The sequence below is a fragment of the Ornithinimicrobium kibberense genome, from assembly GCF_006519705.1.
Classification (GTDB): Bacteria; Actinomycetota; Actinomycetes; order Actinomycetales; family Dermatophilaceae; genus Ornithinicoccus; species Ornithinicoccus kibberensis.
On record NZ_VFXM01000002.1, the window covers coordinates 113140 to 168946 of the forward strand.

Sequence of the window (55807 nt, forward strand, 5' to 3'; positions counted from 1 at the left end):
CCGTGGGTTCAAATCCCACCGCCACCGCGCTGGTCCGCGGAGCGGACCCAGGACCCCCGAGCCGATCGGCTCGGGGGTCCTCTGCGTCTCCGATTGAGTTCGCCAGCGCGGGGGGTGCTCCGCGGAGCACCCTTTTCGGGGCTGCTCCGCGGAGCACCTGCATCGGAAGGCCAACTATTTGCGCTGCCTGACTAGTCAGGCATATGGTCTAGTCATGCAGACAGAGCAGTGGCCCAGCGAGTGGCTGCGCGGGGTCCTGGGGGTGTGCGTCCTGCGCATCCTCCTGGACGGCCCCAGCTACGGCTACGCCATCACCCAACGGCTGGCCCAGGTCGGCCTCGGCGAGGTCAAGGGCGGGACGCTCTACCCGCTCCTGAGCCGCCTCGAGCAGGCGGGCCACGTCGAGGTCGAGTGGCGGCCCGGCGACGGCGGTCCCGGGCGGAAGTACTTCGCCCTCACCGGTGCCGGCCGTGCCCACGCGCACCGGCAGGCGGCCGACTGGGCCGCCTTCACCACCACCACCCGCGCGCTGACGGACGGCGCGCTCGACCCCCAGGGGGAGCAGCGATGAGCAGGACCAGCAACCAGGGGCACGGCCGGCCAGCACGCGACCGGTCGGCCCAGCACCCGGCGGACCGGGACCCGATCGACCTCGCGCCCAGCGTCGACCGGGCCTGGGCGGACAAGTTCGTCCTCGAGCAGCGCCTGCTCGACGTGCCGGGGGACCGGATCGGGGACGCCCTCGTCACCGTCGAGTCGCACGTGGCCGAGTCCGGCGAGACGGCGCAGGATGCCTTCGGCGACCCCCGGCCCTACGCCCGGGAGCTGGCCGCGAGCCACGGCGCAGCGCCCGGGCCGGTGGGGCCGACCACGGCGACCTGGGCGGTGCTCGGGCTGGTCGGGATGGTGCTGACCGGGTGGGGGTTCTCGGCGTGGCTCGAGGAGGCTCCGGCCGACGTCTCGGTGGGCGCTCTCGTCGGCGGCGCGTTCGTGCTGACCTCCCTGGGGGCGCTCCTGCTGGCCCCGGGCGTGGTCCTGCGCGCCCTGCTCTCCCGGGTCTGGGTCGGCGCGGTCCTCATGGCGGTCCCGGTGATGGCCATGGTCGTCGCGATGGTGCTCCTGCCGGCGACCGCCTTCCAGGCTCCCGCGCTGCCGGTGCTGGCCCTCGGACTGCTCCTCGTGGCCGTCGCCAGCGTGCTCGGGTGGTTCGACTCCGACCAGGCCGACCTGGTCCTGGCCCCCGGGGAACGACCGACCGGAGGCAACCGCGTCCGCCTGCGCCTGGCCCTCGTCCTGCCCGCGGCGACCCTCGTCGTGGTGGTCCTCTCGTCGGTGTTCGACCTGCTGGCCTAAGGAGGGCGTCCCTCAGGCGCCGCCGACCACGACGGTCGTGGTGAACAGCGCGACGAACGCCAGGAACCCCAGGGTCCCCAGCACCAGGAACACGGTCCCGACGATGCCGGTCACCATGCCGCCGACGAGCATCGAACGGTTGGTGGCCGGCACCCCCGATCGGTCGACCTCCTTCAGCGCGCGGTGGCCCATGGCCCAGGCGAACGGGCCGAGCAGCGGCATGACCACGACGCTGAGGATGCCGAGCACGAGCACGGTGGTGCCCTGCGGGTGGGCGTAGCCGGAGGGGGCGCCCCACGTCGGCGGACCGGAGGGGGCCTGCCGACGCTCCGGCTGGAGGGCCCAGGGATCCTCGGGCTCGCTGCCCCCGGTCGGCGGGGTCGGCCGGAACTCGCGCATGGTCGGCACGCTACCCGCGCGCCAGCTTCTCCGCCGCCCGGGCGATGTCGTCCAGCTCGGTCCGCAGCGACTTCTCGGTCAGCTTGGTCCCCAGCGGACCCACCACCTTCAGCGCCAGTCGTTGCAGCCGGCCCGGGTCGGTGACGGAGGCCTCGAAGGTGACGGTGAGCAGGGTGCCCGAGGCGTCGTCCATCGACTCCAGCAGCAGGGTGGTCCGGTAGCGGGTGCTCCCGTCGACGGCCTCGGTGACCGTCCGGCGCAGCGGGTCGTTCTCCACGACCACCATCTCCTGGGTCTCCGAGGCGCCCATCATCCGGCGCGTCTCGCGCCAGCGGGTGCCCACGGCATACGGACCGTCGGAGACGACGTGCAGGGCGGTGACCTGGGAGAGCCGTTCCGCGGCCCGGTCGAGGTCGGTGATCACCTCCCAGACGGATGCCGGCGGGGCCGACACGCGTCGGGACAGGGTGACGTGGTGGTCCATGGTCAGCCTTCCTCGGTGCTCTCGGCGTCGGTCGCGCCGCTCTCGTCGTCACCCGGCTCGGCCAGGTCCTCCCACGCCGACCCCAGGACGAGGTCGACCGAGCTCGCCTGACGTCCGTCCTCGACCAGCTCGACCCCGTCGGGCAGGGCGTCCCGCAGGACCTCGGCCTCCTCGACGCCCTCGGGGCCGTGCCGGACGACCGCGACCCCGTCGATGGTCGCTCCCTCCGGGTCGTTGGCCACCGTCAGCACGTCGAAGGACCGGGCCCGCAGCGCCTCCCCGGCCCGGCCGGCGGCCCCGTTTCCCGCGTTGGCGTTGTAGACGTTCACCGGGACGTCCTCGGGGGCCAGGCTGGGGGCGGGCGCCGGCACCGCCGTCGAGACGGCCGCGTCGTCGGTCCCGCCCTCGTTGAGCCCGAACCATCCCTGGACGTAGGCGAGCGCGAACCCGAAGACCAGGAGCAGGCCGAGCAGGACCGCGACGATGACCAGCCCGGCCCGCCGACGGGCCCGGCGGGCGGCCGTCGACATGCCGGCGGTGCGCACGTAGCCCACGGCTGGTCCTTCCGTCGCGTCGGTCAGGGGCAGGGCGGGCGGAAAACCCGCTGTGCGAGGTTAGCGACCCCGACCGACGTCCAGGTCCAGGACACGCCCGTGGACCACCGGACGGCCCTGCAGGGCGGCGCGCAGGGCCCGGTGCAGGCCGTCCTCGAGGTAGAGGTCGTCCTGCCACTTGACGACGTGGCAGAAGATGTCGCCGTAGAAGGTCGAGTCGGGGGACAGCAGCACGTGCAGGTCCAGCTGGGCCCGGGTGGTCACCAGCTCGTCGAGACGCAGCATCCGCGGCGGCAGGTGGGCCCAGTCGCGGGCCTCGTCTAGGCCGTGCGGCGGGTAGGGGCGCCCGTCGCCCACCCCCTTGAAGATCATGGCGGAAGTGTAGGCGGCGGCGGGCCCGTCCGCGCCCCGCACTAGAGTCGGCGTCGTGAGCGAGGAGAACGAGCAGAGCAGCCCGAGCGCCCAGGTCGACCGCATCCGGGAGGGGTATGCCTTCACCGCGCCGAGCATCGTGCTCGGCGGGGCGGTGCACGAGGGCGAGGTCGTCCCCGACGCGGTCGTCCGGCTGCCCCTGGGCTCGATGAACCGGCACGGGCTCGTCGCCGGGGCCACCGGCACGGGCAAGACCGTCACCCTGCAGGTGCTGGCCGAGCAGCTCTCGGACGAGGGCGTGCCGGTCTTCCTCGCCGACATCAAGGGCGACCTGACGGGGATGGCCTCGCCGGCCGAGGGCGGCGGGAAGATCGAGGAGCGCATGGGGGCCCTCGCGCAGGAGTGGAGCGGCACCGCATACCCGGTCGAGCTGCTCAACCTCGGCGGGACGGGGGTCGGCACGCCGGTGCGGGCCACGGTGACCTCCTTCGGCCCGACGCTGCTGTCGAAGGTGCTGCGGCTCAACAAGACCCAGGAGTCCAGCCTGGGGCTGGTGTTCCACTGGGCCGACCAGCAGGGGCTGGCCCTGCTCGACCTCAAGGACCTCACCGCGGTCATCCAGCACCTGCTCTCCGACGAGGGCAGGGCCGACCTGAAGTCGCTCGGCGGGCTGGCGACCTCCACCGCGGGGGTCATCCTGCGCGAGCTCGTCGGGCTGTCCGCGGCGGGCGGCGACGTCTTCTTCGGGGAGCCGGAGTTCGACACGGCCGACCTCATGCGCCTCACCGACGACGGCAAGGGGATCATCAGCTGCCTGGAGCTGCCGGGCGTGCAGGACAAGCCGGTGCTCTTCTCCACCTTCCTCATGTGGCTGCTGGCCGACCTCTTCCAGGACCTGCCCGAGGTCGGCAACCCCGAGAAGCCCAAGCTCGTCTTCTTCTTCGACGAGGCGCACCTGCTCTTCGACGACGCCTCCGACGCGTTCCTGGACTCCGTCGAGCAGGCCGTGCGGCTGATCCGGTCCAAGGGGGTGGGTGTCTTCTTCGTCACCCAGACCCCCAAGGACGTGCCCGACAGCGTGCTGGCCCAGCTCGGCAACCGGGTGCAGCACGCGCTGCGGGCGCACACGCCGAACGACGCCAAGGCGCTGCGGGCCACCGTCTCGACGTTCCCGACGAGCGACTACGACCTGGAGGAGCTGCTCACCGCGCTGGGCACCGGCGAGGCGGTCGTGACGGTCCTGTCCGAGAAGGGGGCGCCCACCCCGGTGGCCCACACGATGATGCGGGCGCCGCAGGGCCGCATCGGCCCGTCCGAGGAGGCCGTGGTCCGGCAGGTGGAGGCCGGCTCGGCGATCCGGGAGAGGTATGCCGAGGCGCTGGACCGCGAGTCCGCCCACGAGCTGCTCGCGGCGCGGCAGCGTGCCGCCGAGGAGGCCGCCGCCCAGGAGGAGGCCGAGGCCCCGGCCCGGTCCGGGGGCGGGCGGCGCGGCAGGGCGGCGCAGGAGGACAAGGGCGTCATCGGGCAGGTCGTGGAGTCCACGGCCTTCCGGTCGATGCTGCGCTCGGCCGGCACCGTCATCGGGCGGGAGATCACCCGGTCCATCTTCGGGACCAGTCGCAAGCGGCGCTGACCTGCGGTTTCGACCCTCGCGCGACGGTCAGGTATCCTCGTCCGCGGAGGATTCGCATAGTGGCCTAGTGCGCACGATTGGAAATCGTGTTGGGGATGAAACCCCTCGCGGGTTCAAATCCCGCATCCTCCGCCACCGTCCCTCCGCAGGACGCGTCCGACCCCCGGTGCCGCAACGGCCCCCGGGGGTCTTTGCGTGCGCGCCCGGTCAGGAAGGTTCCAGAGGTTCCGCGACGACCGCGGATGTGCCAGGATAACTGTTGCTTGTCCATCGCATAGGAACGACTGATAGGACCTGTCATGGGCACCACCACCTGGCGGCCGGACCCCACCTTCTACCCGTCCCCGGAGCTGGCCGGCGAGGCGCCCGCGGAGCAGCACGCCTTCGTCGCCACCTTCTGGCGGGGGGAGGGGGAGCCGGGCAAGGACGCGCTCGCGGTCGTCTCCGTCGACCCCTCGGCGGAGGACTACGGGCAGGTGGTCGGCTGGTGCGAGATGCCCAACGTCGGGGACGAGCTGCACCACCACGGCTGGAACGCCTGCTCCTCGGCCCTGTGCCCCGGCAGCGCCCACCCGCACGTGGAGCGTCGCTACCTGCTGCTCATGGGGCTGCGCTCCTCCCGGATCCACTTCGTCGACGTCAGGGACGACCCCCGCAACCCCACGATCGCCAAGGTCATCGAGCCGGAGGTGTACAAGGCCCGCAGCGGCTACTCCCGCCCGCACACCGCCCACTGCGGGCCCGAGGGCATCTACGTCACCAACCTCGGCTCCGCCGAGGGGGACGAGGGGCCGGGCGGGATCGCCCTGCTGGACCACGACACCTTCGAGGTCAAGGGCACCTGGGAGAGGGACCGCGGCGAGCAGTACCTGGCCTACGACTTCTGGTGGCACCTCAACCACGACCGGATGATCACCAGCGAGTGGGGCACCCCCCGCCAGGTGGAGAACGGCGTGCTGCCCGAGGACCTGCTCGCCGGCCGCTACGGCAACAAGGTCCACGTCTTCGACCTCGTCCGCCGCACCCACCTGCAGACGCTCGAGCTCGGCCCGCAGTACCAGATGGCCCTGGAGCTGCGGCCGGCCCACGACCCCGACCAGCAGTACGGCTTCGTCGGCGTGGTCCTGAGCCTGGAGGACCTCTCCGGCTCGATCTGGTGCTGGCAGCGCGACGGCAGGGACGGCGACTTCACCATCACCAAGGTGTTCGACATCCCGGCCGAGCCGGTGGCCGACGAGGACGTCGACCGGCTGCCCGAGCTGCTGCGGCCGTTCAAGGCGGTCCCCCCGCTCATCACCGACATCGACCTGTCCGTCGACGACCGGTTCCTCTACGTCTCCTGCTTCGGCACCGGGCAGAGCATCCAGCTCGACGTCACCGACCCGCTGCACCCGAGGCAGGTCGGTGAGATCCGGCTCGGCGGCATCATGACGCGGGCCAGCCACCCCGCCGCCCCCGACCTGCCGCTGGCCGGCGCCCCGCAGATGGTGGAGATCAGCCGCGACGGACGGCGGGTCTACTGGACCAACTCGCTGTACGGCGCCTGGGACGACCAGTTCTACCCCGACGGGGTGGGCGCCTGGATGGCCAAGGCCGACATCGACCCCGGGACGGGCCGGATGACGCTGGACGAGCGGTTCTTCCCCCACGGGGACGACTTCCGCGGCAACCGCGTGCACCAGACCCACCTCGAGGGCGGCGACGCCTCCAGCGACTCCTACTGCTTCAGCTGAGGTGCTGCTGACCCACGCCGGCCACGCCGGGGGCGGTGCGGTCGACGTCGCGGCCCTGCTCGCCGCCCTGGGGCTGGGGCTCTTCCACGGCGTCAACCCGGCCATGGGCTGGTTGTTCGCGCTGTCCTACGGGCTGCAGGAGAAGAGCCGGCGGGCCCTGCTGCGCTCGCTGGCGTGGATCGTGCTGGGCCACGAGCTGTCGGTGCTGCCGACCGCCCTGGTCGTCACCCTCTTCGCCAGCCAGGTCTCCCGCAGCCTCGCCCTGGGCGCCGTCGCGCTCGTCCTGCTGGTCGTCGGGGCCGTGCAGCTGCTGCGGCCGCGGCACTTCCGTTGGGTGGGGATGCGGCTGCGACCCTGGCAGCTGGCCTGGTGGTCCTTCCTGATGTCCACCGCCACCGGGGCGGGTCTCATGCTGGCCCCCGTGCTGCTGGCCACGACGACGAGCAGCCACGAGGACGCCGTCGCCGGGGCCCTCGCCGGCGACCTGCGGGCGGCCGTGCTGGTCGCGGTCGTCCACGCCCTGGGGATGGCGCTGGCCGCCGGGGCCACCGCCCTGGTGGTCTACCAGGTCCTCGGCCTGCGGGTGCTGCGCTCGCACTGGGTCAACCTCGACCGGATCTGGGCGCTCGCCTTCCTCGTCGCGGGGGCCGGGGTGGCCGTGGCCTGGTGGCTGGGCTGAGGCGGCGTCAGCCTGCCGCCGGCCCCACGACGCGTTCCCCGAGCGCCTCCTCGAGGAGCGTGACGAGCGCCTCGAGCTGGACGTCGGCGGAGTCGGGGACCTCCTGGTCGGCCCCGTCGAGGGCCCGCGCCGCCAGCCCCGCCTTGCTGTCGATGAGCTCGGCGATCCTCGTGTCGAGGGTCTGCGCGGCGATGATCCGCCACGCCGTGACCGGCTCCTCCTGCCCGATGCGGTGGACGCGGTCGATGGCCTGGGTCTGCTCGGCGTCGGTCCACGACAGCTCCGCCAGGACCAGGTTGGAGGCCACCTGCAGGTTGATGCCCACGCCGGCGGCGGCCAGGGAGCACACGGCGACGGCCACGTCCGGGTCCTCGGTGAACGCGTCGATGTGCTTCTGCCGGGCCGACGCCGTCTGGTCCCCGCGGATGGAGGCGTACCGGATGCCCCGCCGGGCGAAGGTCTCCTCGGCGGTGTCCATGACGTCGATGTGCTTGGCGAAGAGCACGACCTTCCCGGCGCTGCGGGCCAGCTGCGCGGCGTAGTCGGCCGCGAGCCCCGCCTTCGCCTGACCGATGCGCCGCATCATGCTGAAGACGTTCTCGTCCGAGGCCGTCGCCCTGCTCGCCCGCTCCCTGGCGGCGACCTTCCGCACGAGGTCGTGGTCGACGCCCTCGACGGCCCCGCCGCCGGGTCGCGCCTCCAGCGCCTGCTCGTAGCGCGCGACGAGACGGCGGGCCAGGCTCTGCTCCGCGGCCCGGACGGAGCGGCCGGCCTCGTCGTCGAGCTCCACCGGCACGTCGGCGACGCGGCGGGCGGGCAGGTCGGTGGCCACGTCCACCTTGCGTCGCCGCACGATGCCGCGCTCGACGACGGCGGCGCGGGCGGCGGCGGAGAAGCCCCGGTCGGCCGGCGTGAGACCGATCTCCTCGAGCGCCTCCATCAGCTCACCGACCGGGCGGGTCTCGTCGATCCAGCCGAGGAACTGCCAGATCGCCGTGAAGTCCTCGATGTCGTTGATCAGCGGCGTGCCGGTGAGGGCCATGAGCAGGGGGTGGCCGGTCCGCGTGCGGATGCGCTCGGAGAGGCGCAGGACGTGCTGGGACCGCTGCGACTTGCGGTTCTTGATGTAGTGGGCCTCGTCGACGACCATCCCGCGCAGGCCCAGCTCCCCGAGCCAGCCCACGTGCCGGTCGAGCACCTCGTAGTTGACGACGATGATGTCCGCGAAGCCGTCGATCGAGTGCCCGTCGCCGTGGACCACCGTGGCCCGGTGGGCGGGGGTCCACAGCGCGGCCTCGCGCGCCCAGTTCATCTTGACCACGTTCGGCACGACGACGAGCAGCGGGTAGGCGTCCGCCGCCTGGGCGGCGAGCAGCGCCTGCGCCGTCTTGCCCAGGCCGGGCTCGTCGGCCAGCAGGAACGTCCGGTGGCCCGTCGCGGCCGCGGCGACCACTCTCGCCTGGTGCGGCATGAGCTCGAGCCCGTCGGGCAGCAGGGTGGGGGCCGGTTCCGGCAGGTCCATGCACGAGAGCGCCCCACCGTCCTCGAAGGACCGCAGCAGCGGCTCGATGAGCTCCCAGCCGGCGAGGCGGCGGGGCCTGGCCGTGCGCCGGGCGACGGCGGAGAAGTCGGGCGGGAGGAAGGGGTTGGCGCGCTGACGGGAGAGCACCGACGGGGGCACCACCTGTCGCTGCACGGCCGGCGTGGGCTCGGCCGGCGGGGCCTGCTCGACGGGTTCCTCCGGCACCTCGACGCCGGCCTGCTCGAGGAGCTCGCGGCGCAACGACCGTGCCCGGTCGGTGATGACGGCGTCGTCGGCGAGCAGGCCGAGGAGGGTGGTGTCGCGGGCGGCGGTCGTCGCCAGGATGGTGGCGATGCCGTCGAGGCGCTTGAGCTCCTCGGTACGCCGCGCCGCCGACATCTCCCCGTCCGCCTTGACGCGGGCCCGTTCCTCACGCATGAGGAGCGCCACCACCTGGAACTTCGTCCGGACCGAGGGGGGCGTGCGGCCGCGCCTGACCGCGGCCTCGACCTCGCGGACCACCTTGGCGAGCACCTGGATCGTGCCGTCGGCGTCGTGGCCAGGCCCGCGCCGGGTGCGGGTGCGGGCGTCGTGCTGGCGCGTGCGTGCGCCGTTCTGACGCGTGCGTGCGCCGCTGGGACGCTGGGCTCCTCGAGCCACGAACTCCTCCTCAGGAGTGGTCGGTCAATCCCCGGCGGGACCTGGCCCGCACCTCACCCGCAGGCGAGGACGCCCGGCAGCCCCGGACGGAGACGTCCCCGGGAGCGAGCTGGTCCAGCGGATCTGCAGCAGATCGACGCGTCGAAGGTGTCCAGCCGCGATGGCACCACCAGCGTACCGCGTGGCGGGCGTCGTGCGGCCACCCCGGGGCGCGGCCCGCACGTCGGCCGCACGTCGACCCGCTCGTTGGCCCGTCCGCCACCGGTCGCCTACACTGGTCCCCGGACCCCTCGTGCGGTGGTACCTCACTGAACTCCCCCAGGGCAGGAATGCAGCAAGGGCAGGTGAGCTCTTCCAGGTGCGCGAGGGGTTCTTCCTTCCCCGAACCCCCTCAGGGCGTGAGCATGACCTTGATCGCCCGGCGCTCGTCCATCGCCCGGTAGGCCTCGGCCACCTCGGCCAGCGGCAGCGTCAGGTCGAAGACGAGGCCGGGCTCGATCTCGCCGGCGAGCACGTCGTCGCGCAGCTGCTCCAGGTAGTGCCGGACCGGAGCCACCCCGCCCGCCAGCGCGACGTTGTGCCGGAACATCCGCCCGACCGGCACCTCCACGCCGTGCGGGACGCCGACGAAGCCCACGGTCCCGCCCGGGCGCGCCGAGTCGAACGCCTGGGTCATCGACTCCCCGGTGCCGACGCACTCGAGCACGCGGTCGGCCCCCACGCCGTCGGTCAGCTCCAGGATCCGCTCCGCACCCTCCTCGCCCCGCTCGGCGACGACGTCGGTGGCGCCGAACCGGCGGGCGATGTCCTGGCGCGGCTCGTGGCGCGACATCGCCACGACCCGGCCGGCACCCATCCGGGCCGCCGAGAGCACGGCCGACAGGCCCACCGCCCCGTCGCCCACGACGACGACGGTCTCGCCCTCCTGCACCCCCGCCGAGACCGCGCAGTGCCACCCGGTGGCCATGACGTCGGACAGCGCCAGCATCGAGGGCAGCAGATCCTCGTCGGGCACCTCGGGCGTGGCGACGAGGGTGGCGTCGGCGTAGGGCACCCGCATCACGTCCCCCTGGCACCCGGGCGTCCACTCCCCGTCGCCGTCCCGGCCGCCCCAGCCGTCGCCGCCCAGCACGCACGAGGTCTGCACGCCGTTGCGGCAGTGGGCGCACCGGCCGCAGCTGAACCGGAACGGGGCGATGACGAACTGCCCCGGCCGCACCGAGGTCACCTCGTCGCCGACCTCCTCGACGATCCCGACGAACTCGTGGCCGATCCGCCGCGGCTTGTCGACCCGGTTGATGCCCCGGTAGGGCCACAGGTCCGACCCGCAGACGCAGCTCGCGGTCACCCGGACGATCGCGTCGGTCGGCCGGACCAGGGTGGGGTCGGGCACCTCCTCGAGGCGGACGTCACCGGGCGCGTGGAGGATCGTGGCTCGCATGGGCGCCATCCTGCCACCGGCGCCCGACCACCCCTGACGGCACCTGCACCCCATACCTCGTCCGTGGGAGGATGAGGCGCCCCGCCGCCCGGTCGGGCGTCCCACGAGAGAGGAAGCCACGGTATGCCGTTCCACGTCGGCTCCGAGGTCGGTCGCCTGCGCCAGGTCATCGTCCACCGCCCGGGCCTGGAGATGCACCGCCTGACCCCGGCGAACAAGGAGCGCTACCTCTTCGACGAGATCCTGTGGGTGGAGAAGGCCCAGGAGGAGCACGACCACTTCTCCCGGCTGATGACCGACCGCGGTATCACCGTCCACCACTTCGACCAGCTGCTGCGCGAGACCGTCGCCGTTCCCGAGGCGCGCCGCTACATCCTCGACGCCTCCCTGGACCAGCGGCACGTGGGGCCGATGGCCGCCGAGGAGCTGCGCACCGCCTTCGAGCAGATGGACGACGCCCGGCTGACCCGCCACCTCATCGGGGGGATCACCAAGGCCGAGGTGCTCGACGCCATCCCCTCCCCGCAGAGCCTGATGATCGAGCAGCTGGACCTGCACGACGCCGTGCTCGCGCCGCTGCCCAACCACCTGTTCACCCGGGACACCTCCGCCTGGGTGCACGACGGCGTCGCGGTCAACTCGATGCACAAGAAGGCGCGGCGCCGGGAGACGGTGCACTACGACGCCATCTACACCTACCACCCGATGTTCGCCGACGCGGGCATGCGCTGGTGGGCCCACGGCGTGCACGACGGACCGGCCACCGCCGAGGGCGGCGACATCCTCGTCCTCGGCCGGGGGGTCGTCCTCGTCGGGCTGTCCGAGCGCACCACGCCGATGGGCGTGGAACGGCTCGCGCGCCGCATGCTCGCCGCCGGCGACGTCACCACGGTCGTCGCGCTGGACATGCCCAAGGCCCGGGCGGTCATGCACCTGGACACCGTGATGACGATGATCGACGAGGGCACCTTCACCCGCTACAGCGGGCTTCCGGACCTGCCGTCGTGGACGATGACCGCCGGGGACGTGGCGGGCGACGGGGAGGTCGACGTGGTCATCCGGCGCAACGCGCCCGAACGGATGATGGACGTCATCGCCGAGGCGCTGGGCCTGGACTCGCTGCGCGTGCTCGCCGCCGACCAGGACCCGCGCGCCGCCGCCCGCGAGCAGTGGGACGACGGCTGCAACGTGCTCGCGCTGGAGCCCGGCGTCGTCGTGGGCTACGAGCGCAACACGGTGACCAACGACTACCTGCGCGCCCAGGGCGTGGAGGTGCTGACGATGTCCGGCTCCGAGCTGGGTCGGGGCCGCGGCGGTCCGCGCTGCATGTCCTGCCCGATCGAGCGCGACCCGCTGGGCTGAGGCGTGCCGGCCCGACGGCGCACCGACCCGGCCGAGGGGGAGCAGGCCCTGGCGGCCTGGCGCGCGGCCATCCAGGGGGAGGACGACCCGCAGGTATGGCGTGCCGCCACCGCCGCGCTCGGGCGCGCCGTCCTGGGCCCGGCCGTGCGGTGGACCACCGAGGAGCTGGCGCTGCGCGCCCCCGGGCGGTCGGTCGAGGTGCGGGTCCCGCCCTACTCCGCCGTCCAGTGCATCGAGGGCCCGCGGCACACCCGCGGGACCCCGACGAACGTCGTCGAGACCGACGCGGCCACCTGGCTGGCCCTCGCCACGGGCAGGCTGTCCTGGGCGCAGGCCGTCGAGGAGGGGACGGTCAGCGCGTCCGGGCAACGGGCGGACCTGTCGGGCCACCTGCCCCTCGTCTGAGCCGTCGGGGTACGCACCACTGCGTATGGTGCCCGCCGCACCGCTGCCGCCACGCTGGTCCGGGGCGCCCCGCCGGGGCGCACGACGACGAGGGAGCAGCCATGCGGATGGGACAACGGGCCGTCGGGGCCCTGGCGGCCGGGGCCGCCCTGTCGTTGGTCGGGGCCACCGCGGCCTCGGCGCACGAGTGCTACAAGCACGACTGGCAGGAGCAGGCCTACGAGCGGCTGGCCGCCAACGGCACCGCCTGGGTGCCGGTCAGCGGGATGGTGCGGATGTTCCTCCTCGCCCCGGACGAGCAGGAGACCTGCGGTCCGGTCGCGGACGCGGTGGTGGCCGACTGGGTGCAGCTGTGGGGGTTCGAGCAGGAGCCGCTCGTCCACAGCAGGGCCACCATCGGGGCCGGGGCCCACGCCAAGGGCAAGAACCCGCCGCCGATCGGCTACCTCACCGACGACCACTTCGGCAGCCTCTTCGGCATGCTCATGCCCGCCCTGGTCGAGGCAGGCTGCACGCTGCCGCCGATGGAGTGAGCGCCCGGTCGCGGACGGAGCCTTCCGGCACCGGGTCCAGGAGGGGCGGTGCCGGGAGCAGCCCCAGCCGCTGCCCGGCGAGGACGGCGGAGAGCCGGTCGACCGCGCCGAGCTTGCGGTAGAGGTGCTCCTGGTGCTTGTGCACGGTCCGCGGGGAGATCGCCAGCCGGGAGGCGATCGCCGCGGCCGTGCGGCCCTGGGCCAGCAGCGTGAGGATCATCCGCTCCCGGGTGGTGAGCGGCGGAGCCTCCGGCGGCGCGGGGGCGAGGCGGTCCAGCAGACCCAGGTGGGAATCGGCCCCGACGATGGTCGACAGCCCCTCCTCGAGCCGCCCGACCGCGGACGGAGGCAGCGGCTCCTCGGCGACGAGCACCCACCCGCGCCAGTCCCCACGCCGCAGCTCCCCGGGGTCGCGGGCCGTGGGGATCGTCAGCTGGTGGGGGGACAGGCGCAGCCGTTCGTACTCCTCCTGGGTCTGCGCGTCCGGCGTCCACCCGGCAGCCACGGCGTCCTGCAGGAGCGTGGGGCGCAGCGAGCCGGTGTCCCGGTGGAACCGGGTGAAGGGGTGCTGCAGGAACCGTTCCGGGCCCGGCCACTCCTCGGCAGGCGGCAGGGGGGTGGACGCCGGCGCCGCGATCTGCCAGTCGGTGACCCCGGCGCGGAAGCTCAGGCGCACGGCCATGGCGGCGCCGCCGACCTGGGCCAGCCAGGTGCCCATGACCTCGACGGCCGTGGGCACGTCCTGCGCCTCCAGCATCTGCACCGCCAGCTCGGCGGGGGTGGGACCGGCGACCACGCGGAGCTCCCTTGCCCGTGCGACCCTGCGGCCACCGGCGGTGGCCGACCTGGCAGCGATTGTGCCGTCTCCGGCGGCCGCGCGCTCGGCGGGCGTCCTCCCAGCCACCGGGGTGATACTGGGAGGGTGGCACGCGAGCGAGACGACCTCGAGACCGTCGACCGGCCCGGGCCGGAGCACGTGCCGGTGCGTCGACGGCCGGACCTGGTCCGGTTCCTGACGACCGGGGCCGTGCTGGGCGCGGTCCTGGGTGGCCTGCTGGGCTGGCTGGGCCCGAACGCGGCCGGGCGCACCCAGGTGCAGGAGGTGGTCCTGCTCGCCGCGGTGGGCGCGATCACCCTGGGCCTGCTCGCGGCGGTGGCCTACCTCGTGGCCGACCGCGCCAGCCTGCGCGGCCAGGACTGACCGGCAGCCTCAGGCCCCGTCGGCCAGCCCCCGCCTGATCGCGTCGGCGAAGGCCTCGACCGGCTGGGCCCCCGCGACCCCGTAGCGGTCGGCCACGACGACGAACGGCACTCCCGTCGCGCCGTAGGAGCGCGCCCGCGCGATGTCCGCGGCGACCGCGTCGGCATACTCCTCGCCGGCGAGCACCGCGCCCACCCGGTCGGCCGGCAGCCCGGCCCCGACCGCCACCTCCGTCAGCACGTCGTGGTCGCTGACGTCCCGCGCGTCCGCGTGGTAGGCCGCCATCAGCGCCTCGACGAGCCGGGCCTGCAGCGACGACCCGCCGATCTCCCGTGCCAGGTGCAGGAGGCGGTGCGCGTCGTGGCTGTTGACGTGGGGCGCCTCCTCCGGGCGGTGCGTCAGCCCCTCCTGGGCGGCCAGGTCGCGGACCTGCCCGACCATCGCCGCCACCTGGGCCGGCCCGGCCGCGTAGCGCCGCCCGAGCGCCTCCACCGTCGTCTCGGCCGGCGGGACCGGGGCGTCCGGGTCGAGCTGGAAGGACCGCCAGACGACCTCGACGCCGTCGGCACCGTCGCCGTCCTCGGCACGGACGACCTCGATGGCCTGCTCGAGCCGGCGTCGGCCGATGGAGCACCAGGGGCAGACGATGTCGGACCAGATGTCGATGCGCACCCGGCCCAGGGTAGGCGGTCGCACGGGATACCCCTCATGGCCCCTGTGGGATGATCGGGGACGTGGCACGCGCTGACGGACGGCTCTCGCACGACCTGCTGCCCGGGGAGCGCCTGCCCCAGGACGCCTGCGGGGTGTTCGGGGTGTGGGCCCCCGGCGAGGAGGTCGCCAAGCTCGCCTACTTCGGCCTCTACGCCCTCCAGCACCGCGGCCAGGAGGCGGCCGGCATCGCCACCAGCGACGGGCAGCGGCTGGTCGTCTACAAGGACGTCGGGCTGGTCAGCCAGGTCTTCGACGAGTCGGCGCTCGCCTCCCTGCAGGGCCACCTGGCCGTCGGCCACTGCCGCTACTCCACCACCGGCCGCAACTCGTGGGAGAACGCCCAGCCCACCCTGGGCGGCACCGCCGACCACACGGTCGCCCTCACCCACAACGGCAACCTCATCAACACCGCGGCCCTGCGCGACCTGCTCGCCGAGTCGCACGGCGGCGACCTGCGCACCTCCCCCGGGGAGGTCGGGCGCGGCAACACCACGGACACGGCCATCGTCACCGGCCTGCTCACGGCCGACGCCGACCTGCCGCTGGAGGAGGCGGCGATGCGGGTCCTGCCCCAGCTGCGGGGCGCGTTCAGCCTGGTCTTCTGCGACGAGACCACCCTGTATGCCGCCCGCGACCCGCAGGGGGTCCGTCCCCTCGTCCTCGGTCGTCTCGAGCGGGGCTGGGTGGTGGCCTCCGAGACCGCGGCCCTGGACATCGTCGGCGCCTCGGTCGTCCGCGAGGTGGAGCCGGGCGAGCTCGTCGCGGTCGACGAGAACGGCCTGCGCTCGCAGCGCTTCGCCCCCGCCGCCCCCAAGCGGTGCGTCTTCGAGTGGGTCTACCTGGCCCGGCCGGACACCACGATCGCGGGGCGGGAGGTCTACGACGCCCGGGTGGAGATGGGCCGCCGGCTCGCGGGGGAGCACCCCGTCGAGGCCGACCTGGTCATGCCGACCCCGGAGTCGGGCACGCCGGCGGCGATCGGCTACGCCGAGGCCTCCGGTATCCCCTTCGGCCACGGGCTGGTCAAGAACGCCTACGTCGGCCGCACCTTCATCGCCCCCAGCCAGACGATCCGCCAGCTCGGCATCCGGCTCAAGCTCAACCCGCTGCGCGACGTCATCAAGGGCAAGCGGCTCGTCGTCGTCGACGACTCGATCGTGCGCGGCAACACCCAGCGGGCCCTCGTGCGGATGCTCCGCGAGGCCGGCGCCGCCGAGGTGCACGTGCGCATCTCCTCCCCGCCGGTGCGCTGGCCGTGCTTCTACGGCATCGACTTCGCCACCCGCGCCGAGCTGATCGCCACCGGCCTGGACACCGACTCGATCCGGGCCTCCATCGGGGCCGACTCGCTGGGCTACATCAGCGAGGACAGCATGGTCGCGGCGACCGAGCAGGACCCGTCCGCCCTGTGCACCGCCTGCTTCAGCGGCAGCTACCCCATCGAGCTGCCCGCCGAGGACCAGCTGGGCAAGGACGTGCTCGAGCTGCAGGTCCCCGTCCGCGAGGGGGCCGACCCGACCGACGTGGGCACGCTCGACGTCGAGGGGGTCGCCCCGTCCGCGGCCCTGGGCGGCTCCGACGCCGTGCGTCGTCCCTGACCCGAGCCGCGCCGTACCGACCCGTCCGGAGGATCCGATGACCGACCAGCCGATCACCTATGCCAGCGCAGGCGTGGACGTCCACGCCGGGGACCGCGCGGTGGAGCTGATGAAGGACTCCGTCCGCCGGGCCCAGCGGCCGGAGGTGCTCGGCGGGCTCGGCGGCTTCGCGGGGATGTTCGACGCCTCCGCGCTCAAGGGCATGCGCCGCCCGGTGCTGGCCACCTCGACCGACGGCGTCGGCACCAAGGTCGCCGTCGCCCAGGCGATGGGCGTGCACGACACCATCGGCCAGGACCTCGTCGGCATGGTCGTCGACGACATCGTCGTCAGCGGGGCCGAGCCGCTGTTCATGACCGACTACGTCGCCTGCGGCAAGGTCGTGCCCGAGCGGATCGCCGCGATCGTCTCCGGCATCGCCCGCGGCTGCGAGCTCGCCGGCGTGGCCCTCGTCGGCGGCGAGACCGCCGAGCACCCCGGGCTGCTGGAGCCGGACGAGTACGACGTCGCCGGCGCCGCCACCGGGGTCGTCGAGCACGACCTGGTCCTGGGCCCGCACCGGGTGGAGCGGGGCGACGTCGTCCTGGCGCTGCCGTCCTCGGGGCTGCACTCCAACGGCTACTCCCTCGTCCGCCGGGTCGTCGCGGCCGCCGGGTGGGGCTGGGACCGGCACGTCGACGAGCTCGGCCGCACGATCGGCGAGGAGGCCCTGGAGCCCACGCGGATCTACACCCGGGCGCTGCTCGAGGTGGTCCGGGCCGACGTAGGGCTGCACGCGCTGTCGCACGTCACCGGCGGCGGGCTGGCCGCCAACCTGGCCCGGGTGCTGCCCAGGGACACCCTGGCCACCGTCGAGCGGGTCTGGTCACCGCCTCCCGTCTTCCGCCTGGTGCAGGAGCTGGGCCGGGTGCCGCTGGCAGACCTGGAGCAGACGCTCAACATGGGCGTCGGCTTCGTCGCCGTCGTCGCGCCGGAGGGTGTCGCGCGCGCCCAGGAGATCCTGCGGGCGCACGGCACGGAGCCCTGGGTGGTGGGGGCGGTCGGCGATCCCAGCACCGCGTCGACCTACGGGGCGCCCGTCGTGCAGGGTGCCAAGGGCGTCGACGGGGGAGCGGTGCAGATGGTCGGGGACTACCCGGCCTGGGCCGGCGTCACCAGCAGCCAGTAGCTGGTCGGTCCCCGGGTGCCGACGGTCCCGGTCCACCGGGTGTCGGCGGCGTCGGGCGTCAGGGCGGTGCGCACGCCGCCCTCCTCGTGGTCGAAGAGCACCACGCTGCGGGCCGGGTCGGCCAGGTCCACCTGCACGGCGTTGGCCACCGTGTCGATCGGCACGTCCTCGAACAGCCACGTCGGGCCCTCGGCGGAGGCGGGGTCGCGCGGGCTGGACTGGTGCCACAGCCGCACCCGTTCGTCGGTGACGTCGGTCGGGACGCACCCGGCCGCCGTGACGTCGGCACCCGTGGCGTCCTCGCCCAGCGGCTCCTGGCACACCCGCAGCTGCACCTGCAGGTCCTGGAAGTTCAGCAGCCGGGTGTAGGCCCACGTCGAGAGCACGCCGACGAGACCGAAGAGGAGCAGGACCACCCAGAGGCGGTTGCGCCGCACCTTGCCCTTGACGACGGCGTCGTCGGCCGTCCACCTGGCCTCGTGCCGTGCTCGCTGCGCCATCCCGTCCGGTCCTCCCCGTCGTCGCCAAGGATCCAGGGTATGCCGTGCGCGCGGCTCAGCCCACCCCGTCCGCGAGCACTCCGGTCTGCACCGCCCACAGGTCCGCGTAGGGCCCCGGGCGCGAGACCAGCTCGTCGTGGGTCCCGGCCTCCACGACCCGCCCGGCCTCCAGCACCCAGATCCGGTCGGCGTGCCGCACCGTCGAGAGCCGGTGGGCCACCATGATCGTCGTCCGACCCTGGCTGACCTCGGCCAGCGAGCGCTGGATCGCCGCCTCGGTCTCGTTGTCCACGGCCGAGGTGGCCTCGTCCAGGACCAGGACGGCCGGGTCCCGCAGGATGGCCCGGGCCAGGGCCAGCCGTTGGCGCTGGCCGCCGGACAGGGTCACGCCCCGCTCACCCACGAGGGTGTCGTAGCCCAGGGGCGTGCCGGTGACGAACTCGTGGGCGGCTGCCTGCTCCGCGGCCCGCCGGACCTCCTCGCGGGAGGCCTCCGGTCGGCCGTAGGCGATGTTGTCGGCGATCGTGCCCTCGAAGAGGAACACGTCCTGGGCGACGTAGCCGATCCGGCCGCGCAGCGACTCCCAGGTCAGCTCGCGCAGGTCGGTGCCGTCGAGCAGCACCTGGCCCGACCGGGGGTCGGCGAAGCGCAGGAGCAGTCGCAGGAGGGTGGACTTGCCCGCGCCGGTCGCGCCGACCACCGCGTGCACCTGCCCGGCCGGCACCTCCATCGAGACCCCGTGCAGGACGTCCGGCCCGTCGGCGTAACCGGCCCGGACGTCGACCAGCTCCAGCTGCCCGCGCACCCGCGGCAGCGTGCGGTCCCCCTCGACGGTCAGCGGCTCCTCGTCGAGCAGGGCCAGGATCCGGCGGACGGAGGCCATCGCCCGCTGGTAGAGGTCGAGCACCTCGCCGACCGAGGTCAGCGGCCACAGCAGCCGCTGGGTCATGAAGACGAGCACCGAGTAGAGGCCGACCTCCAGGGTGCCGTCGAGGGCCATCCAGCCGCCCATGAGCAGGGTGGTGGTGAACCCGACCAGGATGGCCATGCGGATGAGCGGCACGAACGCCGCCGAGGCCCGGATGGCGTCGGCGTTGGCCAGCCGGTAGGCCTCGGACACCTCGCGCACCCGCGACAGCTCGCGGTCCTCGGCGGTGAACGACTTGATCGTCGCCATCCCGCCGAGGTTGGCCGAGACCAGCCCGCTGATGCGGGAGACGGCGGCCCGGACCACGGCGTAGCGGGGGACCAGGTGACGCTGGAACCACAGCGACCCGGCCACGATGACCGGGATGGGCAGGAACGCCAGCAGGGTCAGCGTCCAGCTGCTCGCCGCGAAGACGGCCCCGACCAGGACGATGTTGAGGGCCAGCGTCCACAGCTTGTCCACGCCGGCGTCGAGGAAGCGCTCGAGCTGGTTGACGTCGTCGTTGACCACGGCGAGGGTCCCGCCGGTGGGCCGCGACTCGTGCCAGGCCATGTCCAGGCCCTGCACGTGCCCGTACGCCTCCAGCCGCAGGTCGTGCTCCACCTGCTGGGCCAGGTTGCGCCAGGTCAGCGCGGCCAGGTAGTCGAAGAGCGACTCCAGGACCCACACGACCGCGTTGACGACCGCGAGCCAGACGAGCTGCTCGCGCCGGTCGGCGACCCCGAGCAGGTCGGCGACGAAGGAGTCGCTGCCGCGCACGACGACGTCGATGGCCGCGCCGATGAGCAGCTCGGGCATGACGTCCATGACCTTGCGCACCGTGGACAGCAGGAACGCCAGCACCACGCGTGCGCGGTACTGGCGGTACCTGGTCCAGAGCTGGGCGAGCGGGTGGGTCACCTCACCACCCGGACGCCCGGACGGGGACGATCACCTCGGGTCGGGGTCTCCCGGGGCCCAGGCGTCGTCCTCGTCGTCGTCGGTGTCGTCGACGTAGGCCGCGTAGGGGTCCTCGTCGTCCTCCTCCTCGGCGTCCACGTGGTCGCTGTCGTCGGGAAACTCACCTCGCGCGCTGCGGAGCTCTCGCTCCAGGGCGGTGAGGTCGGTGCTGGGAGCCGAGTACTTCAGCTTCCGGGCGACCTTGATCTGCTTTGCCTTGGCTCGGCCGCGCCCCATGGCGTGACCCCCTCGTGTCGTGTCGTCCGGAGCGGCACCGCTGGCTGATCAACCTGGTCGCGCAGCCGGTCCGGGAGTGCGAATGTTCGTGGGGCCAAGGTTACATGAGACGGGGCTCACGACCCGCATCGCCCGGGCCGGGGCTGCTCAGCCGCGCCGGTTGCGGGTCCAGGTGTGCACGAGGATGGCGCCCAGCCCGACCACCGCCAGGCCCAGGACGACCCAGACCCAGCCGGGCAGCCCGGTGTCCACCCCCTGCGCCACGGGCGACCCGGCCTCCTCGTCCTGGGCAGCGTCGTCGGTCGCGTCCTGCTCCTGGGCCGTGCCCTGCTCCTGGGCCGCGCCCTGGTCGGCCCCCTCGCCGACGGTGAAGCCCAGCGTGCCGGAGATCGGGTGGCCGTCGGAGCTGGTGACCCGCCAGGCCACCTGGTAGGTCCCCTCCTCCATCCCGGCGACCTCCTGGACCACGTCCTGACCGTCCACGACCGGTTCGCCCACGAGGTAGTCGCCCCCCTGGCCGCCGGTGACCGCCACCTGCGCGCCGATGACCGCCACCTCGCCGGAGAAGGTGAAGGTCAGCGAGCCGGGGGCCTGCGCCAGCACCGCCCCGTCCTCGGGGTCGGTCCCGACCAGCTGGTCGTGCGCGGAGGCGGTGCCGGGGGCCAGGAGCAGCCCGGTGAGCAGGACGAGGAGCAGGGGACGCAGGAACCTGAGCACCCCTCCACTGTAGGCCGACTCCGACGCCCCGTCGGACGCCGGAGCGCATACCCTGCCCGGATGGGTCCCACCTCCTACCGCACCGTGGCCGCCGCGGCCGAGGCGACGGTCGAGGACCGCCGGTCGGTCTTCACCTGCTGGCTGCGCCGCGCCCAGGACGAGGACCGGGCCCGCGCGGTCGTCGAGGAGGCCCGCCGCACCTTCTGGGACGCCCGCCACCACTGCTCCGCGTTCGTGCTGGGGCCGGCCGGGGCGACCGTGCGCAGCAACGACGACGGGGAGCCGGCCGGCACCGCCGGGGCGCCGATGCTCGAGGTGCTCACCGGGTCGGGGCTGACCGAGGTCGTGGCCGTCGTCACCCGGTGGTTCGGCGGGACGCTGCTGGGGGGCGGGGGACTGGTCCGGGCCTACTCGGGAGCGGTCCGCGAGGCCGTCGCGCAGGCCCGGGTGCTCACCCGGGTGCAGGTCGAGGAGGTCGACGTCGTGGTCGGGCACGACCTGGCCGGCCGCCTCGAGCACGACCTGCGCGCGCGGGGCGTCACGGTCCCCTCGGTCGGGTATGCCGAGCAGGTGCGGCTGCGCGTGCAGGTGCCGGTCGACCGGGCCGACGAGCTGCCCGGCCTGCTCGCCGGGCTCACCGGCGGCGCCGCCGTCGTCGACGAGGACAGCCGGGTCCGCAGCTGGGCGGACGAGGGGTCCGCGACGCCATGACGACCAGCGGCCGGCACGGCCCCGGCTGGTACTTTTCCCGCATGCCCCCGCACCCCCCGACCGTCCCGTTCGTGCCCGTGGTCATCGGGGGCGAGCTGGCGACCTACACCCTCGCCCGGGCCTTCCACGGCGAGCTCGGGGTGCGCACGACGGTGATGACCCGGGGCGTGCCGGCCCCGGTGCGGGGCTCGGCGATCATCGACGACGAGGTCGTGCCCGGGCTCGACGACCTCGACGAGGTGGTGGCCGCGGTGCACCGGGTGGCCGACGCCCACCCCGGCCGCCGGGTCATGCTCATGGGGACGATGGACTGGTGGGTCGAGCGGATCGTCTCGCTGCGGGACCGCTTCGACGAGCGGGTCGTGGTGCCCTACCCCGAGCTGCCGCTCATCGAAGCGCTCAGCGACAAGGAGCGCTTCGCCCAGGTGTGCGCCGAGGTCGGGGTCACCCATCCGCGCACGGTCGTCCTCGACCCCGACGTGCCCGAGTCCGGGGTGCCCGCGCTGCTGGCCGACCTGCGCGCGCCGCTCGTCGTCAAGCCGGCCGACTCGCCCGCCTTCCACGGGCTGCTCTACGCGGGCAAGCAGAAGGTCGGCTACGCCGACGGGGTCGAGGAGCTGCTCGCGCTGCGGCGCGTCATGACCGGCGCAGGCTACGCCGGCGCCCTCGTCGTCCAGGAGCGGGTCCCCGGCGGCGACGAGCAGATGCGCGTGCTGACCACCTACTCCGACCGGTCCGGCCGGGTCCGCTGGGGCCGGATGGGGCACGTGCTGCTGGAGGACCACGACCCGGGGATGATCGGCAACCCGCTGGCGGTCGTCCACGGGGCCAGCGCGACGGCGATGGCCGACGCCACCCGGCTGCTGGAGCACGTGGGGTGGACCGGCTGGGCCAACTTCGACATCAAGGTCGACCCGCGCGACGGCCGCGAGCACTTCTTCGAGCTCAACCCCCGCCTGGGCCGCTCGCACGGCTACCTCACCGCGGCCGGCCACCCGGTCGCCACGCCCTGGGTGCGCGAGCACGTCGAGGGGCTGGACCCCTACGACGGTCTGGAGACCGGCCCGGAGACCGACGACTGGCTCTACTCGATCGTGCCCGTCCCGCTGCTGCGCCGCTACGTCACCGACCCGGGGACCCGCGAGCGGCTCGCCCGCATCCGGCGCACCGGGCGGGTCGTGCGGCCGTTCGTCTACGGGCCCGACCGCGGGCGGGACCGGCGCCTGGCCCAGCTGAAGAACGACCTGCTCTACGCGCGCAGCTTCGCCCGGTACTACCGCAGGCCGGTGACCTCGTGACCGCCGACGACCGGCTGCTGCCGCCCACCTGGGACCGGCCGGTGCTCGGGGTCCTCGGCGGGATGGGGCCGGCCGCCACCGTCGCCTTCCTCGACGCGCTCGTGCGGGCCACGCCCGCCGGGCGCGACCAGGACCACATCGACACCGTCGTGCTCGGTCACGCCTCCACCCCCGACCGCACCGCCCGGCTGCTCGACCCCGACCTGCCCGACCCCACGCCATACCTCGTGGGGGACCTGGAGCTGCTGGCGCGGCTCGGCGCCACCTGCGCGGTGATCGCGTGCAACACCTCGCACGCCTTCCTGCCCGCGGAGCTGCCGCTGCCGCTCCTCTCGCTCGTGCGCGTCGGCGCCGGGGCCGCCGTCGACCGGGCCCGCGCGCAGGGCGCGGCCCGACCTCGCGTGCTGGTGCTGGCCACCGACGGGACCGTGCTGAGCCGGGTCTACCAGGACGCGCTGGCCGACCTGGGCGCCGAGCCGCTGCTGCCGGACGAGGACGGCCAGCGGGCGGTCATGGCGATGATCTACCAGGGGGTCAAGGCCGGGGTCCACGTCCCGACCGGGCACTTCCTCGAGCTCGTCGGGCGGCTCCGCGGGGAGGCCGACACGGTCCTCCTGGGCTGCACCGAGCTCTCCGTCCTGGCGGAGCAGGCGGGGCACGCCCTGCCGCGGTATGCCGTCGACGCCCAGGCCGCGCTCGTGGCCCGGGTCGTCGACGAGCTCGGCTGAGCGGACCCGCGCCGGGGCCGGGCCCCGGGCGGACAACTGGCGGCAACCCGCTGCCGTCGGGCCAGACCCTTCGTTACGGTGACCGTCATGACCCCGCTCCTCGAGCCCGTGCCCGACGTCCCCGTCCACGTCGTCGTCATGGGCGTCTCCGGGTGCGGGAAGAGCACCATCGCCCGGGCGCTCCACGAGCGTCTCGGGTGGGAGTTCGCGGAGGGGGACGAGTACCACCCCCGCGCCAACGTGGAGAAGATGGCCAGCGGCCGGCCGCTGATGGACGAGGACCGGTGGCCCTGGCTGCGGACGCTGGCGGACTGGACCCGGGAGCGGGACGAGCGCGGGGAGTCGACGGTCCTGTCCTGCTCGTCGTTGAAGCGCAGCTACCGCGACCTGCTGCGCAACGGGGGAGCGGGGACCTACTTCGTCCACATGCACGGCGACAAGGGGATCCTGCTCGAGCGGATGGAGAGCCGTGAGCACTTCATGCCGCCCACCCTCCTGGAGTCCCAGCTGGACACCCTCGAGCTGCTCGAGCCGGACGAGCGCGGCGTCCTCGTCGACGTCGCCCTGCCGGTGGAGCGGGCCGTGCGGGTGGTCCTGGCCCACCTGCAGTAGGTCCGGTCAGACCAGCTCGAGCGCCTCGGCCACGACCCGGCCGCGGTGCAGGACGGTCCGGTCGGTGCCCCGGTCCATCACGGCGGAGGTCGGCGTCTCCCCGTCGAGGAGCACGAGGTCGGCCCGGTCGCCGACGGTCAGCCCGGGCCGGTCGGACACACCCGTGAGCCGCGGCAGGGCCCGGTCCACGATCGAGGCCCCGCCCCGGGTGGCCACGGCCAGGCAGTGCTCGACGAGCTCGTCCCGGCGGAAGCCGTGCGTGAAGGCCAGCTGCCAGGTGCGGTCGAGCATGTCGGCGTTGCCGTAGGGCGACCAGTAGTCGCGCTGCCCGTCCTCGCCCAGGCCGACCCGGACGCCGTGCTCGGCGAACTGCTCCAGGGGCAGGTTCGCCCGTCCGCCGGGCGCCACGGTCGCCGTCGCGACGTCGGCCTCGACGAGCCGCTCGACCAGCGCGCGGGTCTGGCTCTCGGTGCCGTCCCACAGCCCGTAGCCGTGGGAGACCAGCACCTGGCCCTGCATCCCCAGCGCCACCGTCCGCTCCAGGATCAGGTCGGCCGAGAAGCGGCCCAGCTCGCCGGGCTCGTGCAGGTGGACGTCGACCGGCAGGCCGTGCCGCTCGGCGAGGCCGAAGACGAGGTCGAGGTGGCGCACCGGGTCCCGGTCGAGGCTGCACGGGTCGATGCCGCCGACGACGTCGGCCCCGGCCCGCAGCGCGTCCTCGAGCACCTGCACCGACCCCTCCTCGCGCAGCAGCCCCGCCTGCGGGAAGGCGACGACCTGCACCTCCACGCGGTCCCGGTGCGTCTCCCGGGCCGCGAGCACGGCCTCGAGCCGCTCGAGCCCGGCGTCGACGTCGACCTGGGCGAAGGACCGCACCCGGGTCGTCCCGCGGGCCACCATCAGCCCGAGCGTGTGCGCCACCCGCTCGACGATCCCGGCCTCGGCGTCCCGCCAGTGGCGGCGGTCGTTCAGCATCATCGTCCACACCCCCGGGCCGCCGGTGTGCGGGCGGAACGGCAGCCCGAGGCGGGTGGAGTCCAGGTGTACGTGCACGTCGGCGAAGGCCGGCAGCAGCAGCCGTCCCCGGCCGTCGACCTCCTCCTCCCCGGCCGGTCCCTCCCCCGCGCCCCCGGGCACCACCTCGGCGACCAGCTCGCCCTCGACCCGGACGTCAGACACCTGGCCGCCCCACGGGCGGCAGCGACGGATCCACATGGCCGCCAGCGTAGGACGTGCCCGTGCGACGCTGGGGCCATGGACGGACCGACCAGCCCGCGCGTGCTCCAGGTGCTGCCCTCTGCGGCCGCCGCCGTCACCGACCTCGTCGAGGGGGTGCCCGCCGGGCGGTGGGACGCCCCGACGCCGTGCGAGGGCTGGGACGTGCGGACGCTCGTGAACCACCTCACGGCCGAGCACCTGTGGGCCCCGCGACTGCTCGCCGGGGAGAGCCCGGCCGACGTCGGTGACGCCTACGACGGCGACGTGCTGGGGGAGGACCCGGTCGGGGCGTGGCGCTCGGCGGTCACCTCCTCCCTGCTGGCCTGGGCCGACGTCGAGGACCCGGCGCGGACCGTGGAGGTGTCGGCCGGGGCCCTCCCGGTGACCGAGTACGCCGCCCAGATGCTCGTCGACCTCGTCGTGCACGGCTGGGACCTCGCGGTGGCGACCGGCCAGCCGTACACGCCGGCGGCCGAGGCGGTGGCGGAGGCCCGTGCCTACGAGGAGCCGCGGGTGGCCGCCGGCGGGCTGGAGGGACTCTTCGCGCCGCCGGTGCCGGCCGCCTCGGACGCCCCGCTCGACCGGCTGGTCGCGATGCTGGGGCGCGCACCCGGCTGAGCCACCCCATACCCTGGGGTGCGTGATGACCCAGGACCTGCCCCGCGACTGGTGGAAGAGCGCCGTCGTCTACCAGATCTACCCCCGCAGCTTCGCCGACAGCGACGGCGACGGCGTGGGCGACCTCAGGGGGATCATCGGCCGGCTCGACCACCTGGCCGACCTGGGGGTGGACGTCGTCTGGCTCTCGCCCGTCTACCGCTCGCCGCAGGACGACAACGGCTACGACATCAGCGACTACCAGGACGTCGACCCGGTGTTCGGCACGCTCGCGGACCTCGACGAGCTGATCGCCGCCGCCCACCAGCGGGGGCTGCGGGTCGTCATGGACCTCGTCGTCAACCACACCAGCGACGAGCACGACTGGTTCCTGGAGAGCCGCTCGTCCACGGACTCGCCGCGACGCGACTGGTACCACTGGGCGCCGCCGCGGCCGGGCCACGTCGGCGGGCAGCCGGGGGCGGAGCCGAGCAACTGGGGGTCCTTCTTCTCCGGCTCCGCGTGGGAGTGGGACGAGGCCTCGGGGGAGTACTACCTGCACCTGTTCAGCCGCAAGCAGCCCGACCTCAACTGGGAGAACCCGCAGGTCCGGCAGGCGGTCCACGCGATGATGCGCTGGTGGCTGGACCGGGGCGTCGACGGCTTCCGGATGGACGTCATCAACCTCATCGACAAGCCCGAGGGCTACCCCGACGGACCGGTGCCGCAGGACGGCCTGTGGGGCGACGCGTTCTCCATGGTGGCCACCCGGCCGAAGGTCCACGAGCACCTGCAGGAGATGCACCGCGAGGTCTTCGCCGACCACCCGCACGCCTTCCTCACCGTCGGCGAGATGCCCGGCGTCACCGTCGACCAGGCGCGGCTGTTCACCGACCCGGCCCGGCGCGAGGTCGACATGGTCTTCCAGTTCGAGCACGTCGACCTCGACGCGGGGCCGGGGGGCAAGTTCGACGTGGCCCCGCTGTCCATGCCCCGGCTGCGGGAGAACCTCATGGCCTGGCAGACCGGGCTCGCCGACGTGGGCTGGAACAGCCTCTACTGGGACAACCACGACCAGCCGCGCGTGGTGTCCCGCTTCGGCGACGACGACGCGGTATGGCGTTCCCGCTCGGCGCGGACGCTGGCGACGGTGCTGCACCTCATGCGGGGGACGCCCTACGTCTACCAGGGCGAGGAGATCGGGATGACCAACGTGGGCTTCACCTCCCCGGAGCAGTTCCGCGACATCGAGTCGGTGAACTACCTGCGGGAGCAGACCGCCACCGGGCGGACGGTCGAGGAAGTTCTGCCGGGGCTGTCGGCCAAGAGCCGCGACAACGCCCGCACCCCGGTGCAGTGGACGGCCGGGACGCACGCGGGCTTCACCACGGGAGAGCCGTGGATCGCGGTGGCGGACAACCACACCGAGATCAACGTCGAGTCCCAGGTGGGCGTGGAGGGGTCGGTGCTGGAGCACTACCGGGACCTGATCCGGCTGCGGCACACCGAGACCGCCGTGGCCCACGGCGACGTGGAGCCGCTGGCGACGGACCACCCGGACCTGTGGGCCTACGCCCGCCGGCACGAGGGCACCGAGCTGCTCGTGCTCGCGGCCTTCACCCGGGAGGAGGTCGTCCTGCCCCCCGAGCTGGTGCAGGGCTGGGCCGACGCCGAGGTGCTGGTGCCGACCTCCCCGGAGGCGGCCCGGTCCGTGCTCGCCGACGGCACGCTGCCCGGGTGGGAGTCGGTCGTCCTGCGTCGGATGCGCTGAGGGCGACCGGGCCGGCCCCCGGTCCTCAGCGCAGCGCCGGCAGGACCTCCTCGGCGAAGGCGTCGACGAAGGCTGCCTGCTCCTGCCCCACGTGGTGCAGGTAGAGGTCGTCGAACCCCAGCTCGGCGTACTCGGCCAGCCACTCCCGGTGCTGCCCCAGGTCGCTGGAGATGCGCACCCCCTCCCGGACCACGTCCACCCCGACGTGCTCGGAGGCGACGTCGAAGCCCTCGGTGGTGGCGGTGTCCCAGTTCACCGGCTCGGAGAAGACGTTGGAGCGCCACTGCTCGACGGCGATCCGCTCGGCGTCCTCCTGGGTGGGCGCCCAGGAGAGGTGGACCTGCAGGGACGTCCGCCCCCGCCCACCGGCGTCGCGGTAGGCGGCGAGCAGCTCGCGCAGCGTCGCGAAAGGCTGGTTGATCGTCACCAGGCCGTCGGCCCACCCGGCGACGCGCGCGGCCGACTCCACCGAGACGGCCGGGCCGACGAGCAGGGGGGCGGGGTCGGCCCGCTCCCACACCCGGGCGCGGTCCACGGTGATCCGCCCCTCGTGCGAGACCTCCTCGCCGGCGAGCAGCCGCCGGATGACGTCCACGCTCTCCTCCAGCCGGAGGACGCGCTGATCCTTGCGCGGCCACGCCTCGCCGGTGACGTGCTCGTTGACGTTCTCGCCGCTGCCGAGGGCCACCCAGAAGCGCCCGGGGAACATCTGGCCCAGGGTGGCGATCTTCTGGGCGTGCACGGCCGGGTGGTAGCGCTGGCCGGGGGCGGACACGCACCCCAGGGGAAGCTCGGTGGTGGCCAGGGCCGCGCCCAGCCAGGACCAGGCATACCCCGAGTGCCCCTGCCGGGCGCTCCACGGGAAGAGGTGGTCCGAGCACATGGCCATCTGGAAACCGGCGCGCTCGGCGTGCTGGACGTCGGCCAGCAGCTGACGGGGGCTGATCTGCTCGTGCGAGGCGTGGAAGCCGATCCTGGTCATGCGCGTCCTTCCGGGGGCGGGGTGGGGGAGGGCCGGCGGGGGCCGGTCACGGGATGGACAGCTGACCCTGCGGCCGCAGCCGCACCCAGCGCACGCCGTAGCCGTCGAGCTGGACCGTGAGCGTCCCGCCCTGCTCGACCTCCAGCGTCTCGTGGGAGAGCAGGTCGGTCAGGTGCGGGTCGGCGATCGGCCCGTCGACGTCCACCTCCACGGTGACCGGCTCGGCGCCCAGGTTGTGCACCGCCAGGACAGCGGAGGCGTCGATGTCGAGGCGGTGCGCCAGCACCTGGGGGCCGGCGTCGTGCTCCAGGACGGTCAGCTCGCCCCAGCCCACCTCGGGGCAGGCCTTGCGGATGTCGATGAGACCACGGATCCAGGACAGCAGCGAGTCCGGGTCGTGCTGCTGGGTGAGCACGTTGACGTGCTCGGGCCCGTAGGGGCCGGGGACCACCCGCTGGACGAGCCGGGAGGGCCTGGCCGTGGAGAACCCCCCGTTCTTCCCGGGGCTCCACTGCATCGGGCTGCGCACCGCCATCCGGCCCTCGGCCTCGAGGTCCTCGCCCATGCCGATCTCCTCCCCGAAGTAGAGGGAGGGGGAGCCGGGCAGGGAGAACATCAGGGAGTAGGCCATCCGGACCCGCCGCGGGTCGCCGCCCATCATCGGCGGCAGCCGACGCTTGAGCCCCCGGTCGTAGACCTGCATGCGCTCCTCGGGGCCGAACGCGGCGAAGACCTCCTGGCGCTCCTCCTCGGTGAGCTTGTCCAGGGTCAGCTCGTCGTGGTTGCGCAGGAAGGTGGCCCACTGGCAGGTGCGGTGGATCGGCGGACGTCCGTGCAGGGCCTCGACGAGCGGGCGGGCGTCCTGCCGGGCCAGTGCCAGGTAGGTGCGCTGCATGGTGATGAAGTCGAACTGCATGTGCATCTCGTCGGCGGCGTCCCCGCCGAAGAAGCGCAGCTGCTCCTCCCTGCTCAGGTTGACCTCGCCCAGCATCATGGCCGAACCGTTGCGCCGGGAGAGGAAGTCGCGCAGCTGCTTCATGAACCGGTGGGGGTCGACCACGTACTCCGGGGAGCCGGTCGCCTCGGCGGACTGCTCGAAGAAGGGCACGCCGTCCACCCGGAAGCCGTCCAGCCCCAGCTGCAGCCAGAAGCCGACCGTGCGCATGATCTCGTCGACCACGGCCGGGTGGTCCAGGTTGAGGTCGGGCTGGTGCTTGTAGAAGTGGTGCAGGTAGTACTCCCCGGTCCGCTCGTCCAGCTCCCAGATCGAGTCCTCCTCGTCGGGGAAGACGACCTGGTCGGAGGTGTCGCCCGGGTCGTCGGACCGCCAGACGTAGAAGTCGCGGTAGTAGTTCTTCTCCGGGTCCTTCTCCTTGCGGGAGGCCTTGAACCACGGGTGCTGGTCGCTGGTGTGGTTGATGACCAGGTCGGCGATGACCTTGATCCCGCGGTCGTGCGCGAGCCGGACCAGCTCGACGAACTGGCCGTGGTTGCCCAGCCGCTCGTCGACGCCGTAGTAGTCCATGACGTCGTAGCCGTCGTCCCGGTCCGGGCTGGGGTAGAACGGCATCAGCCACAGGCAGGTGATGCCCAGGTCCGCCAGGTAGTCGATCCGGCGGGCCAGCCCCTGGATGTCGCCCACCCCGTCGCCGTTCGCGTCGTAGAAGGTCTCCACGTCCATCGAGTAGACGATGGCGTTCTTCCACCACAGGTCGCTGGTGTCGGTGATCCGCATGTCCCCACCCTGGCCTGCCGCGGCCCCGGCCTCAACCCGAGGACGGGGCCGCGACCTGCTCGGTCACGGCCCCGTCCGGGGTGGTGCAGCGGCACGGAGCCGCGGTCGGCTCAGTCCTGCTGGCTCTGGTCCCAGGGCTTGCGCTCGCCCTCGGGGCGCTCCCAGGAGTGCGCGCCGGGCTGGTCCCGGTGGGCGCCCTGCTCAGGCTGCTCCGCCCGTGCGGGGTCAGGCTGCCCCGGGACGTCGGGGACGACCTGCTCCTGCTGCGGCAGCGTGCCCAGCTCGGGGGAGTCCTGGTCGGCGCGTCGCTGCTGGGCGGCCCTGGCCTTGCGGGCGGCCTCGGCCACGGCGGCCTCGGCCTCCTTGCCGGACCGCTGCTTGGTCGCCCCCTCGGCGTGCCGGGTGGCCCCCTCGGCCTCCTCGCGGGCCCGGCGCAGCGCCTCGCGCGGGTCCTCCAGGGTGGGGGCGTCCAGGTCGTCCAGCCCGGTGTCGCCGGCGTCCGGCCGCAGCTGGGAGGACGGGGCGTCCAGGTAGTTGGAGCCACGCGAGCGCTCGCCCCCGCCGAGCGCGTCGCCGATCCCGGCCAGCGCGGAGGTGAGCTCGCTCGGCACGACCCACATCTTGTTGGACTCGCCCTGGGCGATCTGCGGCAGCATCTGCAGGTACTGGTAGGCCAGCAGCTTGCTGTCGGGGTTGCCCTTGTGGATGGCGTCGAAGACCTGCAGGATCGCGCGGGCCTCACCCTGGGACTCCAGGATCGCCGACTGGGCGGTGCCCTCGGCGCGCAGGATCTGGGCCTGCTTCTCACCCTCGGCGGTGAGGATCTGGCTCTGCTTGACGCCCTCGGCGTTGAGGATCGCGGCGCGGCGGTCGCGCTCGGCGCGCATCTGCTTCTCCATCGAGTCCTGCACGGAGGCGGGCGGGTCGATGGCCTTGAGCTCGACGCGGTTGACGCGGATGCCCCACCGGCCGGTGGCCTCGTCGAGGACTCCGCGCAGCTGGCCGTTGATCATGTCGCGGCTGGTCAGCGTCTGCTCCAGGTCGAGGGAGCCGATGACGTTGCGCAGCGTGGTGACGGTCAGCTGCTCGATGCCCTGGATGTAGTTGGCGATCTCGTAGGTCGCCGCCTTGGGGTCGGTGGGCTGGAAGTAGATGACGGTGTCGATCGAGACGACGAGGTTGTCGCTGGTGATCACCGGCTGCGGCGGGAAGCTGACCACCTGCTCGCGCAGGTCGACCACCGAGCGCGGCCGGTCGATGAACGGCACCAGGAAGTGCAGTCCGGCGTCGAGGGTGCGGTCGTACTTGCCCAGCCGCTCCACGATGACGGCGGTGGCCTGGGGGACGATCCGGATCGCGCGGGCGATCGCCACGATCGTGAACAGCACGAGCAGGGCGACGACCGCCCACACGATGATGCTGACGGGGTCTGGCATGAGTGCTCCTTGAGAGGTCGGCGGGAAGGGGGTGCTGGCCTCAGTCCTGCGGGGGAGGCTCCAGCGGCTTGTCCTCGGGGGTGGCCGCGGCGACGACCGCGGTGGCGCCGTCGATGCGGACCACGGTCACCACGTCGCCGGGCGCGAAGGTCTGCCCGGCCAGCTCGGCCCGCGCGGTCCAGGTCTCGCCGCGCAGCTTGACCAGGCCGGCCCGGTCGGTCACCGTCTGCTCGACGGTGGCCGGGTGGCCGACGTTGCCCTCGACGCCGATGACGGCGCCCTTGCCCTCCAGCCGCAGGTACTTCAGCGCCATGGGGCGCAGGGCGAGCACGAACAGGGCGGCGGCCCCGACGAAGACGAGCACCTGGACGAGGATGGGCAGCCCCGCGCCGGCGACGACGGCGGCCACGAGGGCACCCAGCGCCAGCATGAGGAAGAGCAGGTCGAGCGTGGTCATCTCCACGACGCCGAACGCCAGCGCCGCACCGAGCCACCACAGCCACTGCGTGTCCCGCAGCCAGTCCATGTGGTCTCCTTTCCCTCCCGGGGTGCCAGTCTAGGGGTCCGACGCGGGGCCGCCCCGGGCGGTTCCCGGCTCGCGCTGGGGAAGGACGAGCAGGGCCCCCGCCACCAGCAGCGCGGCGGACAGGACCAGCCCGGCGCCGAGGCTGTCGAGCCGGTCGGAGAACCAGCCGGTGAGCCAGGGGCCGACCGTCTGCCCGGCGCCGAACGCCGCGGTCGCGAAGGCCAGCCCCGAGGTCCACAGCCCGGCGGGCAGCACCCGGCGCACCCCGACCGTCATCGCCGTCACCACCGACAGGAAGGTGCCGCCCACGACGACGCCGGACACGAAGAACGCCCACGTCTGCGCGACGACGACCGGCAGGACGGTGCCCAGGGCGAGCACGGTCATCAGCACGGTCATCGCCCGGGACCCGCCCAGCCGCCCGATGAGCGGCCCCCAGGCGAACCAGCCCGCCGACGCCGCCAGCCCGACGACGACCCAGAACGCGGCCACCGTCGCCAGCCCCACGCCCTGCTCCTGGAGGAACGCGACGACGAACGTCAGGTAGGCGATGTAGCCCAGCCCGAAGAAGGTGTAGCCGCCCGAGAGCCACCCGATCCGCCCCCGGTCCCACCGGCGGTGCTCCGCCGAGGGCGGGGCGGGGTCGGCCGTCGACCGCAGCGCACCGGCCGCCACGACCGTGGCGAGGGCCCCGAGGGCGGCCAGGGCCACCCACCCCAGCTGCCAGCCGACCAGCCCGCCCGCCCCGGGCACGTCCACGGCCGACCCGGGCGCACGGTCCAGGACCCACGGCACGAGCAGCCCGGCCAGGGTCATCCCACCGCCCGCGCCGCCGTAGTAGAGCCCCAGCATCAGCGCCGCCCGGCGTGGCGTGCCCTCGGCACCGGCAGCGGCGACGAGCGCCGCGCCGAGGACGAACGCCCAGGCCCCGCCGACCCCGGCGGCCGCGCGGGCGAGCAGCAGCACGCCGTAGGTGCCGGTCAGCGCCGTCAGGAGCAGGGCCGCGGTGCAGAGCGCCGACCCCAGCAGGAACGCCCGGCCGGTGCCCAGCGCCCGGGCGGTCGGCGCGGCGACGAGGGCGCCGGCGAGGTAGCCGGCGGCGTTGGCGGTGTTGAGCGCTCCCGCCTGAGACCAGGTCCAGCCCAGCTCGGCCGACATCTCCGGCAGCAGCAGGGCGTAGGCGAACCGGGCCAGGCCGAGGGAGACCAGGGGGCCGGACGACAGCGCCAGCGCCACGAGGAGGCGGTCGGCGCGGCTGGTCACCGCAGCAGTCTGCCAGCCCCCACCGTCACCACAGGCTCGGTCCGGCCACCAACGCCGGGGTGGCCGGTCCGGTCGCCGTCGCGGCGGGGCCGCGGGGGCGGTTCTCCTCCGGCACCGGGTCGCCGCGCAGCGCCCGGGCGACGATCGCGAAGACCTGGTCGGTCTCCACGAGGAACGCGTCGTGCCCGTAGGGCGAGTCGATCGTGGCCAGCTCGCGGCAGGCGGGCGAGCGGGCGACCACGGCCCCGTCGGCGGGGGTGAACAGCCGGTCGCTGGAGACGACGGCGACCGTCAGCTCGGCGGTGATCCGGCGCAGCGCGGCGTCCACCCCGCCCCGGTCGCGCCCCACGTCGTGGGAGTTCATCGCCTCGGTCAGCACGAGGTAGGCGTTCGCGTCGAACCGGCGCACGAGCTTGGCGCCGTGGTGCTCCAGGTAGGACTGCACGGCATACCTGCCCCCGCGCAGGGGGTCCTCCCCGGCCTGGCCGTCGCGCCCGAAGCGCAGCGCGAGCTCCTCGGCGGAGCGGTAGGTGGCGTGCGCGATCTGGCGGGCGATCGCCAGCCCCTGCCGCGGCCCGGGACCGGGGTAGTAGTCACCCCCGTGGAAGGCCGGGTCGAGCCGGACGGCGTGCTGCTGGGGCACCGACCAGGCGATCTGGTCGGCGGTGGCCGCGGCACCGGCGGCGAGCACGACGCACCGTCTGACCCGGCCCGGGAGGGTGACCGCCCACTCGAGCGCGCGCATCCCGCCGACCGAGCCGCCGACGACGAGGGCGAAGCTGCGGATGCCGAGCGCGTCGGCCAGCAGCGCCTCCGCGCGGACCTGGTCGCGGACGGTGATCCGGGGGAAGCAGGACCCGTAGGGCCGGCCGTCGGGAGCCGCCGACGCGGGCCCCGTCGTGCCGCCGCAGCCGCCGAGGACGGCCGGGGCGACGACGAACCACTCGTCGGAGTCGACCGGGCAGCCCGGCCCGACCAGGCCGGGCCACCACCCCTCGGTCGGCTGGTCCGGCCCGCGCGGACCGACGACGTGGCTGTCGCCGGTCAGCGCGTGCAGGACCAGCACGGCGTTGTCCTCGGCCTCGTTGAGCCGGCCCCAGGTCTGGTAGGTCACCCGCACGCCCTCGAGGACCTGGCCGGACTCCAGCGTCAGGTCGCCGACGGGCTGCGTGCGGCGGCCGGGGGCCACGGCTCAGGCCGCCTCGGTGGCGGCGGTGCCGGCGACCCGGGCGGCCGCCTCGAACCCGGTCCCCAGGTCGGCCAGGATGTCCTCGATGCCCTCGATGCCGACCGCGAGCCGGACGAGGCCGGGGGTGACGCCGGCGGCCCGCTGCGCCTCCTCCGACAGCTGGCTGTGGGTGGTGGAGGCGGGGTGGATGACGAGGGAGCGCACGTCGCCGATGTTGGCCACGTGGCTGTGCAGCTGCAGCGCCGAGACGAACGCCCGCCCGGCCTCCGCGCCGCCGGTGATCTCGAAGGCGAGGACCGCCCCGGCGCCCTGGGGCAGGTAGCGCTGGGCCAGCTCGTGCGAGGGGTGGTCCGGCAGGCCGGCGTAGTGCACCCGCTCGACCTGCTCGTGCGCGGCCAGCCAGGTGGCGACCTGCCGCGCGTTGGCCACGTGCCGCTCGAGCCGCAGCGACAGCGTCTCCACGCCCTGCCCGATGAGGAAGGCGTTGAAGGGGGCGACCGCCGGGCCCAGGTCGCGGAGCAGCTGGACCCGGGCCTTGAGGATGAACGAGAGGTTGACCCCGAAGATCCCGTCGGCGCCGAGCGTCTCGGCGTAGACGAGCCCGTTGTAGGACGGGTCGGGCTCGGTGAAGCCGGGGAAGCGGTCGCCCTGGCCGTAGTCGAACCGGCCGGCGTCGACGATCACCCCGGCGATGGAGGTGCCGTGCCCGCCGAGGTACTTGGTGGCCGAGTGGACGACGACGTCGGCCCCGTGCTCGATCGGCCGGCACAGGTAGGGCGTGGCGATGGTGTTGTCCACGATCAGCGGGACCCCGACCTCGTGGGCGACGTCGGCCACCGCCCGGATGTCGAGCACCTCGCTGCTGGGGTTGGCGATCGTCTCGCCGAAGAACGCCTTGGTCTCCGGGCGCGCCGCGGCCCGCCAGCGCTCCGGGTCGGTCGGGTCGTCGACGAAGCTCACCTCGATGCCCAGCCGGGGCAGGGTGTGCGCGAACAGGTTCTGGGTCCCGCCGTAGAGCTGCGGGCTGGCCACGACGTGGTCGCCGGCGCCGGCCAGGTTGAGGATCGCCAGGGTGATCGCCGAGGAGCCGGAGGCCACGAGCAGCCCGCCCACGCCGCCCTCGAGGTCGGCGATGCGGTTCTCCACGACCTCCTGGGTCGGGTTGGTGATCCGGGTGTAGATGGGGCCGAGCTCGGCGAGGGCGAACCGGTTCGCCGCCTGGTCGGCGTCGTCGAAGACGTAGGAGGTGGTCTGGTAGATCGGCAGGGCCCGGGCGCCGGTCGCGGCGTCGGGGGTCTGGCCGGCGTGGATCTGGCGGGTCTCGAACGACTGGGCGCGGGGGGTGCTGGTGCTCATGGGGGATCGGTGCCTTCCGGGCGGTGGGGGTGCAGGGTGAGGGAGGGAGTTCACTCTGCTGAGCCCGCCTCGGCAGCGGTGGAGGTATGCCGTGGGGCACCGGGGGCGCCGACGGTCGCGCACGGGGGCGCAGGCTGCGAGGGGGAGGCTCAGCAGCTGCGCATTCGGCGACGGTCGGTGGTCATGGGAGATGTCTAGCAGCGCCGCGTCACCGAAGTCAATTCGTTCCCGTCGTGTTCTGGACTCCCCTGGACGCAGGATCCTCGACGAGAAGTGCTTCTCAAGGGGTTTCGCTTCGGCCCACGCCACTCCGCGGGGCAGGACGGCCGGTGGCGGGGCCGCGGGACGCGGGTTCCTGCCGATCTTCCGGCCCTGCGCCGCAGGTCCCTCTCAGGGCAGGTCGACCGCCCAGCCGCCCTCGAGGGTCTGCAGGTCGAACCGCGACAGCCCCTCGTGGTCGAGGGCCCACAGGTCGTCCCCCACGACGATCGTGCGGGAGGGGGCGTCGCCCCAGCGCTCCTCGCCCATGGTCCGGGCCCGTCCGGCCTCCGCCAGGGTCCCGGGGCCGACGTCGAGGGCCAGGACACCGGCGAAGCTGGGTCCGTCCTGGACAGCCTCGCCGTCCTCGGAGGAGACCGTGCCCCAGGTCATCGCCGGCAGGAAGGCCTGCCCGGTGGCCGGCCAGAGGGTGAAGGCCCGGTGGTCCCACTCGACGGGGGAGTAGCTCTCCGGCCAGGTCAGCACCTCGGTGCGCACGGGCGCGTTGACGTCGCGCACGTCGAAGAGCGAGGCCTGCAGGCCCTTCGTCTGCCCGGTCCGCTCGTCGGCGTCCTGCCCCACGCCGAGGAGCCAGCCCTCGCCCACCGGGTGCAGGTAGGCCGAGTAGCCCGGGATCTTCAGCTCGCCGGCGAGGGTCGGCGCGGCGGGGTCGGAGGTGTCCACGAGGTAGAGCGGGTCGGTCTGCCGGAAGGTGACGACCGCGGCCAGGTCGGCGTCCAGGTAGCGCACCGCGTAGATCTGCTCGGTCTCGCCCAGGCCGTCCAGCCGGCCGGTCTCCACCAGCTCCTCGCCCTCCTCGGCGAGGACGACGAGGGAGGAGCTGGAGACCTGGGAGCGGCCGGGCGGGTCGACGGTGGTGGCCACCCGCAGGACGCCGTCCTGCTCGTCGAGGGCCCACTGGTTGAGCAGGTGCCCGTCGACGCTGCCGGAGGCGACGTAGGCGGTGGCGTCCGGGTCGGAGATGTCGAAGGTGTGCAGGTCCGTGCGCGTCGGCCGGTCCTGCGGCCACGGCATGCTCGTGGCCGCCCACTGCCAGGCGTCCCAGGCGCTGGTGCCGACGACGAGCCGGTCGGGGGAGGCGTAGACGGTGCTGCCGCTGGCCACCAGCCCGGCGCCGGAGGTGGGGGTGACCTGCCCGGAGGCCGGGTCGAAGGTCAGCACCGACATCGTCGACAGTCCGGCCGGGTCGCGCGGCCGGGAGATCTGCGAGCACTCCAGGAGCGGTTCGGTGCCCACGACCCGCCCGTCGGCGTCCAGCTCCTGGCGGTGCGGCACCCAGTCCTCGATGGTCGTGGAGCGGATCAGCTCGCGGTTGCGCTCCTCGGCCTCGTCCTCGGCCCGGAGGCTGCCCGAGTCGGGCTGGGTCTGCCGCACCCCCGGAGGGTCGGTGACGAGGACGAGCCGCACGGTGCCGTCGACCATCCGGGCGGCGCGGTAGGACCCCTCGACCCGGACGGTGCCCACCACCTGGGGGTCGGCGGGGTCGGACAGGTCGACGGTCATGACGAGGGTGCGGCTGGGCGGGTAGGCCACGCGCAGCCCGTCGACGGGCTGCGGCGAGGCCCACTCCTCCCCGAGGACCACGAGGGTGGTGCCGTCCAGGAGGAGCTCGCGGGGGGAGGCCTGGTCGCGCCGGCCGGGAAGGGCGATCCGGGCCACGACCTCCTCGGCGGCGAGGTCGACCACCCGCACCTGCCCACCGGTCGTCGTGACCAGGACGCGGCCGTCGGTCTTGACGACGTCGGCCTCGTCGACACCCTCCTCCTGCACGTTGGTGCTCGAGTGCGCCGGCGCCTGCGCCCCGCCGTCGCCGCCGGCGGCCGCACCGGCGTCGCCCGCGGCGGCGGAGTCCTCCATCGCCACGGAGTCGTCCGCGCCGAAGTGCCACCCGCCGCCCCCCAGCCCGTAGGGGGTGACCAGCTCCAGGGCGTTGGCCTGGTAGTAGGTCAGCAGCTGGGAACAGTCGTCGAACGGGGCCAGGTAGCCGGCCGGCAGGGCCGTGACCGCGGCCCGGGCGGCCCCCTCGTCCCACGGGGCGGGCGTGGAGGTGCCGGTGGACCCCGGGCGGACCGGGTCCGGCTCGGACGGGGCCGGTGCGCAGGCGGCGAGGGCGACGACGGCGGTGAGCGGCAGGCCCACCCGTCGGAGTGCGGTGGATGCGGGCACGGCAGCCTCCTGCGGTCCGTGGTCGACGGTGACAGGGGTATGACGCGGGGCCGGGGCGGGCGGTTCCGGCCCCGCGTCAAGGGGTGGCTCAGCCGTGCGTCACGGCGTCGGCGGGACCTCGCAGGTCGCCGTCGCGGTGTTGCCGGCGGCGTCCGTGGCCACGATCAGGGCGTCCCCCTTCAGCCGGATCTGCCGGTCGACCTCGCCGCGGAAGGCCCGGTCGGACGGCGTGGCCCCGGGGGCCTGGGTGAGCTTGATCGTCGTGCCGGTGGCGTACGGCCCGAAGGACGCGTCCGACCCGGTGTCCTCCACCGTGACCAGCGGGGCGTCGTCGACGTTGTCGCCGACGGTGATCCGGTAGAAGCCGTCGGGGTTGTCCGAGGCCGGGGTCCGGCCGGCGGGGTTCGGTCCCTGCTCGCAGCTGACGACCGGTGCCGTGACGTCGTTGACCTCGATCGTCACCGTCTGGGTCCAGCCCTCGCCGGCCGGCTGGCCGTCCAGGGTGAAGCCGACCTCGCAGGACAGGGTGGCGCCCTCCTCGGCGTCCGCGGCGACCGTGATCGTCTCGGTGAAGACCGCGTCCTCGCCGCTGTTGACGGTCCTCGTCGCGGGGTCGAGCGTGACCTCGAGCCCCGGGTCGCAGGTGGCGCTCGCCCCGACCCCGACCGGGAGGTTGGTCAGCCCCGCGAGGATGGTCGCGGACAGGTCGCCGGCGCCGACCCCGGAGTAGAGGGCGCCGCCCGTGGCCGTGGTGATGCGGGTGGCCTGGCCGGAGGCGTCGAGCTGGTTCGCGCCGACGCTGACGGCCAGCACCTTGGCGCCGACGTCCGTCAGCGACGTGGTGGCGGCCGTCTCGGTGACGCCCAGGCTGGGGTCGTGCCCCGGCGCGTCGCCGAACCAGACGACGATGCGCGAGGAGTCCTCGCGGAAGGCGACCGCCTCACCGCCGGCGCCGATCTGGTGGAGGGCGTTGAGCTGGTCCTCGGGTCCGTCGCCTCCGTTGCACAGCGTGATCCCGTCGACCGCGCTCGTGGCCGAGCCCGGGTCGTCGGTCAGGTCCGTGTGCAGCAGGAACGGGTTCGGCTCCCCGACGTCGCAGTAGCTGGCGACCGCCCACTGCGCCTCCGGGGCCTGTGCCTCGACGGCCGCGACGATCGCGTTCATGTTGGCCTTGACGTTGCCGATCGCCCCGCCCATGCTGCCGGTCCGGTCGACGAGCAGCACGATGTCGGGCATGGGGGCGATCTCCGGTGTCGTGACCGTCTTGGTCACGGTGACCGACGAGCCCGGGTCGAGGGCGTCGTCGTAGCTGACGGGGTCGACGCCCGCGTGGGCGACGGCCGGGACGAGGGCGACCGCGGCCGCGACGGCGACCGTGGTGCGCAGAGCATGAACCATGGGAGGAGCTCCCTTCGAGCAGGGGTCGCGCAGCAGCGTGATCGACCCCGGACGGTCCTGACCGCCTGGCCTGCGGCGCGTGCCGTCGGCACGGTCGGTCAAGGAGATGGTGGTCGGCGCTGGAGCCCGCTCCGCGGGCGCCAGGTCGTCGGTCCCCGAGACCGCCCGGTCGCGCCGGACGGCGAACAGTCCGCCCGGTCTCCGCTCCGGCGGTGGAGGGGACTGCGTCGTGCGCGCGCGGGCGGCAGCCCTGCCACCGTAGCGGGGGGAGGACCGCGGCCGCTACCCCTTCCTCAGGGCCGTCCGTGCCGCGGCGACACCGGGGCGGATGGGCAGGATCGTGGCCCGGCCGGTTGTTAGGTTGGGCGGCATGTCCCCCTCGCCAGGAGCAGTGCTGGTCCTGGCGCACGTGCGGGACCGGGCGGCGGTCACGGTCGCCCGGGCGCTGCGTCGCCACGGCTGGCGCGTGGGGGCGGGCACCCCCCGGGTCTCGGGGGGATTCGTGGGGGCCTCCCGGGCGGTGTCGGCCACGCACGTCGTCCCCCGTGTCCGGGGGACGCTGGAGGAGTTCGTCCGGGTGGTGACCGCGGTGGTGGAGGCCGGGGGCTACGACCTCGTCGTCGGGGCCGGCGACGACTGGATGGCGGCCCTGTCCCACGTGGCCGACCGGCTGCCCGTCCCGGTCGCCGCACCTCCTCCCGAGGTGGTCGAGCGGGCGCTGGACAAGCTGGGGCTGACGGAGGACGCCCACGCCGTCGGGCTGGACGCGCCCCGCACCTGGCTGCCGGGGGAGGACGCCGACCTGGCCGGTGTCCCGCTGCCAGTGGTGGTCAAGTCACGCACCCACTGGCGTCCGGGGACGACCCGGCGTCACCGGGTCGAGGCCGAGGTGTGCGGCGACCTCGACGCCCTGGCCGGCCAGCTCGCCCGGATCCGCGCGCACGGGGACGACCCGGTCCTGCAGGTGCCGGTCCGGGGGCGGCTCGGCGCACTCGTCGGGGTGATGCACCAGGGGCGGCTCCTGGGGCGCGTGCAGCAGGTCGCACCCCGGCTGTGGCCGACGCCGCACGGTGCCTCGGCCCGCGCGGTCACGGTGCCGGTGGACCCCGAGCTCGCCCGGCTCAGCGAGGAGCTGCTGCGCCGGATCGGCTGGGTCGGGCTCGTGGAGCTGCAGTTCCTCACCGGGAAGGACGGGACGCCCCGGCTGATCGACCTCAACGGTCGCCCGTTCGGGTCGGTGGCGCTCGCGGAGGGGGCCCGCCCCGGGCTGCTGGACGCCTGGGTCCGAGGAGCGCTGGACCGGCCGGTGCCACCGCTGCCGGACGGCCGGGTGGGGGTCCGCTACCAGTGGCTGGTCGGCGACCTGCGGCGGGCCCGCACCGAGCGCCGCGGCGGGCTGGTCCGGGACGTGGGCGACAGCCTGCGCTGGTCCGTCGGGGCCCGGCACAGCCTGGTCCGGCTCGACGATCCCGGCCCGGTCGCCCACCTGCTGACCGCGCGGCTCCGGCCCGACGACCCGGACCCGGAGACGACGGCGCCCGCCGACGTGGTCGAGGTCGACGCGCTCGCGTCCTGAGGACCCAGGGGCCCCGTCCCGTCAACGGCGACGCATGAGCAGGGCCGCGACCTCGCCGGCCACCCGCCGCTCGGGGAAGCGGGCGAGGTGCAGGACGGCCTGCTGGCCGCCGAGGGCGGCGAGTCCGACGACCGGGACGACGAGCAGGTCCGGCGACCCCGCGAGCACCTCCGCCGCGGCCGCGGCGGCCAGCCCCGCGGCCAGGCCGGTGACGAGGGCCCGCACCACCTGGCCGCGGGCCCGGGCCACGTCGAGCAGCCGGTGGCGGTCGGCGACGTACCAGCTGGTGAGGACGGCCGCGAGCAGCATCGAGACCGAGGTGGCCAGGACGATGCCCCGCACGCCGAGGACGGGGGCCAGCGTGAGGTCGCCGACGACGTTGACCACCATGGCCACGACGCCGATCGCCACCGGCCCCCGGGTGTCGCCGACCGCGTAGGAGGCGCTGACCACGACGTGGCGCCAGCCGACGGCCAGCAGCGCGGGCAGGAACCACACCACCGCCGTGGCGGTCAGGGCCACGGCCTCCTCGTCGAAGGAGCCCCGGCCGAAGGCCAGCGCGACGACCCGGTCCGGGACCACCGCGAGGGCGGCGACCACCGGGACGAGGATGGTCAGCGTCACGCCGGTGCCCCGGTGGAGGAGGGCGCGCAGCTCGCGGGGTCGGCCCGCGGCCGCGCCCATCGCCGGGTAGAGGGGGGCCATGAGGGCGGCGACGACGAGCGTCTCCGGCAGGTTCGTCAGCCGCCAGCCGAGGAAGATCGCCGAGACCGCGCCCTCCTGCACGGTCGAGGCCACGGCCCGGTCGACGATCGTGCTGACGTTGACCACGGCCTGGCCGAGCATCAGGGCGGGCACCATGGCGGCGATCTCGCGCCAGCCGGGGGAGCGCAGGTCGACCCGCGTGGCCAGCCGCCACCGGTGCCGCCAGGCGGGCCACAGCTGCAGCAGCATGCGCAGCAGCGACCCGACGACGAACCCCCAGGCCAGCGCCGCGACGCCGTAGCGGGGGCCGAGCAGCCCGGCGGCGGCGATCATCACGAGGTTGAACGGGATGCCCTGCAGGGCCACCCAGCGGAAGACCCCGTGCCCGTGGGCCAGGCCCGCGAGCAGGTCGGTCGCGGCGATGAGCACGGTCGCGAGCAGCACGACCCGGACCAGCAGGACGAGCGTGCCGTCGTCGGTCCGGGCCAGTCCGGGGGCCAGGACCACCGAGATCGGGGCCGCCGCCAGACCGAGGACGACCCCGACGACGCCCAGCCCGACGGTGCCCACCACCGTGGCCGTCCACCAGCCGGGATGGCCCCGGCACTCGTCCCCCTCGGCGTCCACCTCCCGGGCCACGACGGGGGTGACCGCCCGGGTCAGGGAGGTGCCGAGGACACCGAGCAGGATGCTGGACAGGCCGAGGGCCACGAACCAGGCGTCCAGCTGCGGGCCCGCCCCGTAGACGGCGGCGAGGACGGCGTCCCGGACCAGACCCAGGACGGTCGAGACGGCGGTGAGGACGGCGACGAGCAGGGCGGCACGCCCCACGCCGGAGCGTGCGGCCATCCCGACCGGCCCTCCCGCCCGCGTCAGAAGTTGATCATGTGGCCGGCGATGCCGTGCATGGCCTCCTTGACGGCCTCACCCAGGGTCGGGTGCGCGAAGACGACGCGGGAGACCTCGTCGGCGGTCAGGTCCCACGTCTGCGCGACGTTGACGGCCGGGAGCAGCTCGGTGACGTCCGGGCCGATCATGTGGGTGCCGAGGATCTCGTTGTGCTCGGCGTCGGCGACGACCTTGACGAAGCCGACCGCGTCGCCCAGGCCCATCGCCTTGCCGTTGGCGGTGAACGGGAAGCTCGCGGTCCGCACCTCGTGGCCGGCGTCCTTGGCCTGCTGCTCGGTCAGGCCCATGGAGGCGACCTGCGGGTGGCAGTAGGTCGCGCGCGGGATCATCCGGTAGTCCAGCGGCATGGTCTCGGCGCCGGCGATGACCTCGGCGGCGACGATGCCCATGGCCTCGGCCACGTGCGCGAGCATGAGCTTGGCGGTGACGTCGCCGATGGCGTAGACGCCGTCGACGTTGGTGCGCATGTAGTCGTCGATCGCGATGGCACCGCGGTCCGTGAGCTCGACACCGGTGTTCTCCAGGCCGAAGCCCTCGGTGCGCGGGGCGAAGCCGATGGCCGACAGGAGCCGGTCCGCCTCCAGCGTCTCCTCCGTGCCGTCCTTGCTCACCTTCACCTTGACGCCGGAGCCGGTGTCCTCGACCGCCTCGACCTTGGTCCCGGTGAGGACCTTGACGCCCAGCTTCTTGTAGTGCTTGGCCAGCTCCTTGGAGATGTCGGCGTCCTCGGCCGGGACCATCCGGTCCAGGAACTCCACGATCGTGACGTCGACGCCGAAGTTCTTCATGACGTAGGCGAACTCCACGCCGATGGCGCCGGAGCCGGCGATGATGATCGAGCCGGGCAGCTCCTCGTCGAGGATCTGCTCCTCGTAGGTGACGACGTTCTTGCTGACCTCGACGCCCGGCAGCATCCGGGTGACCGAGCCGGTGGCGATGATGAGGTCGTCGAACTCCAGCTGCTGGGTCTGCCCGTCGTTGAGCGCGACGTCCATGCTCTTGGGGCCGGTGAGCGTGCCCCAGCCGTCGATCTCGGTGATCTTGTTCTTCTTCATGAGGAAGTGGACACCCTTGACGATGCCCGCCGAGACCTGCCGGCTGCGCTGGAAGGTCGGGCCGTAGGACATCGTGGCGTCGCCCTCGATGCCGTACTTCTTCTTGTCGTGCTGCAGCGTGTGGGCCAGCTCGGCGTTCTTCAGCAGCGCCTTGGACGGGATGCACCCGACGTTGAGGCAGACCCCGCCCCAGTACTTCTTCTCGACGACGGCCACCTTCTTGCCCAGCTGGCTCGCGCGGATCGCCGCGACATACCCACCGGGACCGGCGCCCAGGACAACAACGTCAAAGTGATCGGCCATGGGGTCAGTATGCCGTTCCCGCCGGCCGGCCGCGCGAGGGGCGCCCCCGGAGGCTCAGTCCTCGATGATCTCGCCGTCCACGTGCTCGGTCTCCTCGTCGACGCCGCCCGACCAGTCGTCAGCGTCGTCGTCGAGGTCGTCCTCACGGGCGACCTCGGCCTCGGCCAGCATCCGGTAGAGCTGCCGCCGGGTCCGGTCCAGCAGCCCGGCCGCGCGCTCGGTCAGCCCGTCGTCGCCCGACTGGCCCACGGCCTGCGCGGCCACGGCCAGCCCGCCGACGGCCTTCCACAACCGGGTGCCGCTGCCCCGGCCCGCCTCCCGCCGGCCGCCGCGACGACCTCCGGCCCCGGTCCGGGCGCCCTCCCCGCGACCGCTGCCCGCCCACGGGTCGGCCGGTTCGTGCCCGGCGGCGAAGCCGGGGTCGGGCCCGTCCTCGGCGGCCTGCCTCCCGGCGTCGGTGAGGGTGTAGGCCTTGCGGCCGTCGTGCTCGACCTGCTCGATGAGTCCCTCGTCCTCCAGCTGCGCCAGCGCCGGGTAGATCGCCCCCGAGCTGGGCTGCCACTCGCCGAACGTCCGCTCGGAGATCTCCTGCATGAGCTGGTAGCCGTTCATCGGGCCGCCGGCGAGCAGGTGCAGGACGGCGTTGCGCACGTCGCCCCGGCGGGCCCGACGCCCGCGGCCCTGCTGGCCGCCGCGGCGGTGCTGATGCCGGTCGCCGAACCCGGTGCCGCCCAGGTCCACGCCGGGCCAGCCGCCCGTGCCGAACGGTCCCTGCGGACCGAAGATGCCCCCCGGGCCCATCGGTCCCCGCGGACCGAACGGGCCCTCGGGGCCGAAGAACTGCTCGGGGTCGAAGCCCCCACGTCGCGGTGTCATGCCTCCATCGTCGACCCGCGGTGTCGACATGTCAACGTCATATCGATAGCGACGGGAACCGGTCGCCCGCGCTGGCGACAGCGCGACTGCATACCTGTGCGCTCGGTCACATATCCATCCAGAGGGTTGACGTCGGGGCAGCGATGGGTCAGAGTTGCGCCCATGCAGCACTTCGCTCTCGTACTTATTAGCCAGGGACGCGCCACGGCCTGAACCCAGACCGCGCCGCGTCCTCCCCTCGTCAGCCCTCCGGGCCGAGGGGTTTTTTGTTGCCCGACCACCCTCCGACCCTCCCCAGCACCCCTCGTAGTCAGGACACAGGACGATGACCGCCACCCCCGTGAGCAGCGACAGCATCACCGACGGCGCGACCGTGACCGCCCCCGGCAGCACCGGCGGGCGGTCGGCGGACGGCACCCCCCGCACCGGCGCGGAGCAGCTCGTCGACACCCTCCGGCGGGTCGGGGTGGAGCACATCTTCGGACTTCCCGGCGGGGCGGTGCTGCCCCTCTACGACGCCCTCTACGAGGCCGAGGGCATCCGGCACATCCTCGTCCGCCACGAGCAGGGCGCCGGCCACGCCGCGCAAGGGTATGCAGCCGCGACCGGGAAGGTGGGCGTGTGCCTGGCCACGAGCGGGCCGGGGGCGACCAACCTGGTCACCCCGCTGGCCGACGCCAACATGGACTCGGTGCCGATCGTGGCCATCACCGGCAACGTCGCCAGCACCGCGATCGGCTCGGACGCCTTCCAGGAGGCCGACATCCGCTCGATCTCGATGCCGGTGACCAAGCACTCCTTCTTCGTCACCCGGCCCGACGAGATCGCCGCGACGATCGCCTCGGCCTTCCACCTGGCGGCCAGCGGCCGGCCCGGCCCGGTCCTGGTCGACATCACCAAGGACGCCCTGACCGCCCACGCCACCGACGAGCTGCGCCAGCTGCCGATGCCCGGCTACCGGCCCGCCTCGGCCCCGGCGCCGCAGGAGGTGCGCGACGCCGTCGAGCTGATGCTCACCGCGCGGCGCCCGGTCCTCTACGTCGGCGGCGGCTGCATCCGGGCGGAGGCGCACGAGCAGGTGCGCGCCCTGGCCGAGCTGACCGGGATGCCGGTGGTCACCACGCTCATGGCCCGCGGCGCCTTCCCCGACAGCCACCCCCAGCACATGGGGATGCCCGGGATGCACGGGACGGTCTCCGCCGTCGCCGCCCTGCAGAAGTCCGACCTCATCGTCAGCCTGGGCGCCCGGTTCGACGACCGGGTCACCGGGGCCAAGGACTCCTTCGCCCCCGGCGCGAAGATCGTGCACGCCGACATCGACCCGGCCGAGATCGGCAAGAACTTCCCCACCGAGGTCGGCCTGCTGGGTGACGCGCGCTCGACCATCCAGCTGCTCATCACCGAGTGGACCCGCCGCACCGCCGAGGGCGCCACCTACGACTACGCGGCGTGGAACGCCCGCTGCCGCGGGTGGAAGAGCCGCTACCCGCTGGGCTACGACGAGCCCAGCGACGGCGCCCTGGCGCCCCAGTACGTCATCGAGCGGCTCGGCGTCCTCGCCGGCCCGGACGCGATCTTCGCCTCCGGCGTCGGGCAGCACCAGATGTGGGCCAGCCAGTTCATCGGTTACGAGCAGCCGCGCCGCTGGCTCAACTCCGGCGGGCTGGGGACGATGGGGTATGCCGTGCCCGCCGCGATGGGCGCCAAGGTCGCCATGCCCGGCAGCACGGTGTGGGCGATCGACGGCGACGGCTGCTTCCAGATGACCAACCAGGAGCTGGCCACCTGCGCGGTCGAGGGCATCCCCATCAAGGTCGCCATCATCAACAACGCGGCCCTGGGGATGGTCAAGCAGTGGCAGGCGCTGTTCTACTCCGAGCGGTTCAGCGCCTCCCAGCTGCCGTCGGCGCAGATCCCGGACTTCACCACCCTGGCCCAGGCCTACGGCTGCGTCGGGCTGCGCTGCGACACCCGCGAGGACGTCGACCGCACGATCGAGCAGGCGATGGCCGTCGACGGCCAGCCCGTCGTCGTGGACTTCCGGGTCAGCAAGGACTCGATGGTCTGGCCGATGGTCCCCGCCGGCACGAGCAACGACGCCATCCAGCACGCCCGCGACCTGACCCCCGACTTCGGCGAGGACGAGTGATGACCCTGCTCCACGACTACCCGCTCCCCGACCGCGAGGTCCCCACGGCCCCCGAGGCCCACCGACCCTCTCCCTCCACCCTCCCCCGCCGCTCCGGCACCACCACGAAAGGCACTCCCATGCGACCCGACCGCAACCGCCACGCCCTGTCCGTCCTGGTCGAGAACAACCCCGGCGTCCTCGCCCGGGTCTCGGTCCTGTTCGCCCGTCGCAACTTCAACATCGACCACCTGGTCGTCGGCCCGACCGAGGACAACAAGGTCTCCCGGATGACCATCGTGGTCAACGTCAACGCCGAGCAGCTGCACAAGGTCACCAGCCAGCTCGACAAGCTGGTCGAGGTCATCCACATCCAGGAGCTGGACGACGCCGACGCCATCCGCACCCAGCTGTGGGAGATCAACGACAACGGTCCGCGCCCGGTGGGCGCGATGGCGGCCGCCGCCTTCTGAGCCGGCCCCGCCGCATACCCTCAGCCAGACCCCACACCCCGCACCACCCCCCCCACCACCACAGGAGAGAACACGCCGATGGCCACCATGTACTACGACGACGACGCCGACCTGTCCATCATCCAGGGCCGGAAGGTCGCCGTGCTCGGCTACGGCAGCCAGGGGCACGCGCACGCGCTGTCGCTGCGGGACTCCGGCGTCGACGTCCGGGTCGGGCTCGCCGAGGGCAGCTCGAGCCGGGCCAAGGCGCAGGCCGAGGGCCTGTCGGTGATGACGCCGGCGGAGGCCTGCGCCGAGGCCGACGTCATCATGGTGCTCGTCCCCGACCACGTGCAGCGCCACCTCTACGCCGAGGCGGTCGAGCCGCACCTGTCCGACGGCAAGGCGTTGTTCTTCAGCCACGGCTTCAACATCCGGTTCGGCTACATCAAGCCCCCGGCCGGCGTGGACGTGTGCATGGTGGCGCCGAAGGGCCCGGGGCACCTGGTCCGCCGGGAGTACGTCGACGGGCGCGGCGTGCCGGTGCTCGTGGCGGTGGAGCAGGACGCGACCGGCGGCGCCAAGGCGCTGGCGCTGTCCTACGCCTCGGCGATCGGCGGCCTGCGTGCCGGCGGCATCGAGACGACCTTCACCGAGGAGACCGAGACCGACCTCTTCGGCGAGCAGTCGGTGCTCTGCGGCGGGATGAGCCAGCTGGTCATGTACGGCTTCGAGACGCTCACCGAGGCCGGCTACCAGCCGGAGGTGGCCTACTTCGAGTGCCTGCACGAGCTCAAGCTCATCGTCGACCTCATGTACGAGGGCGGCATCGCCAAGCAGCGCTGGTCGATCTCGGACACCGCGGAGTACGGCGACTACGTCTCCGGGCCGCGCGTCATCGACAGCCGCGTGAAGGAGAACATGAAGGCCGTCCTCGAGGACATCCGCAACGGGTCGTTCGCGGACCGGTTCATCAAGGACCAGGACGCCGGCGCGCCGGAGTTCAAGGCGCTGCGCGAGAAGGGCGCCCAGCACCCGATCGAGGCCACCGGCAAGGAGCTGCGCGGGATGATGGCCTGGGTCAAGTCGCACGACAGCGACTACGTCGAGGGGTCGGCCGCGCGTGACTGAGCCGTCCAGCACGACCGGCACGCCGGGGGTCGACCCCAAGCCCCGCTCCCGGGACGTCACCGACGGCCTCGAGAAGACCGCCGCGCGCGGCATGCTCCGGGCCGTCGGCATGGGCGACGACGACTGGGTCAAGCCCCAGGTCGGCGTGGCCAGCAGCTGGAACGAGATCACGCCGTGCAACCTGTCCCTGGACCGGCTCGCCAAGGCGGTCAAGGACGGGGTGCACGCCGCCGGCGGCTACCCGCTGGAGTTCGGCACGATCTCGGTCTCCGACGGCATCTCGATGGGGCACGAGGGGATGCACTACTCCCTGGTGTCCCGGGAGATCATCGCCGACTCGGTCGAGACGGTGATGTCGGCCGAACGGCTCGACGGGTCGGTCCTGCTCGCCGGCTGCGACAAGTCCCTGCCGGGGATGCTCATGGCCGCCGCGCGTCTCGACCTGGCCTCGGTGTTCGTCTACGCCGGGTCGATCCTGCCCGGGCGGGCCCGGCTCTCGGACGGCTCGGAGCGGGAGGTGACGATCATCGATGCCTTCGAGGCGGTCGGGGCCTGTGCCGCCGGGCTGATGTCGCGCGAGGACGTCGACGCCATCGAGCGGGCGATCTGCCCCGGCGAGGGCGCCTGCGGCGGGTTCTACACGGCCAACACGATGGCGGCGGCGGCCGAGGCCCTCGGCATGTCGCTGCCCGGGTCGGCGGCGCCGCCCGCTACGGACCGGCGCCGGGACGGGTTCGCCCGCCGGTCCGGGGAGGCCGTGGTGAACATGCTGCGCACCGGGCTGACGGCGCGGCAGATCCTCACCCGGGAGGCGTTCGAGAACGCGATCGCGGTGACGATGGCCTTCGGCGGCTCGACGAACGCGGTGCTGCACCTGCTGGCCATCGCCAGCGAGGCCGAGGTGCCGCTCACCCTGGACGACTTCCGCCGGATCGGGGCCAAGGTCCCGCACCTGGCGGACGTCAAGCCGTTCGGCCAGCACGTCATGGTCGACATCGACCGGATCGGCGGCATCCCGGTTGTCATGCAGGCCCTGCTCGACGCGGGCCTGCTGCACGGCGACGCGATGACGGTGACCGGGAGGACGGTGGCCGAGAACCTGCGCGAGCTCGGCGCCCCGCCGCTGGACGGGACGGTCCTGCGGACGATGGACAACCCGATCCACGCCACCGGCGGGCTGACGATCCTGCAGGGGTCGCTGGCCCCCGGAGGAGCCGTCGTGAAGTCGGCCGGCTTCGACTCCGACGTCTTCCGCGGCACCGCCCGCGTCTTCGACGGGGAACGGGCCGCGATGGACGCCCTCGAGGCCGGCACCATCTCGGCCGGCGACGTCGTGGTCATCCGCTACGAGGGGCCCAAGGGCGGTCCGGGGATGCGCGAGATGCTCGCGATCACCGGGGCCATCAAGGGCGCCGGGCTCGGCAAGGACGTCCTGCTCGTCACCGACGGCCGCTTCTCCGGCGGCACGACCGGCCTGTGCGTGGGCCACATCGCCCCGGAGGCCACCGACGGCGGCCCGGTCGCGCTGGTGCAGGACGGCGACCCGATCGTCCTCGACGTGGCGCAGGGCCGGCTCGACCTGGAGGTCGAGCCGGCCGAGCTGGAGCGGCGCCGGGCGGCCTGGACCCCGCCGGAGCCGCCCGAGCGGGCCCGCCGCGGCGTGCTGGGCAAGTACGTCCGGCTCGTCGGGTCCGCCTCGGAGGGTGCGGTCACGCGCTGAGACGACGCGGCCGGTCGTGGTCCCCGGCACGGGCGACGACCGGCCGCGGTCGCGCAGGCCGAGACGCCCCGGGATGGGAGGATGACCGGTATGCCATCCCGCCCCCTCGACCAGATCCTCGCCGACCCCGCCGGCCAGTCCTGGGCGGTCCTGCGGCGCGAGGGCCAGCAGGGGGCCGAGGTGATCGTCGGCGACGTCGTCGACCTCTCCCGTCTGGCCGACCTGCCCCGGCCGCGTGAGGGCGAGCCCGTGCTGGCGCTCGTGCCCTACCGGCAGATCACCGAGCGCGGCTTCGCCGCCCACGACGACGGCACCCCGCTGCGCGTGCTGCGCCCGGCCGGCCCCACGGCATACCAGCACCTGCCCGTGGACGAGCTCGTCGCCGCGCTGCCCACGGTCCCCGTCGAGGTGACCGACGAGCGCTTCAGCGTCTCCGACGACGACTACGCCCGGATCGTCGAGCGGGTCATCACCGAGGAGATCGGCACCGGCGAGGGCGCCAACTTCGTCATCCGCCGGGACGTGCTGTGCCGCACCGGGACCGACCCGGCGCTGGCGGCGCTGACCTGGCTGCGGACGCTGCTGACCGACGAGCGGGGCGCCTACTGGACCTTCGCGGTGCACACCCCCGGCCACACCCTCGTCGGCGCCACCCCCGAGCGGCACGTCAGCGTCAAGGACGGCCGGGTGTGGATGAACCCCATCTCGGGCACCTTCCGGCATCCTCGCGGCGCCGACCCCGACGGCAGCGTGGTGACGGCCGCCTTCACCGACTTCGTCCAGGACACCAAGGAGACCGAGGAGCTCTTCATGGTGGTCGACGAGGAGATGAAGATGATGGCCCAGATCTGCTCCGACGGCGGCCGGATCACCGGCCCGCTGCTCAAGCAGATGGCCCACCTGACGCACACCGAGTACCTCCTCGACGGCTCCAGCGAGGCCGACGTGCGGGACGTGCTGCGCGCCACCATGTTCGCGCCGACGGTGACCGGCTCGCCGATGGAGAACGCCTGCAGCGTGATCCGCCGGCACGAGCCCGGCGGCCGCGGCTACTACTCCGGGGTGCTGGCCCTCGTGGACCTCGACGAGGAGGGCGGGGAGCGGCTGGACGCCCCGATCCTCATCCGCACCGCCCACGTCGACGACGCGGGCGCGATCACCGTCAGCGCCGGCGCCACCCTCGTGCGGCACTCCGACCCGCGCTCGGAGGTCGAGGAGACCAGCGCCAAGGCGCGCGGCATGCTCGCCGCGCTCGGGCTGCGGGAGCGCCGGGGCGAGGGGTATGCCGTGCAGCTCGCCTCCCTGCCCGGCGTCGCCGAGGCCCTGGCCGCGCGCAACGAGACCCTCTCGCCGTTCTGGCTCTCGCCGCAGGAGGTGCGCCCGGACCCCGACCTCGCGGGCCGGCGGGTGCTCGTCGTCGACGCCGAGGACACCTGGACCCAGATGCTGGCCCACATGGTCCGCCACGTCGGGATGGTCGCCACCGTCCGACGGTGGGAGGACGTGCAGGTGGCGGACGTGCTGGACCCGGAGGTGGACCTGCTGCTGCTCGGTCCCGGGCCGGGCGACCCCACGCGGCGGCGCGACCCGCGCATCGCCCGCCTGCGCGCGTTGGCCCTGGCCCGGCTCGAGGCCGACCGGCCGCTGCTGGCCGTGTGCCTGTCCCACCAGGTGCTGTGCGACCTGGCCGGCCTGGAGATCTCGGCGCTGGACCGGCCCAACCAGGGGGTGCAGCTGCCCGTCGACCTGTGGGGGGTGCGCCGGCTCGTCGGGTTCTACAACACCTTCGTCGCCCGCCCCTCGGCAGCGGCTCCGGTGCTGGCCGGGCGGGAGCTCGAGACGGCCCTGCACGAGGACGGCCAGGGCGTCGTGGCGCTGCGCGGGCGGGGGGTGGCCACCATCCAGGGCCATGCCGAGTCGGTGCTCTCCCGCGACGGGCTGGTCACCCTGCACGGGCTGCTTCGGCACGCGGTGGGGGCGCCCTAGGGGGAGACTGGGCGGATGCGCACCGTCGGCGTGGAGGAGGAGCTGCTCCTGGTCGACGTGCGCACCGGCGAGCTGGTGCCCGTCGCCGGGGAGATCCTGCGGGAGAGCGACGACCAGATCACCGGGGAGTTCCTCGAGCAGATGATCGAGACGCGCACCCGTCCCCACGCGACGTCGCAGGCCCTGCGCGCCGACCTGCTCGGCTCCCGGGCGGAGGTCGCCGCCAGGGCGGGCGACCGGGGGGCGGTCCCTGCCGGGCTGAGCACCTCACCCCTACCGACGCGCGGGGTCGTCCGGCCGGTCGAGCGCTACGGGCGGATCCTCGAGGCCTACGGCGCCCTGGCCCGTCAGCACCTGACCTGCGCCTGCCACGTCCACGTCGAGGTGGCCGACGAGGACGAGGGGGCGGTCGTGCTCGACGGGGTCCGGGAGTGGCTGCCGGCCCTGCTGGCCCTGTCCGCCGGGTCGCCGTTCGCCGGCGGGGAGGAGACCGGCTACGCCAGCTACCGCTGGCAGCTCATGGCCCGCTGGCCCTCCGGGGGGCCGCCGCCGATCGTCGGCACGGCCGAGGGCTACCGGGCCCTCGTCGACGGACTGCTGGACACCGGGGTGATCCTCGACCGGGGCAGTCTCTACCTGGACGCCCGGCTGTCCCACCACCAGTCGACGGTGGAGGTCCGCGTCGCCGACGTCTGCCCGGACGTGCGGGTGACCGTGCTGCTCGCCGTCCTGGTCCGGGCCCTCGTGGAGACCGTGGCCGCGCACGGGAGCACTGTGGACGGTGCCGCGGTGCGGGACCGTCCGCTGGCCGGGACGACGACCCTGCGGGCCGCGACCTGGCAGGCCTCGCGGGCCGGGCTCACCGGCCACCTCGTGCACCCGGCCACCGGCCGGCTCGCGCCGGCGGGCCGGGTGATGGGCGACCTGGTCACCTTCGTGCGTCCCGCGCTGGTGGAGACCGGGGACCTGGCCCTGGTGGAGGAGGGGATGGGCCGGGTCCTCCGGCAGGGGGGCGAGGCCACGCGGCAGCGGGAGGTCCTGCGCCGGACCGGGCACCTGGCCGCCGTCGTGGCCGACGTGGCCCGGCTCACGGTCGAGGGGGCCTAGCCCCTGGCTCGCCGGACGTAGACCTGCTTGCGGACCCGCGCGACGAGGGTCCCGTCGTCCGCGACGACCTCGTTGTCGAACCAGCGCAGCACCCGGTCGCCGTCGTCCGCCCGCACCTGCAGCTCGTCGAGCACCTCCTGCGTCAGGTGGAAGGTGGTGCCCACCGGCCCACGGCCCGGGGCGAGGAACTCGACCTCGGCCGCCCGGTCCCACACGACGTAGCCCCGGCCGAGGTTGCGCATGACCATGAGCATCCAGAACGGGTCGCACATCGCGAAGATGGACCCGCCGAACTGGGTGCCGACGTAGTTGCTGGTCAGCGGCGTGTGCCGCAGCCGGACGGCGACCTCGCGAAAGTCCTCGGCGATGTGCTGCACGTGGATCCCGGAGAAGAGGAAGGGCGGCCAGGCGTTCATCCCGACGCGCAGCACCCGGGGGTCCCGGGCCAGCGCCTTGACCGGGCCGACCCGCTGGGCGGACCGCGAGCCGGCCCGTGGGGCGGCCGGGCCGCTCACGTCTCCGCCCCGGGCACCGCCCGGCAGGGCCCCTCCACCCAGGCGTCGACGGTGTCCCCCACGGCAGGGGGGAAGGCCCCGGTGCGCGCCTGGGCGGTGAGCCCGCCGGCGAGCTCGAGGGTCACGAGGGCGTCGTGCCCGTGGAAGTCGACCGTCGTGACCCGAGCGCGGACGGACCCCTCCGGCGCCGGTCGGGCGGGGTCGTCGGCGGGGGCCAGCTGGACCTGCTCGGGACGGACCACGACCCGGGTGGCCCCGGGCACGCCGGGCAGCACCTCGACCCGGCCCAGCGGGGTGCGGACCTCGGTGGCGGTCTCGTCGACGAGGTCGACCAGGTCGGCCTCGCCGACGAAGGAGGCGACCCAGGCGTCGACCGGGGTGCCGTAGACCTCCTCCGGCGTGCCGACCTGACGGACCCGGCCGTCGCGCATGACCGCGACCCGGTCGGCCATGGACAGCGCCTCGGCCTGGTCGTGGGTCACGAGGATGGCGGTGGCGCCGTCCTCGTGCAGGGCGCGGCGCACGTCGCGGCGCAGGTCGACCCGCAGCGAGGCGTCGAGGGCGCTGAACGGCTCGTCGAGCAGCACGAGCGGCGGCCGCGGCGCCAGGGCCCGGGCCAGGGCGACGCGCTGCTGCTGACCGCCCGAGAGCTCGTGCGGCATGCGGGCCCCCAGCCCGCCGAGGCCGACCAGCTCGAGGCACTCGGCGATCCGGGCGGACCGGTGGCGGTCGCGGCGGGACAGGCCGAAGCCGACGTTCTCGGCCACCGACAGGTGCGGGAAGAGCGCCCCCTCCTGGGGGACGACGGCGACCTGGCGACGGTGGGGAGGCAGGTGGATCCCCGGCAGGGCGACCGCCCGGCCGTCGAGGGCGATCCGCCCGCTGTCGATCCGCTCGAAGCCGGCCATGCAGCGCAGCAGCGTCGTCTTGCCGCAACCCGACGGGCC

The 55807-nt window shown here is 73.9% G+C and carries 51 protein-coding genes, 2 tRNA genes and 1 other RNA gene (2 of these 54 running past the window's edge); 27 read left to right on the forward strand and 27 right to left on the reverse strand.

Annotated features, from left to right (window positions below):
* From FJR00_RS01990 to FJR00_RS02000, 3 genes are all read left to right on the forward strand, one after another.
* Positions 1 to 27: transfer RNA gene (locus FJR00_RS01990), tRNA-Ser, on the forward strand (it extends 60 nt beyond the left edge of the window).
* Between the two features lie 187 nt (positions 28 to 214).
* Entirely contained in the window at positions 215 to 571 is a 357-nt protein-coding gene (locus tag FJR00_RS01995) for a PadR family transcriptional regulator (RefSeq protein ID WP_141337246.1), read from the forward strand.
* Complete coding sequence (locus tag FJR00_RS02000; RefSeq protein WP_141337247.1) at positions 568 to 1353, forward strand: DUF1700 domain-containing protein; 786 nt, start codon at positions 568 to 570, stop codon at positions 1351 to 1353. Before FJR00_RS01995 ends, FJR00_RS02000 begins: the two co-directional genes overlap by 4 nt.
* Before the next feature lie 12 nt (positions 1354 to 1365).
* Here the strand turns inward: FJR00_RS02000 and FJR00_RS02005 are convergent, their stop codons facing one another.
* The 4 genes from FJR00_RS02005 to FJR00_RS02020 are packed head-to-tail and all read right to left on the reverse strand — an operon-like array spanning position 1366 to position 3162.
* A complete protein-coding gene (locus FJR00_RS02005; RefSeq protein WP_181409456.1) occupies positions 1366 to 1752 on the reverse strand; it encodes a DUF4190 domain-containing protein in 387 nt (128 codons plus the stop codon).
* A gap of 10 nt (positions 1753 to 1762) precedes the next feature.
* A complete protein-coding gene (locus FJR00_RS02010; protein WP_141337248.1) occupies positions 1763 to 2236 on the reverse strand; it encodes an SRPBCC family protein in 474 nt (157 codons plus the stop codon).
* A gap of 2 nt (positions 2237 to 2238) precedes the next feature.
* A complete protein-coding gene (locus tag FJR00_RS02015) occupies positions 2239 to 2790 on the reverse strand; it encodes a LytR C-terminal domain-containing protein (protein WP_075956755.1) in 552 nt (183 codons plus the stop codon).
* Positions 2791 to 2850: 60 nt separating this feature from the next.
* Complete coding sequence (locus tag FJR00_RS02020) at positions 2851 to 3162, reverse strand: type II toxin-antitoxin system VapB family antitoxin (RefSeq protein ID WP_141337249.1); 312 nt, start codon at positions 3160 to 3162, stop codon at positions 2851 to 2853.
* A 55-nt stretch (positions 3163 to 3217) separates the two neighbouring features.
* Between FJR00_RS02020 and FJR00_RS02025 the strand changes: the two genes are divergently transcribed.
* The 4 genes from FJR00_RS02025 to FJR00_RS02040 all read left to right on the forward strand — a co-directional run bounded on the left by FJR00_RS02025 (position 3218) and on the right by FJR00_RS02040 (position 7207).
* Complete coding sequence (locus FJR00_RS02025) at positions 3218 to 4795, forward strand: helicase HerA-like domain-containing protein (RefSeq protein WP_141337250.1); 1578 nt, start codon at positions 3218 to 3220, stop codon at positions 4793 to 4795.
* A gap of 45 nt (positions 4796 to 4840) precedes the next feature.
* A tRNA-Ser gene (locus FJR00_RS02030) sits at positions 4841 to 4930 on the forward strand.
* A 164-nt stretch (positions 4931 to 5094) separates the two neighbouring features.
* Positions 5095 to 6528 carry a selenium-binding protein SBP56-related protein gene (locus FJR00_RS02035; protein ID WP_141337251.1) on the forward strand — a complete coding sequence of 478 codons (1434 nt, stop codon included), beginning with the start codon at positions 5095 to 5097 and terminating at the stop codon, positions 6526 to 6528.
* 1 nt (position 6529) lies between these two features.
* Positions 6530 to 7207 (forward strand): hypothetical protein, encoded by a 678-nt coding sequence (locus FJR00_RS02040; protein WP_238330256.1) that lies wholly within the window; start codon positions 6530 to 6532, stop codon positions 7205 to 7207.
* A 7-nt stretch (positions 7208 to 7214) separates the two neighbouring features.
* On the opposite strand, the gene FJR00_RS02045 is transcribed toward FJR00_RS02040, so the two are convergent.
* Positions 7215 to 9389 (reverse strand): DEAD/DEAH box helicase, encoded by a 2175-nt coding sequence (locus FJR00_RS02045; RefSeq protein ID WP_141337252.1) that lies wholly within the window; start codon positions 9387 to 9389, stop codon positions 7215 to 7217.
* Between the two features lie 281 nt (positions 9390 to 9670).
* On the opposite strand from FJR00_RS02045, the gene ffs reads away from it, so the two are divergent.
* Positions 9671 to 9767: signal recognition particle sRNA small type (gene ffs / locus FJR00_RS02050), an RNA gene on the forward strand.
* 13 nt (positions 9768 to 9780) lie between these two features.
* Here ffs and FJR00_RS02055 read toward each other — a convergent pair.
* On the reverse strand, positions 9781 to 10830 hold the full coding sequence (locus tag FJR00_RS02055) for a zinc-dependent alcohol dehydrogenase family protein (RefSeq protein WP_141337253.1): 1050 nt from the start codon (positions 10828 to 10830) through the stop codon (positions 9781 to 9783).
* 123 nt (positions 10831 to 10953) lie between these two features.
* On the opposite strand from FJR00_RS02055, the gene FJR00_RS02060 reads away from it, so the two are divergent.
* From FJR00_RS02060 to FJR00_RS02070, 3 genes are all read left to right on the forward strand, one after another.
* Positions 10954 to 12192 (forward strand): arginine deiminase, encoded by a 1239-nt coding sequence (locus FJR00_RS02060; protein ID WP_075956750.1) that lies wholly within the window; start codon positions 10954 to 10956, stop codon positions 12190 to 12192.
* A gap of 3 nt (positions 12193 to 12195) precedes the next feature.
* Positions 12196 to 12597, forward strand: coding sequence for a sterol carrier family protein (locus FJR00_RS02065; RefSeq protein ID WP_141337254.1), 402 nt, complete (start codon positions 12196 to 12198; stop codon positions 12595 to 12597).
* 101 nt (positions 12598 to 12698) lie between these two features.
* On the forward strand, positions 12699 to 13130 hold the full coding sequence (locus FJR00_RS02070; RefSeq protein ID WP_181409457.1) for a hypothetical protein: 432 nt from the start codon (positions 12699 to 12701) through the stop codon (positions 13128 to 13130).
* On the opposite strand, the gene FJR00_RS02075 is transcribed toward FJR00_RS02070, so the two are convergent.
* Positions 13081 to 13926: a helix-turn-helix transcriptional regulator gene (locus tag FJR00_RS02075; protein WP_238330257.1), complete on the reverse strand. Its 846-nt coding sequence runs from the start codon at positions 13924 to 13926 to the stop codon at positions 13081 to 13083. The two genes, FJR00_RS02070 and FJR00_RS02075, sit on opposite strands and share 50 nt — an antisense overlap.
* A gap of 126 nt (positions 13927 to 14052) precedes the next feature.
* Here FJR00_RS02075 and FJR00_RS02080 point away from each other — a divergent pair, with 126 nt between their 5' ends.
* Entirely contained in the window at positions 14053 to 14331 is a 279-nt protein-coding gene (locus tag FJR00_RS02080; RefSeq protein WP_141337256.1) for a hypothetical protein, read from the forward strand.
* A gap of 9 nt (positions 14332 to 14340) precedes the next feature.
* On the opposite strand, the gene FJR00_RS02085 is transcribed toward FJR00_RS02080, so the two are convergent.
* A complete protein-coding gene (locus FJR00_RS02085) occupies positions 14341 to 15003 on the reverse strand; it encodes a DsbA family oxidoreductase (protein ID WP_141337257.1) in 663 nt (220 codons plus the stop codon).
* 50 nt (positions 15004 to 15053) lie between these two features.
* Here FJR00_RS02085 and purF point away from each other — a divergent pair, with 50 nt between their 5' ends.
* Together purF and purM are read left to right on the forward strand one after the other, a co-directional pair.
* On the forward strand, positions 15054 to 16643 hold the full coding sequence (purF, locus tag FJR00_RS02090; protein ID WP_141337258.1) for an amidophosphoribosyltransferase: 1590 nt from the start codon (positions 15054 to 15056) through the stop codon (positions 16641 to 16643).
* A 37-nt stretch (positions 16644 to 16680) separates the two neighbouring features.
* Positions 16681 to 17811, forward strand: coding sequence for a phosphoribosylformylglycinamidine cyclo-ligase (purM, locus tag FJR00_RS02095; protein WP_141337259.1), 1131 nt, complete (start codon positions 16681 to 16683; stop codon positions 17809 to 17811).
* Here the strand turns inward: purM and FJR00_RS02100 are convergent.
* From FJR00_RS02100 to FJR00_RS02115, 4 genes are all read right to left on the reverse strand, one after another.
* Positions 17775 to 18311, reverse strand: coding sequence for a hypothetical protein (locus FJR00_RS02100; protein ID WP_141337260.1), 537 nt, complete (start codon positions 18309 to 18311; stop codon positions 17775 to 17777). The genes purM and FJR00_RS02100 overlap by 37 nt on opposite strands.
* Before the next feature lie 55 nt (positions 18312 to 18366).
* On the reverse strand, positions 18367 to 20139 hold the full coding sequence (locus FJR00_RS02105; RefSeq protein WP_075956740.1) for an ABC transporter ATP-binding protein: 1773 nt from the start codon (positions 20137 to 20139) through the stop codon (positions 18367 to 18369).
* A gap of 30 nt (positions 20140 to 20169) precedes the next feature.
* Entirely contained in the window at positions 20170 to 20415 is a 246-nt protein-coding gene (locus tag FJR00_RS02110; protein WP_075956739.1) for a DUF3073 domain-containing protein, read from the reverse strand.
* A 147-nt stretch (positions 20416 to 20562) separates the two neighbouring features.
* A complete protein-coding gene (locus tag FJR00_RS02115; protein WP_181409458.1) occupies positions 20563 to 21132 on the reverse strand; it encodes a copper resistance CopC family protein in 570 nt (189 codons plus the stop codon).
* Positions 21133 to 21192: 60 nt separating this feature from the next.
* Here FJR00_RS02115 and FJR00_RS02120 point away from each other — a divergent pair, with 60 nt between their 5' ends.
* From FJR00_RS02120 to FJR00_RS02135, 4 genes are all read left to right on the forward strand, one after another.
* Positions 21193 to 21843: an IMPACT family protein gene (locus tag FJR00_RS02120; RefSeq protein WP_141337262.1), complete on the forward strand. Its 651-nt coding sequence runs from the start codon at positions 21193 to 21195 to the stop codon at positions 21841 to 21843.
* A gap of 41 nt (positions 21844 to 21884) precedes the next feature.
* A complete protein-coding gene (locus FJR00_RS02125; protein ID WP_141337263.1) occupies positions 21885 to 23141 on the forward strand; it encodes a carboxylate--amine ligase in 1257 nt (418 codons plus the stop codon).
* Complete coding sequence (locus tag FJR00_RS02130) at positions 23138 to 23869, forward strand: aspartate/glutamate racemase family protein (protein ID WP_141337264.1); 732 nt, start codon at positions 23138 to 23140, stop codon at positions 23867 to 23869. Before FJR00_RS02125 ends, FJR00_RS02130 begins: the two co-directional genes overlap by 4 nt.
* 87 nt (positions 23870 to 23956) lie before the next feature.
* Complete coding sequence (locus FJR00_RS02135) at positions 23957 to 24481, forward strand: gluconokinase (protein ID WP_141337265.1); 525 nt, start codon at positions 23957 to 23959, stop codon at positions 24479 to 24481.
* Between the two features lie 6 nt (positions 24482 to 24487).
* Here the strand turns inward: FJR00_RS02135 and FJR00_RS02140 are convergent, their stop codons facing one another.
* Positions 24488 to 25696, reverse strand: a complete 1209-nt coding sequence (locus FJR00_RS02140; protein ID WP_141337266.1) for an amidohydrolase family protein — start codon at positions 25694 to 25696, stop codon at positions 24488 to 24490.
* A gap of 39 nt (positions 25697 to 25735) precedes the next feature.
* Here FJR00_RS02140 and FJR00_RS02145 point away from each other — a divergent pair, with 39 nt between their 5' ends.
* Positions 25736 to 26317, forward strand: a complete 582-nt coding sequence (locus tag FJR00_RS02145) for a TIGR03086 family metal-binding protein (RefSeq protein ID WP_141337267.1) — start codon at positions 25736 to 25738, stop codon at positions 26315 to 26317.
* A 25-nt stretch (positions 26318 to 26342) separates the two neighbouring features.
* Positions 26343 to 28067 carry an alpha-glucosidase gene (locus FJR00_RS02150; protein WP_181409470.1) on the forward strand — a complete coding sequence of 575 codons (1725 nt, stop codon included), beginning with the start codon at positions 26343 to 26345 and terminating at the stop codon, positions 28065 to 28067.
* A gap of 25 nt (positions 28068 to 28092) precedes the next feature.
* Here the strand turns inward: FJR00_RS02150 and FJR00_RS02155 are convergent, their stop codons facing one another.
* The 9 genes from FJR00_RS02155 to FJR00_RS02195 form a co-directional block, all read right to left on the reverse strand.
* Entirely contained in the window at positions 28093 to 29049 is a 957-nt protein-coding gene (locus FJR00_RS02155; protein ID WP_141337268.1) for a TIGR03885 family FMN-dependent LLM class oxidoreductase, read from the reverse strand.
* Positions 29050 to 29095: 46 nt separating this feature from the next.
* Entirely contained in the window at positions 29096 to 30784 is a 1689-nt protein-coding gene (locus tag FJR00_RS02160; RefSeq protein ID WP_141337269.1) for an alpha-amylase family protein, read from the reverse strand.
* Positions 30785 to 30894: 110 nt separating this feature from the next.
* Positions 30895 to 32220, reverse strand: coding sequence for an SPFH domain-containing protein (locus FJR00_RS02165; RefSeq protein ID WP_141337270.1), 1326 nt, complete (start codon positions 32218 to 32220; stop codon positions 30895 to 30897).
* Positions 32221 to 32260: 40 nt separating this feature from the next.
* Entirely contained in the window at positions 32261 to 32746 is a 486-nt protein-coding gene (locus FJR00_RS02170; RefSeq protein ID WP_075956732.1) for an NfeD family protein, read from the reverse strand.
* 30 nt (positions 32747 to 32776) lie between these two features.
* Positions 32777 to 34009, reverse strand: a complete 1233-nt coding sequence (locus tag FJR00_RS02175) for a YbfB/YjiJ family MFS transporter (protein ID WP_141337271.1) — start codon at positions 34007 to 34009, stop codon at positions 32777 to 32779.
* A 25-nt stretch (positions 34010 to 34034) separates the two neighbouring features.
* On the reverse strand, positions 34035 to 35198 hold the full coding sequence (gene metX, locus FJR00_RS02180) for a homoserine O-acetyltransferase MetX (RefSeq protein WP_141337272.1): 1164 nt from the start codon (positions 35196 to 35198) through the stop codon (positions 34035 to 34037).
* 3 nt (positions 35199 to 35201) lie between these two features.
* A complete protein-coding gene (locus tag FJR00_RS02185; protein WP_141337273.1) occupies positions 35202 to 36554 on the reverse strand; it encodes a bifunctional o-acetylhomoserine/o-acetylserine sulfhydrylase in 1353 nt (450 codons plus the stop codon).
* 390 nt (positions 36555 to 36944) lie between these two features.
* Entirely contained in the window at positions 36945 to 38999 is a 2055-nt protein-coding gene (locus FJR00_RS02190; protein ID WP_141337274.1) for a beta-propeller domain-containing protein, read from the reverse strand.
* A gap of 99 nt (positions 39000 to 39098) precedes the next feature.
* Complete coding sequence (locus tag FJR00_RS02195; RefSeq protein WP_141337275.1) at positions 39099 to 40397, reverse strand: vWA domain-containing protein; 1299 nt, start codon at positions 40395 to 40397, stop codon at positions 39099 to 39101.
* 370 nt (positions 40398 to 40767) lie between these two features.
* On the opposite strand from FJR00_RS02195, the gene FJR00_RS02200 reads away from it, so the two are divergent.
* Entirely contained in the window at positions 40768 to 41973 is a 1206-nt protein-coding gene (locus FJR00_RS02200) for an ATP-grasp domain-containing protein (protein ID WP_141337276.1), read from the forward strand.
* Positions 41974 to 41994: 21 nt separating this feature from the next.
* On the opposite strand, the gene murJ is transcribed toward FJR00_RS02200, so the two are convergent.
* Genes murJ through FJR00_RS15930 form a run of 3 tightly spaced genes read right to left on the reverse strand, consistent with a single transcriptional unit; the run spans position 41995 to position 45821 of the window.
* Positions 41995 to 43527, reverse strand: coding sequence for a murein biosynthesis integral membrane protein MurJ (gene murJ, locus FJR00_RS02205; RefSeq protein ID WP_141337277.1), 1533 nt, complete (start codon positions 43525 to 43527; stop codon positions 41995 to 41997).
* 23 nt (positions 43528 to 43550) lie between these two features.
* Entirely contained in the window at positions 43551 to 44945 is a 1395-nt protein-coding gene (gene lpdA / locus FJR00_RS02210) for a dihydrolipoyl dehydrogenase (RefSeq protein WP_141337278.1), read from the reverse strand.
* A 54-nt stretch (positions 44946 to 44999) separates the two neighbouring features.
* Positions 45000 to 45821, reverse strand: coding sequence for a PadR family transcriptional regulator (locus FJR00_RS15930; RefSeq protein ID WP_202876572.1), 822 nt, complete (start codon positions 45819 to 45821; stop codon positions 45000 to 45002).
* Between the two features lie 325 nt (positions 45822 to 46146).
* Between FJR00_RS15930 and FJR00_RS02225 the strand changes: the two genes are divergently transcribed.
* The 6 genes from FJR00_RS02225 (at position 46147) to FJR00_RS02250 (ending at position 54345) form a co-directional block, all read left to right on the forward strand.
* On the forward strand, positions 46147 to 47970 hold the full coding sequence (locus FJR00_RS02225) for an acetolactate synthase large subunit (RefSeq protein ID WP_141337279.1): 1824 nt from the start codon (positions 46147 to 46149) through the stop codon (positions 47968 to 47970).
* Entirely contained in the window at positions 47970 to 48422 is a 453-nt protein-coding gene (gene ilvN, locus FJR00_RS02230; RefSeq protein ID WP_238330258.1) for an acetolactate synthase small subunit, read from the forward strand. The genes FJR00_RS02225 and ilvN overlap by 1 nt, the downstream gene beginning before the upstream one ends.
* Before the next feature lie 78 nt (positions 48423 to 48500).
* The gene (ilvC, locus tag FJR00_RS02235) at positions 48501 to 49532 is read left to right on the forward strand and encodes a ketol-acid reductoisomerase (protein WP_075956724.1); all 1032 of its coding nucleotides are present in this window, start codon (positions 48501 to 48503) and stop codon (positions 49530 to 49532) included.
* Complete coding sequence (gene ilvD / locus FJR00_RS02240) at positions 49525 to 51252, forward strand: dihydroxy-acid dehydratase (protein ID WP_141337280.1); 1728 nt, start codon at positions 49525 to 49527, stop codon at positions 51250 to 51252. The genes ilvC and ilvD overlap by 8 nt, the downstream gene beginning before the upstream one ends.
* 90 nt (positions 51253 to 51342) lie before the next feature.
* Entirely contained in the window at positions 51343 to 53238 is a 1896-nt protein-coding gene (locus FJR00_RS02245; protein WP_377465748.1) for a chorismate-binding protein, read from the forward strand.
* A gap of 15 nt (positions 53239 to 53253) precedes the next feature.
* Positions 53254 to 54345: a carboxylate-amine ligase gene (locus FJR00_RS02250; RefSeq protein WP_141337282.1), complete on the forward strand. Its 1092-nt coding sequence runs from the start codon at positions 53254 to 53256 to the stop codon at positions 54343 to 54345.
* Here the strand turns inward: FJR00_RS02250 and FJR00_RS02255 are convergent.
* Positions 54342 to 54860: a DUF4442 domain-containing protein gene (locus FJR00_RS02255; RefSeq protein WP_238330259.1), complete on the reverse strand. Its 519-nt coding sequence runs from the start codon at positions 54858 to 54860 to the stop codon at positions 54342 to 54344. The genes FJR00_RS02250 and FJR00_RS02255 overlap by 4 nt on opposite strands.
* Positions 54857 to 55807 carry the 3' portion of an ABC transporter ATP-binding protein gene (locus tag FJR00_RS02260; protein WP_141337376.1) on the reverse strand. 150 nt of this gene lie beyond the right edge of the window, so the window shows 951 of its 1101 coding nt (coding positions 151-1101); its start codon lies off the right edge, out of view; its stop codon occupies positions 54857 to 54859. Before FJR00_RS02260 ends, FJR00_RS02255 begins: the two co-directional genes overlap by 4 nt.

What these genes read in the sequence shown, in the direction of transcription:
- FJR00_RS01995 (WP_141337246.1), top strand. Translation starts at nt 215, where the DNA reads ATGCAGACAGAGCAGTGGCCCAGCGAGTGGCTGCGCGGGGTCCTGGGG.
- FJR00_RS02000 (WP_141337247.1), top strand. Translation starts at nt 568, where the DNA reads ATGAGCAGGACCAGCAACCAGGGGCACGGCCGGCCAGCACGCGACCGG.
- FJR00_RS02005 (WP_181409456.1), bottom strand. Translation starts at nt 1,752, where the DNA reads ATGCGCGAGTTCCGGCCGACCCCGCCGACCGGGGGCAGCGAGCCCGAG.
- FJR00_RS02010 (WP_141337248.1), bottom strand. Translation starts at nt 2,236, where the DNA reads ATGGACCACCACGTCACCCTGTCCCGACGCGTGTCGGCCCCGCCGGCA.
- FJR00_RS02020 (WP_141337249.1), bottom strand. Translation starts at nt 3,162, where the DNA reads ATGATCTTCAAGGGGGTGGGCGACGGGCGCCCCTACCCGCCGCACGGC.
- FJR00_RS02035 (WP_141337251.1), top strand. Translation starts at nt 5,095, where the DNA reads ATGGGCACCACCACCTGGCGGCCGGACCCCACCTTCTACCCGTCCCCG.
- FJR00_RS02055 (WP_141337253.1), bottom strand. Translation starts at nt 10,830, where the DNA reads ATGCGAGCCACGATCCTCCACGCGCCCGGTGACGTCCGCCTCGAGGAG.
- FJR00_RS02060 (WP_075956750.1), top strand. Translation starts at nt 10,954, where the DNA reads ATGCCGTTCCACGTCGGCTCCGAGGTCGGTCGCCTGCGCCAGGTCATC.
- FJR00_RS02070 (WP_181409457.1), top strand. Translation starts at nt 12,699, where the DNA reads ATGCGGATGGGACAACGGGCCGTCGGGGCCCTGGCGGCCGGGGCCGCC.
- purF (WP_141337258.1), top strand. Translation starts at nt 15,054, where the DNA reads ATGATCGGGGACGTGGCACGCGCTGACGGACGGCTCTCGCACGACCTG.
- purM (WP_141337259.1), top strand. Translation starts at nt 16,681, where the DNA reads ATGACCGACCAGCCGATCACCTATGCCAGCGCAGGCGTGGACGTCCAC.
- FJR00_RS02100 (WP_141337260.1), bottom strand. Translation starts at nt 18,311, where the DNA reads ATGGCGCAGCGAGCACGGCACGAGGCCAGGTGGACGGCCGACGACGCC.
- FJR00_RS02110 (WP_075956739.1), bottom strand. Translation starts at nt 20,415, where the DNA reads ATGGGGCGCGGCCGAGCCAAGGCAAAGCAGATCAAGGTCGCCCGGAAG.
- FJR00_RS02120 (WP_141337262.1), top strand. Translation starts at nt 21,193, where the DNA reads ATGGGTCCCACCTCCTACCGCACCGTGGCCGCCGCGGCCGAGGCGACG.
- FJR00_RS02125 (WP_141337263.1), top strand. Translation starts at nt 21,885, where the DNA reads ATGCCCCCGCACCCCCCGACCGTCCCGTTCGTGCCCGTGGTCATCGGG.
- FJR00_RS02135 (WP_141337265.1), top strand. Translation starts at nt 23,957, where the DNA reads ATGACCCCGCTCCTCGAGCCCGTGCCCGACGTCCCCGTCCACGTCGTC.
- FJR00_RS02140 (WP_141337266.1), bottom strand. Translation starts at nt 25,696, where the DNA reads ATGTGGATCCGTCGCTGCCGCCCGTGGGGCGGCCAGGTGTCTGACGTC.
- FJR00_RS02145 (WP_141337267.1), top strand. Translation starts at nt 25,736, where the DNA reads ATGGACGGACCGACCAGCCCGCGCGTGCTCCAGGTGCTGCCCTCTGCG.
- FJR00_RS02150 (WP_181409470.1), top strand. Translation starts at nt 26,343, where the DNA reads ATGACCCAGGACCTGCCCCGCGACTGGTGGAAGAGCGCCGTCGTCTAC.
- FJR00_RS02155 (WP_141337268.1), bottom strand. Translation starts at nt 29,049, where the DNA reads ATGACCAGGATCGGCTTCCACGCCTCGCACGAGCAGATCAGCCCCCGT.
- FJR00_RS02160 (WP_141337269.1), bottom strand. Translation starts at nt 30,784, where the DNA reads ATGCGGATCACCGACACCAGCGACCTGTGGTGGAAGAACGCCATCGTC.
- FJR00_RS02165 (WP_141337270.1), bottom strand. Translation starts at nt 32,220, where the DNA reads ATGCCAGACCCCGTCAGCATCATCGTGTGGGCGGTCGTCGCCCTGCTC.
- FJR00_RS02170 (WP_075956732.1), bottom strand. Translation starts at nt 32,746, where the DNA reads ATGGACTGGCTGCGGGACACGCAGTGGCTGTGGTGGCTCGGTGCGGCG.
- FJR00_RS02185 (WP_141337273.1), bottom strand. Translation starts at nt 36,554, where the DNA reads ATGAGCACCAGCACCCCCCGCGCCCAGTCGTTCGAGACCCGCCAGATC.
- FJR00_RS02195 (WP_141337275.1), bottom strand. Translation starts at nt 40,397, where the DNA reads ATGGTTCATGCTCTGCGCACCACGGTCGCCGTCGCGGCCGCGGTCGCC.
- FJR00_RS02200 (WP_141337276.1), top strand. Translation starts at nt 40,768, where the DNA reads ATGTCCCCCTCGCCAGGAGCAGTGCTGGTCCTGGCGCACGTGCGGGAC.
- murJ (WP_141337277.1), bottom strand. Translation starts at nt 43,527, where the DNA reads ATGGCCGCACGCTCCGGCGTGGGGCGTGCCGCCCTGCTCGTCGCCGTC.
- lpdA (WP_141337278.1), bottom strand. Translation starts at nt 44,945, where the DNA reads ATGGCCGATCACTTTGACGTTGTTGTCCTGGGCGCCGGTCCCGGTGGG.
- FJR00_RS15930 (WP_202876572.1), bottom strand. Translation starts at nt 45,821, where the DNA reads ATGACACCGCGACGTGGGGGCTTCGACCCCGAGCAGTTCTTCGGCCCC.
- FJR00_RS02225 (WP_141337279.1), top strand. Translation starts at nt 46,147, where the DNA reads ATGACCGCCACCCCCGTGAGCAGCGACAGCATCACCGACGGCGCGACC.
- ilvN (WP_238330258.1), top strand. Translation starts at nt 47,970, where the DNA reads ATGACCCTGCTCCACGACTACCCGCTCCCCGACCGCGAGGTCCCCACG.
- ilvC (WP_075956724.1), top strand. Translation starts at nt 48,501, where the DNA reads ATGGCCACCATGTACTACGACGACGACGCCGACCTGTCCATCATCCAG.
- FJR00_RS02245 (WP_377465748.1), top strand. Translation starts at nt 51,343, where the DNA reads ATGCCATCCCGCCCCCTCGACCAGATCCTCGCCGACCCCGCCGGCCAG.
- FJR00_RS02250 (WP_141337282.1), top strand. Translation starts at nt 53,254, where the DNA reads ATGCGCACCGTCGGCGTGGAGGAGGAGCTGCTCCTGGTCGACGTGCGC.